53 protein-coding genes and 1 riboswitch (1 of these 54 running past the window's edge) are annotated in these 56,393 nt (G+C 65.3%); of the genes, 24 read left to right on the forward strand and 29 right to left on the reverse strand.

The annotated features are described in order from the left end of the window. Positions 1-423: 423 nt before the first annotated feature. From BUE39_RS05840 to BUE39_RS05855, 4 genes are all read right to left on the reverse strand, one after another. Positions 424-1,659: a multifunctional CCA addition/repair protein gene (locus tag BUE39_RS05840; protein ID WP_073427717.1), complete on the reverse strand. Its 1,236-nt coding sequence runs from the start codon at positions 1,657-1,659 to the stop codon at positions 424-426. Next, a complete protein-coding gene (locus BUE39_RS05845; RefSeq protein WP_073427718.1) occupies positions 1,656-2,309 on the reverse strand; it encodes a glutathione S-transferase family protein in 654 nt (217 codons plus the stop codon). Before BUE39_RS05845 ends, BUE39_RS05840 begins: the two co-directional genes overlap by 4 nt. A gap of 37 nt (positions 2,310-2,346) precedes the next feature. Continuing rightward, positions 2,347-3,300, reverse strand: coding sequence for a complex I NDUFA9 subunit family protein (locus BUE39_RS05850; RefSeq protein WP_073427719.1), 954 nt, complete (start codon positions 3,298-3,300; stop codon positions 2,347-2,349). A gap of 82 nt (positions 3,301-3,382) precedes the next feature. After that, positions 3,383-5,350: a lytic transglycosylase domain-containing protein gene (locus BUE39_RS05855; protein ID WP_073427720.1), complete on the reverse strand. Its 1,968-nt coding sequence runs from the start codon at positions 5,348-5,350 to the stop codon at positions 3,383-3,385. Between the two features lie 77 nt (positions 5,351-5,427). Here BUE39_RS05855 and BUE39_RS05860 point away from each other — a divergent pair, with 77 nt between their 5' ends. Then, on the forward strand, positions 5,428-5,970 hold the full coding sequence (locus tag BUE39_RS05860) for a 5-formyltetrahydrofolate cyclo-ligase (RefSeq protein WP_235004818.1): 543 nt from the start codon (positions 5,428-5,430) through the stop codon (positions 5,968-5,970). 90 nt (positions 5,971-6,060) lie between these two features. Here the strand turns inward: BUE39_RS05860 and BUE39_RS05865 are convergent, their stop codons facing one another. After that, positions 6,061-6,573: a winged helix DNA-binding protein gene (locus BUE39_RS05865; protein WP_073427721.1), complete on the reverse strand. Its 513-nt coding sequence runs from the start codon at positions 6,571-6,573 to the stop codon at positions 6,061-6,063. Positions 6,574-6,776: 203 nt separating this feature from the next. Between BUE39_RS05865 and pxpB the strand changes: the two genes are divergently transcribed. From pxpB to BUE39_RS05895, 6 genes are all read left to right on the forward strand, one after another. After that, positions 6,777-7,430: a 5-oxoprolinase subunit PxpB gene (gene pxpB / locus BUE39_RS05870; protein WP_073427722.1), complete on the forward strand. Its 654-nt coding sequence runs from the start codon at positions 6,777-6,779 to the stop codon at positions 7,428-7,430. After that, the gene (locus BUE39_RS05875) at positions 7,427-8,479 is read left to right on the forward strand and encodes a 5-oxoprolinase subunit C family protein (RefSeq protein WP_073427723.1); all 1,053 of its coding nucleotides are present in this window, start codon (positions 7,427-7,429) and stop codon (positions 8,477-8,479) included. Before pxpB ends, BUE39_RS05875 begins: the two co-directional genes overlap by 4 nt. A gap of 19 nt (positions 8,480-8,498) precedes the next feature. Beyond that, positions 8,499-9,251: a 5-oxoprolinase subunit PxpA gene (gene pxpA, locus BUE39_RS05880; protein WP_073427724.1), complete on the forward strand. Its 753-nt coding sequence runs from the start codon at positions 8,499-8,501 to the stop codon at positions 9,249-9,251. Between the two features lie 295 nt (positions 9,252-9,546). Next, the gene (locus BUE39_RS05885) at positions 9,547-10,293 is read left to right on the forward strand and encodes a DUF969 domain-containing protein (protein ID WP_073427725.1); all 747 of its coding nucleotides are present in this window, start codon (positions 9,547-9,549) and stop codon (positions 10,291-10,293) included. Then, positions 10,290-11,246: a DUF979 domain-containing protein gene (locus BUE39_RS05890; protein WP_073427726.1), complete on the forward strand. Its 957-nt coding sequence runs from the start codon at positions 10,290-10,292 to the stop codon at positions 11,244-11,246. Before BUE39_RS05885 ends, BUE39_RS05890 begins: the two co-directional genes overlap by 4 nt. Before the next feature lie 225 nt (positions 11,247-11,471). Next, the gene (locus tag BUE39_RS05895; RefSeq protein WP_073427727.1) at positions 11,472-13,274 is read left to right on the forward strand and encodes a tetratricopeptide repeat protein; all 1,803 of its coding nucleotides are present in this window, start codon (positions 11,472-11,474) and stop codon (positions 13,272-13,274) included. A 96-nt stretch (positions 13,275-13,370) separates the two neighbouring features. Here BUE39_RS05895 and BUE39_RS05900 read toward each other — a convergent pair whose 3' ends face one another. From BUE39_RS05900 to BUE39_RS05940, 9 genes are all read right to left on the reverse strand, one after another. After that, positions 13,371-13,631, reverse strand: coding sequence for a BrnA antitoxin family protein (locus BUE39_RS05900; protein ID WP_073427915.1), 261 nt, complete (start codon positions 13,629-13,631; stop codon positions 13,371-13,373). 46 nt (positions 13,632-13,677) lie between these two features. Next, complete coding sequence (locus tag BUE39_RS05905) at positions 13,678-13,983, reverse strand: BrnT family toxin (protein ID WP_200799504.1); 306 nt, start codon at positions 13,981-13,983, stop codon at positions 13,678-13,680. 186 nt (positions 13,984-14,169) lie between these two features. Then, positions 14,170-15,321 carry a TraB/GumN family protein gene (locus BUE39_RS05910; protein ID WP_073427728.1) on the reverse strand — a complete coding sequence of 384 codons (1,152 nt, stop codon included), beginning with the start codon at positions 15,319-15,321 and terminating at the stop codon, positions 14,170-14,172. After that, positions 15,314-16,333, reverse strand: a complete 1,020-nt coding sequence (locus BUE39_RS05915; protein WP_073427729.1) for a peptide ABC transporter ATP-binding protein — start codon at positions 16,331-16,333, stop codon at positions 15,314-15,316. Before BUE39_RS05915 ends, BUE39_RS05910 begins: the two co-directional genes overlap by 8 nt. Continuing rightward, the gene (locus BUE39_RS05920) at positions 16,330-17,334 is read right to left on the reverse strand and encodes an ABC transporter ATP-binding protein (RefSeq protein WP_073427730.1); all 1,005 of its coding nucleotides are present in this window, start codon (positions 17,332-17,334) and stop codon (positions 16,330-16,332) included. Before BUE39_RS05920 ends, BUE39_RS05915 begins: the two co-directional genes overlap by 4 nt. Before the next feature lies 1 nt (position 17,335). Then, complete coding sequence (locus BUE39_RS05925) at positions 17,336-18,253, reverse strand: ABC transporter permease subunit (RefSeq protein WP_073427917.1); 918 nt, start codon at positions 18,251-18,253, stop codon at positions 17,336-17,338. An 88-nt stretch (positions 18,254-18,341) separates the two neighbouring features. Next, the gene (locus BUE39_RS05930; protein ID WP_073427731.1) at positions 18,342-19,352 is read right to left on the reverse strand and encodes an ABC transporter permease subunit; all 1,011 of its coding nucleotides are present in this window, start codon (positions 19,350-19,352) and stop codon (positions 18,342-18,344) included. 126 nt (positions 19,353-19,478) lie between these two features. Then, a complete protein-coding gene (locus BUE39_RS05935) occupies positions 19,479-21,107 on the reverse strand; it encodes an ABC transporter substrate-binding protein (protein ID WP_073427732.1) in 1,629 nt (542 codons plus the stop codon). A gap of 196 nt (positions 21,108-21,303) precedes the next feature. Next, positions 21,304-22,941 carry an ABC transporter substrate-binding protein gene (locus BUE39_RS05940; protein WP_073427733.1) on the reverse strand — a complete coding sequence of 546 codons (1,638 nt, stop codon included), beginning with the start codon at positions 22,939-22,941 and terminating at the stop codon, positions 21,304-21,306. 98 nt (positions 22,942-23,039) lie between these two features. On the opposite strand from BUE39_RS05940, the gene BUE39_RS34790 reads away from it, so the two are divergent. Continuing rightward, the gene (locus tag BUE39_RS34790; protein WP_159442543.1) at positions 23,040-23,180 is read left to right on the forward strand and encodes a hypothetical protein; all 141 of its coding nucleotides are present in this window, start codon (positions 23,040-23,042) and stop codon (positions 23,178-23,180) included. Between the two features lie 48 nt (positions 23,181-23,228). On the opposite strand, the gene metF is transcribed toward BUE39_RS34790, so the two are convergent. The 4 genes from metF to BUE39_RS05960 all read right to left on the reverse strand — a co-directional run bounded on the left by metF (position 23,229) and on the right by BUE39_RS05960 (position 27,064). Beyond that, on the reverse strand, positions 23,229-24,059 hold the full coding sequence (gene metF, locus BUE39_RS05945) for a methylenetetrahydrofolate reductase [NAD(P)H] (protein ID WP_073427734.1): 831 nt from the start codon (positions 24,057-24,059) through the stop codon (positions 23,229-23,231). Positions 24,060-24,070: 11 nt separating this feature from the next. Next, positions 24,071-24,424 (reverse strand): phage holin family protein, encoded by a 354-nt coding sequence (locus BUE39_RS05950; RefSeq protein WP_073427735.1) that lies wholly within the window; start codon positions 24,422-24,424, stop codon positions 24,071-24,073. Positions 24,425-24,541: 117 nt separating this feature from the next. Further along, positions 24,542-25,963 carry an adenosylhomocysteinase gene (ahcY, locus tag BUE39_RS05955; protein WP_073427736.1) on the reverse strand — a complete coding sequence of 474 codons (1,422 nt, stop codon included), beginning with the start codon at positions 25,961-25,963 and terminating at the stop codon, positions 24,542-24,544. Positions 25,964-25,996: 33 nt separating this feature from the next. Continuing rightward, a riboswitch (S-adenosyl-L-homocysteine riboswitch) is annotated at positions 25,997-26,131 on the reverse strand. Positions 26,132-26,281: 150 nt separating this feature from the next. Then, positions 26,282-27,064: a glycosyltransferase family 2 protein gene (locus BUE39_RS05960; protein ID WP_073427737.1), complete on the reverse strand. Its 783-nt coding sequence runs from the start codon at positions 27,062-27,064 to the stop codon at positions 26,282-26,284. A 168-nt stretch (positions 27,065-27,232) separates the two neighbouring features. Between BUE39_RS05960 and BUE39_RS05965 the strand changes: the two genes are divergently transcribed. After that, positions 27,233-28,222, forward strand: a complete 990-nt coding sequence (locus BUE39_RS05965) for a LysR family transcriptional regulator (protein ID WP_073427738.1) — start codon at positions 27,233-27,235, stop codon at positions 28,220-28,222. Positions 28,223-28,279: 57 nt separating this feature from the next. Here BUE39_RS05965 and BUE39_RS05970 read toward each other — a convergent pair whose 3' ends face one another. Both BUE39_RS05970 and BUE39_RS05975 read right to left on the reverse strand, forming a co-directional pair. Next, positions 28,280-29,974 carry an OmpA family protein gene (locus BUE39_RS05970; protein ID WP_073427739.1) on the reverse strand — a complete coding sequence of 565 codons (1,695 nt, stop codon included), beginning with the start codon at positions 29,972-29,974 and terminating at the stop codon, positions 28,280-28,282. Positions 29,975-30,147: 173 nt separating this feature from the next. Then, a complete protein-coding gene (locus BUE39_RS05975; protein ID WP_073427740.1) occupies positions 30,148-31,785 on the reverse strand; it encodes a GMC family oxidoreductase in 1,638 nt (545 codons plus the stop codon). A 379-nt stretch (positions 31,786-32,164) separates the two neighbouring features. On the opposite strand from BUE39_RS05975, the gene BUE39_RS05980 reads away from it, so the two are divergent. Further along, positions 32,165-33,850 carry an isovaleryl-CoA dehydrogenase gene (locus BUE39_RS05980; protein WP_073427741.1) on the forward strand — a complete coding sequence of 562 codons (1,686 nt, stop codon included), beginning with the start codon at positions 32,165-32,167 and terminating at the stop codon, positions 33,848-33,850. A 43-nt stretch (positions 33,851-33,893) separates the two neighbouring features. Continuing rightward, the gene (locus BUE39_RS05985; RefSeq protein ID WP_073427742.1) at positions 33,894-35,312 is read left to right on the forward strand and encodes a coniferyl aldehyde dehydrogenase; all 1,419 of its coding nucleotides are present in this window, start codon (positions 33,894-33,896) and stop codon (positions 35,310-35,312) included. Between the two features lie 96 nt (positions 35,313-35,408). Here the strand turns inward: BUE39_RS05985 and BUE39_RS05990 are convergent, their stop codons facing one another. From BUE39_RS05990 to fliE, 5 genes are all read right to left on the reverse strand, one after another. After that, on the reverse strand, positions 35,409-35,762 hold the full coding sequence (locus BUE39_RS05990) for an EscU/YscU/HrcU family type III secretion system export apparatus switch protein (protein ID WP_073427743.1): 354 nt from the start codon (positions 35,760-35,762) through the stop codon (positions 35,409-35,411). Continuing rightward, complete coding sequence (fliK, locus tag BUE39_RS05995; RefSeq protein ID WP_073427744.1) at positions 35,762-37,222, reverse strand: flagellar hook-length control protein FliK; 1,461 nt, start codon at positions 37,220-37,222, stop codon at positions 35,762-35,764. Before fliK ends, BUE39_RS05990 begins: the two co-directional genes overlap by 1 nt. Positions 37,223-37,315: 93 nt before the next feature. Then, on the reverse strand, positions 37,316-37,642 hold the full coding sequence (locus tag BUE39_RS06000) for a flagellar protein FliT (protein WP_073427745.1): 327 nt from the start codon (positions 37,640-37,642) through the stop codon (positions 37,316-37,318). After that, entirely contained in the window at positions 37,639-38,073 is a 435-nt protein-coding gene (fliS, locus tag BUE39_RS06005) for a flagellar export chaperone FliS (RefSeq protein ID WP_073427746.1), read from the reverse strand. The genes BUE39_RS06000 and fliS overlap by 4 nt, the downstream gene beginning before the upstream one ends. A gap of 229 nt (positions 38,074-38,302) precedes the next feature. After that, entirely contained in the window at positions 38,303-38,638 is a 336-nt protein-coding gene (gene fliE, locus BUE39_RS06010; protein WP_073427747.1) for a flagellar hook-basal body complex protein FliE, read from the reverse strand. 237 nt (positions 38,639-38,875) lie between these two features. Between fliE and fliF the strand changes: the two genes are divergently transcribed. From fliF to fliR, 13 genes are all read left to right on the forward strand, one after another. Continuing rightward, the gene (gene fliF, locus BUE39_RS06015) at positions 38,876-40,669 is read left to right on the forward strand and encodes a flagellar basal-body MS-ring/collar protein FliF (protein WP_073427748.1); all 1,794 of its coding nucleotides are present in this window, start codon (positions 38,876-38,878) and stop codon (positions 40,667-40,669) included. Then, positions 40,659-41,654, forward strand: a complete 996-nt coding sequence (gene fliG, locus BUE39_RS06020) for a flagellar motor switch protein FliG (RefSeq protein ID WP_073427749.1) — start codon at positions 40,659-40,661, stop codon at positions 41,652-41,654. Before fliF ends, fliG begins: the two co-directional genes overlap by 11 nt. Continuing rightward, entirely contained in the window at positions 41,641-42,324 is a 684-nt protein-coding gene (gene fliH / locus BUE39_RS06025; RefSeq protein WP_176035755.1) for a flagellar assembly protein FliH, read from the forward strand. Before fliG ends, fliH begins: the two co-directional genes overlap by 14 nt. After that, entirely contained in the window at positions 42,318-44,009 is a 1,692-nt protein-coding gene (gene fliI / locus BUE39_RS06030) for a flagellar protein export ATPase FliI (RefSeq protein ID WP_073427751.1), read from the forward strand. The genes fliH and fliI overlap by 7 nt, the downstream gene beginning before the upstream one ends. 2 nt (positions 44,010-44,011) lie before the next feature. Beyond that, a complete protein-coding gene (gene fliJ / locus BUE39_RS06035) occupies positions 44,012-44,461 on the forward strand; it encodes a flagellar export protein FliJ (RefSeq protein WP_073427752.1) in 450 nt (149 codons plus the stop codon). 58 nt (positions 44,462-44,519) lie between these two features. Further along, positions 44,520-46,019 (forward strand): flagellar hook-length control protein FliK, encoded by a 1,500-nt coding sequence (locus BUE39_RS06040; protein WP_073427753.1) that lies wholly within the window; start codon positions 44,520-44,522, stop codon positions 46,017-46,019. A 1,104-nt stretch (positions 46,020-47,123) separates the two neighbouring features. Further along, positions 47,124-47,624 carry a flagellar basal body-associated protein FliL gene (fliL, locus tag BUE39_RS06045; RefSeq protein WP_073427754.1) on the forward strand — a complete coding sequence of 167 codons (501 nt, stop codon included), beginning with the start codon at positions 47,124-47,126 and terminating at the stop codon, positions 47,622-47,624. Positions 47,625-47,689: 65 nt separating this feature from the next. Continuing rightward, a complete protein-coding gene (gene fliM / locus BUE39_RS06050) occupies positions 47,690-48,688 on the forward strand; it encodes a flagellar motor switch protein FliM (RefSeq protein WP_073427755.1) in 999 nt (332 codons plus the stop codon). After that, positions 48,681-49,112 carry a flagellar motor switch protein FliN gene (fliN, locus tag BUE39_RS06055; protein ID WP_073427756.1) on the forward strand — a complete coding sequence of 144 codons (432 nt, stop codon included), beginning with the start codon at positions 48,681-48,683 and terminating at the stop codon, positions 49,110-49,112. The genes fliM and fliN overlap by 8 nt, the downstream gene beginning before the upstream one ends. Beyond that, positions 49,109-49,696 carry a flagellar biosynthetic protein FliO gene (gene fliO, locus BUE39_RS06060; protein ID WP_073427757.1) on the forward strand — a complete coding sequence of 196 codons (588 nt, stop codon included), beginning with the start codon at positions 49,109-49,111 and terminating at the stop codon, positions 49,694-49,696. The genes fliN and fliO overlap by 4 nt, the downstream gene beginning before the upstream one ends. 149 nt (positions 49,697-49,845) lie before the next feature. Next, entirely contained in the window at positions 49,846-50,556 is a 711-nt protein-coding gene (gene fliP / locus BUE39_RS06065) for a flagellar type III secretion system pore protein FliP (RefSeq protein ID WP_374709863.1), read from the forward strand. Between the two features lie 63 nt (positions 50,557-50,619). Beyond that, positions 50,620-50,889 carry a flagellar biosynthesis protein FliQ gene (gene fliQ, locus BUE39_RS06070; RefSeq protein WP_011490196.1) on the forward strand — a complete coding sequence of 90 codons (270 nt, stop codon included), beginning with the start codon at positions 50,620-50,622 and terminating at the stop codon, positions 50,887-50,889. Between the two features lie 45 nt (positions 50,890-50,934). Further along, positions 50,935-51,717 carry a flagellar biosynthetic protein FliR gene (gene fliR / locus BUE39_RS06075; RefSeq protein ID WP_073427759.1) on the forward strand — a complete coding sequence of 261 codons (783 nt, stop codon included), beginning with the start codon at positions 50,935-50,937 and terminating at the stop codon, positions 51,715-51,717. 81 nt (positions 51,718-51,798) lie between these two features. Here the strand turns inward: fliR and flgL are convergent, their stop codons facing one another. The 4 genes from flgL to flgJ form a co-directional block, all read right to left on the reverse strand. Then, the gene (gene flgL, locus BUE39_RS06080) at positions 51,799-53,022 is read right to left on the reverse strand and encodes a flagellar hook-associated protein FlgL (RefSeq protein WP_073427760.1); all 1,224 of its coding nucleotides are present in this window, start codon (positions 53,020-53,022) and stop codon (positions 51,799-51,801) included. Between the two features lie 10 nt (positions 53,023-53,032). Continuing rightward, on the reverse strand, positions 53,033-55,006 hold the full coding sequence (gene flgK, locus BUE39_RS06085; protein WP_073427761.1) for a flagellar hook-associated protein FlgK: 1,974 nt from the start codon (positions 55,004-55,006) through the stop codon (positions 53,033-53,035). Positions 55,007-55,174: 168 nt separating this feature from the next. Continuing rightward, positions 55,175-55,948, reverse strand: a complete 774-nt coding sequence (locus BUE39_RS06090) for a flagellar brake protein (protein ID WP_176035754.1) — start codon at positions 55,946-55,948, stop codon at positions 55,175-55,177. Between the two features lie 247 nt (positions 55,949-56,195). Beyond that, on the reverse strand, positions 56,196-56,393 hold the final stretch of the coding sequence (flgJ, locus tag BUE39_RS06095) for a flagellar assembly peptidoglycan hydrolase FlgJ (protein WP_073427763.1). It continues 807 nt past the right edge of the window; only the last 198 of its 1,005 coding nucleotides appear in the window; the start codon falls outside the window, past its right edge; the stop codon is at positions 56,196-56,198.

Below are 56,393 nucleotides of genomic sequence, written 5' to 3' on the forward strand. Positions count from 1 at the left end.
CTGACAGCGCGGGTGCGCCCGCCGCTGCTTCCCAGTGCGCCGAATAGCGCGTCAAGTTCGGCCTGCACACTGGCGCACATGCCGGACATCATCAGCGCGGCCATGCGCGGCAAGGTCAGTGTGCGATTGCGGGTAAAGGCAGTGGGAGAACGACGCACGCGATCGGCGAGCGCCGGATCGAGCAGGAAATCGGAGAACTCAGCCAGAAGCCGCGAGGACGCTGGTATTTGAGTTCATATCGTTGATTTATCAGTGAGTTATGCGATGAAGTTTACAGGGGCAATGCCTCGTTTACAAGCTCTTTGAGGCTTAAGTTGAGAGCATTGCCCCGCACAGGGGCAACGCTAATAGACCACTAACAACACAAGGAAAGGCCAACAAAACAACCCCACAACCAACCAGCCCCGCACGGGCAAAAAAACCTCACCCCCCCATCACCGCCTCAACAGCCCGAACTCTCTCCCGATGCACCGCATCCTTGATGCCAGCAGGCGCATCAGCCATCCGCATAGCAACAGCACCGGCATCCACGCCTCGCGCAGCGACAAGCGCAATCCGCAATCGCTCGGCCTGCGGATACTCGCGCATCTCAAACCCGAGCCGCCCGCGCGCATCGGCCTCGCAGGCCTGCAAGGCCTCGGCGAACCGCGCCGGTTTGCGCAGCGCATCGCTGCGTTCGAGCAACCGCACCAGCGCGGCAGCGCCCATCTCCATCACGCGATGAATGTTGCCGTGCTCGCGAGCCACCAGCAGCGCCAGATCCCGACATTCGTTCGGCACGCGCAGCCGCTCGCATAGGGGCTTCAGCAGATTCACGCTGCGCTCCTCATGCCCGATATGCCGCGGCAGGACGTCTGCCGGCGTGGTCGCCTTGCCGAGGTCGTGCGTCAACGCGGCAAACCGAACCGTCAATGCATAGCCCTGCTGCGCGGCATGGTCGACCACCATCATCACATGCACACCCGTATCCACCTCGGGGTGATAGTCGGCGCGCTGCGGCACGCCGAACAGCGCGTCGATCTCCGGCAGAATGCGCGCCAATGCGCCGCACTCGCGCAACACCTCGAACATGCGCGAAGGCTTCTTCTCCATCAAGCCGCGCGACACTTCCTGCCAGACGCGCTCGGCCACCAGCGCATCCACCTCGCCCTCGGCCACCATCTTGCGCATCAGCGCCAGCGTTTCCGGCGCGACCGTGAAATCGACGAACCGCGCCGCAAACCGCGCAATCCGCAAAATGCGCACGGGGTCTTCGAGAAACGCCTCGCTGACATGTCGAAAGAGCCGCGCCTGCAAATCGCGCTGTCCGTTGAACGGATCGATCACCGGGCCGGTCAACGCCCCATCCGGGCGCACCTCGCGCGCCATCGCGTTGATCGTCAAGTCACGGCGCGCGAGATCCTCTTCCAGCGTGACGTCCGGTGCGTAAAAGACCTGGAAGCCGCGGTAGCCCGCCGCGGTCTTGCGCTCCGTGCGCGCCAGCGCGTACTCCTCGTGCGTCTGCGGATGCAGGAATACCGGAAAATCCTTGCCCACCGGACGGTAGCCCTGCGCCACCATCTGCTCGGGCGTCGCGCCGACCACCACGTAATCACGATCCTGCACCGGCACGCCCAACAACTCGTCGCGGATCGCGCCGCCCACGGCGTAAATGTTCATGGGCATACGTCTTGATAAGGAATGGCGTGCGTTTCACGCAGTGCGTCGTCGATCCAGGCCTTCACGGCGGGCAGGTCCGTGATTCGGCGCACATACGCCGAGGCGGCTTCGGACAACGGCGGCTGCCACGTATTGAAGCGCATCGCCACCGGCGCGTACATGGCGTCGGCAATGCTGAACTCGCCGAACAGGAACGGCCCGCCGTAGGTCTCGAGGCAGCCGGTCCAGATCGCCTCGATGCGCGAGATGTCGGCCAGCACGGCCGGCGTGGCGTTCCTGCCCGGAAACGACGCGCGAATGTTCATCCACATGTTCGAGCGCAATTCGCCGAAACCGGAGTGCATCTCGGCGCTCACGCTGCGCGCGTGGCTGCGCGCCGCCGCATCGTGCGGCCACAGCGCATGCTGCGTAAAGCGTTCGGCCAGCGTCTCGGCGATCGCCAGCGAATCCCACGTGGCCGCACCGTCTTCGTCGATCAGCGTCGGCACCTTGCCCGGACTCGCCGGCGCGTGCGCCAGAATCTCCGACTTCGTGTCGGGCGTGTACAAATGAATCAACACCTCCTCGAACGGGATGCCGAAATGCTTGAGCAACAGCCACGGACGCATCGACCACGACGAATAGTTCTTGTCACCGATAATCAGCTTCATGCTTGACTTGAATAGAAGGGTTGGAGATCAACGAGGCTCACCGTCCGGCGCTGGCGCGAAACGTGTCGAAGCGCGAACGCGTCGACGCGCCCGTCAGATACACGGGCGCGATCGATTCGATGCTGGCCGGCTCGATGCCGAGTTCGGGCGCGAGCGGTCCGCTCAACACGTTGTCGACTTTCATCGAATCGAGATTGTCGCGCGAGATCACCGGTTCGCCGGGCGCCATTTCAAACGTCAGCGCTTGCAGGCGCGCCAATGCTTCCGGCAAACGAATGATGCGTGCATGCCGGCCGATCACATCGCCGCAATATTTGACGAGCTCCTCGAGCGAGTAGACGGTCGGGCCGCCCAGTTCGTAAGTATGGCCGCTGGCCGCGTCGAGATCGAGCACGTTGACGATCGCCTTCGCCACGTCGGCGACATAGACCGGCTGGAACTTCGCGTCCGGCATGGCGAGCGGAATCACCGGGAACGTCCGCTGCAAGAACGCGAACTTGTTGAGGAACTGGTCTTCCGGACCGAACAGGACTGACGGACGGAACACCGTCCACGCGAGATTCGCCGCGTGCACCGCCTTCTCGCCATCGCCCTTGGAGCGCGAATACATGCTCGGGCCGTTCGAGTCGGCGCCGAGCGCGCTGATATGAATCAGCCGATGCACGCCTTTGCCCTCGCAGGCCGCGACGATCCTGGTCGGCAGTTCGACATGGATTCGCGCGAACTCGCGGCCATACGGCGTGCCGCGTTTGCCGTTCAGCGTGCCCACCAGATTGATCACACAATCGGCGCCCTCGACGAAGCGCGCGAGCTGTACCGGATCGAACACGTCGGCTTCAATCACGTCGATGGGCAGCAGCGTGAGATGACGCGCGTTGTAGCGGCGCCGCGTGGCGATGCGCACGTCCTTGCCCACTTCGACGAGCGCGTTGACGAGATGGCTGCCGATAAAACCGGACCCGCCGATGAGCGCAATGGCTTGATGTCGCATTTTCGACTCCCTGGTGGAAGCCGCGGCAACGGCTGGCGTGGCGCACCGCCGCATCACGATCGACGCGGCGGCGGCACGGCGCTTACGGCGCGATGTAACCCAGACGCGCCTTCAGCGATTGCGGACGGCCTTCGAACAATGCCGCGTAGTAGACCGTGTTGGACAACACGTTCTTGACGTAGTCGCGCGTTTCCTGGAACGGGATCGACTCGGCGAAGATCGCGCCTTCGACCGGACGCTGCAGCGACTGCCGCCAGTTGCGCGGACGGCCCGGCCCGGCGTTATACCCTGCCGTAGCCAGCACGGCGGACCCGTCGAACTGATTGTAGATCATCGACAAGTAGTTCGTGCCGAGCAGGATATTCGTGTTGATGTCGTTCATCTGCTCGCGCGAAATCGGACCGAGGCCGATCTTCTTCGCGACCAGTTGCGCGGTGCCCGGCATCAACTGCATCAAACCGCTCGCGCCGACCTCCGAGCGCGCGTTCATGATGAAGCGCGACTCCTGGCGAATCAGCCCATAGGCCCATTCCACATCCAGCCCGTTCGACTGCGAATCGCGTTCGACGATATCGCGGAACGGCGACAGATAACGCAGCGAGAAATCGTGCTCGCTCTTCGTGCGGTCCGCCGTGTTGACGGTGCGGTCATATAGCTGGATACGGCGGGCGTATTCGGCGGCGGCGAGCAGTTGCCGGTCGCTCATGCCGCGCAACGGCCAGTTCCATTCGCGATTGCCTTCGAGCCGCAGATTCAGCGCATAGAAACGCTGCGCCAGGTCGAAGCCCGGCGTATTGCCGGCTTGCTGGACTTCGGCGTCGCTCACGGTGGTTTTCGCGGGCACGCTGATTTTCTGGCCGAGTTCCTCGGCTGCCAGTTGGCCGTAGAAGTTGAAGCCCTGCGAGATCGACTCGAATTCCTGGTTGGCCGTGGTCGTGTCACCCGCCTGCTTCAGCGCGCGGGCATGCCAATACACCCACGACGGCTGATTGCGCAGCGCCGCCGGCATCTGCTCGATCGACCAGCGCACCATCGTCCAGTCGCCGGCGAGGAGCGCAGTGCGGGTGCGCCATTCGTATGCCGGGTTCGACAGCGGCGCATTGGCCGACAAGCGGTACCAGTCGACCGCGCCCGGCATCTGCTTCGCGGCGGCCTGATAGGCAATGGTGCCCCAGCCGATCGCGCGTTCAGGCGAGTTGAGCGACGGCGCCACCGAAGCGAACGTGGCCGCGGCCATGGCCGGGTCGTTGCGCGCCATGCGCGTGATCGCGAGCAGCGCCAGCTGATGCGACTTCGGATCAGGGCCTACGCCGCGTGCGAGCAGCAACGGCGGCGTGCTCGTGGCCTGGCCGAACAGCACGGGGTCGGGCACGTCGTTGCCGAGCGCGTCGAGGAGCTTGCTGCCCGTGTTCGTGTAGTTCTGCTCGTACGCGAGACGGATTTGCTGCCAGATATCGTCGGTGCTGAATTGCTTGTTGACGCCCAGCACGGTGATCAGATCGACGCAGCCGTCGCCGTACCATTTGGGATCGACCAGCAGCGCACGCGCCGCCTCGGCGACGTTTTCACCACGCGAGGCACGCGATTCGAGCGCGTAGCACTTCACCTGCGTGTCGTCGTTGAGTACGAAGCGCGCGTATTGCTGGTCGAAGTTGCGCCAGTCGTGACGCGTGCCGAGCACCGTGAGGTAGTCGTTGCGCATGCGGTCGGCGATCGCCTCGCCGTCGTACTTCTGCAGGAACGCGAGCACCGGCGCATCCGGCGCGTCGACCCGCGCGTGGCCGCTCGAATCGAACAACTGCGGCTTGATCTGGAAGTATTCCAGATAGGAAGGCGCCGGATAGTTCGGGATCAGGCTGGCGAGTTGCGCCGCGCGCGCCGCGTCGTTATTGCGCGCGGCCTCGCGAAGCTGGACGAAGGTCTGGTCGTCGCTCGTGAGTTGCGAAAGGGGAATGGGCTTGACGGCTGAGGCCGTGCTGCACGCGACGAGTGCGGCTGCGGCGAGCGCCAGACCGGCCGCGCGATATACTCGGTAAAGGCGTTTTGACATCGTTGTTTCTGGAGCGCGAATTGAACCCAAGCATAGCATGCAACCCCAACGCGGAATCGAAAAAGGCGCTGCGTCGAATGCTATTGGAAGCAAGGCTGCAAGCGGCTTCCGAGCCGGCGCACAATGCCGCGCTCCGCCGGCGCATTCTCGATGCGCTGAAGCATTACGGCGTGAGCAGCGTGGGGTTCTACTGGCCGCTCGCGGGCGAATTCGACGCGCGCGCCGCCATGTCGATCTGGCTCGCGGCAGGCGAACCACGCGAAGCGAGTTTGCCGATCATCAAGGAGCGCGGCGTGCCGCTCGAGTTCCATGCGTGGACGCCTGATACGCCGATGAAGATCGGTCATCACAGGATCGCCGAGCCAACTTCGGGGCGAGTGGTGATTCCCGAATTGCTGTTCGTGCCGTGCGTCGGTTTCGACGCCGAAGGTTATCGGCTCGGCTACGGCGGCGGCTACTACGATCGCACGCTGGCCGCATGGCCGGGCGCAAAGCGGCCGGTCACGGTGGGCATCGCCTATGAAGCGTGTCGCACGCAAGCGCTGCAACGTGAGCAGCACGACATTCCGCTCGACCTGATCGTCACCGAGGCAGGTCTTTATCCGCAGCGGGCGGATTGAGCGTCGGGCGCTCGGCATCGAACGCGTGAACCACGCGTGCTCCGCATCGCGCACCGCACCGCACCGCCGCCCCGAGTCCCGCAAGCCCCGCTATAAAGACGCCGCCGCCCGCGCGGCCGTGTCGTACAGACCCGACGCGTTGCGCATCAACTGCGCCGCCTCGCCGATCTGCTCGTTGGTCAGGCCGCTTTCCTTCAGCGTGGAAATCAGGCAGCTCTCGCGCACCTCGCGATATTTCAGACACAGCGCGCGGCCCGAATCGGTGGCCGAGAAGAACACTTCCTTGCCGGTCTTTTCGCTTTTTACATACCCTCTAGCTACCAGCTTCTTCAACGCGTAGGTGGCGACGTGCGTGTCCTCGATGTTGAGCACGAAGCAGATGTCGGCCAGTTTCTTGCGGCGCTCGCGGTGGCTGACGTGGTGCAGCAGCGAGACTTCGATAGCGGTCATGTCCTTGTCGCCGGCCGCGGACATGCAGCGCACCATCCAGCGGTTGAATGCGTTGCCCGCCATGATGAGCGCGTATTCCAGTTCTGACAGTTCGGCGCTTGTCTCAGACACGAGATGTTCCGAAGAGACGATCTTGGTGGGATGGCGCGACATGGAGATTCTCAGGGAACAGGATGGGAAGGTGTCGCGAGTGTACGACGAGCGATCGATTCATGGGAGCCCTGGCACAAATGCTTATTGAGAAATTGTTGATATTTTATTGATAATGTACGCTCCAAACATCGCGTGCCGCTACCTAACCTGTTTGACAGGGTTCGCTGTGCCGAATCCGCCGACTCGACCAAGGCCGTTAAGCAATGAGCCAACCTAGAATCTTTCCGCTGGGCGATGCCGCGCTTGTCTGCGAGGCGCCGCCGCCCGCGACGCTGGCATGCCAGCGTCGCGTGTGGGCGGCCGCCGAGGCCGCGCGCGACTGGCCGCATGTGCTGGAGGTCGTGCCGGGCATGAACAACCTGACGCTCGTGTTCGATCCGCTCGAAGCGGACCGCGACGCGCTCGTGAGCCATTTGCAGGCGGCCTGGAACGCGGCCGGCGACACGCCCGCGATCGGCCGCGAAGTCGAGATCCCCGTGCAATACGGCGGCGAGTTCGGCCCCGATCTGCAGGTGGTCGCCAATCACACGGGCCTAAGCGCGCGCGAGGTCGTGCAGCGACACTCGGACGGCGAGTATGTGGTGTTCTTTCTCGGCTTTCAGCCGGGCTTCGCCTATATGGGCGGACTCGACGAAGCGCTGCACACGCCGCGCCGCGCGTCGCCGCGGCTGGAAGTGCCGGCCGGCTCCGTCGGTATCGGCGGTGAGCAAACCGGCATTTATCCGGCCACCTCGCCGGGCGGCTGGCAACTGATCGGCCGCACCGCAACGCCGCTGTTCGATCCGGCGCGCCGCCCGCCCACGCTGCTGCAACCGGGCGACCGGGTGCGCTTCACCATCGCGGGGCTACACGCATGATCGATGTGATTCGCGCGGGTCTGTTGACCACGGTTCAGGATCTCGGCCGTCACGGCTACCGGCATCTCGGTGTCGCGATGGGGGGCGCGCTCGACCGGCTGGCGCTCGAAGTCGGCAACCGGCTGGTCGGCAACCGGCCCGACGCAGCCGGTCTGGAAATCACCTTCGGGCCGACGGTGCTGCGCTTTCTGCGCGCCACGCGAGTGGCCATCACCGGCACCGAATTCGGCGCGACGCTCGACGGCAAGCCCGTCTATTCATGGTGGAGCCTGCCGGTGCGGGCCGGCCAGGAACTGGTGCTGAACGCGGCGCGACGCGGCATGCGCGGCTATGTGTGCATCGCCGGCGGCATCGACGTGTTGCCGATGCTCGGCTCGCGCAGCACCGATCTCGCCGGCCATTTCGGCGGACTCGGCGGCCGGGCGTTGCGCGACGGCGACCGCCTGCCGCTCGGCGCGCCGCCGCCGCGCGGCCACGCCGGCTTCTCGCCCGAGACGCCGGAGTTCGGTGTGAAGGCGCCCGCGTGGTGCAAGTTCGTGCTGGTTCACGAGCCGCTGCGGCGCGGCCGTCATCCGTCGGGGGTGCCGTGGGCCGTGCCGATCCGCGTGCTGCGCGGCCCGGAATACGAGAGCTTCACCGAGGAAGCCCACGAATCCTTCTGGTCCGATGAATGGCTCGTCACGCCGAACAGCAACCGCATGGGCTACCGGCTTGCCGGCACCGAACTGAAGCGCACGCAGAAAGCCGATCTGCTGTCGCACGCGGTGCTGCCGGGCACGATTCAGGTGCCGCCGAACGGCCAGCCGATCGTGCTGATGAGCGACGCGCAAACCACCGGCGGCTATCCGAAGATCGGCGCCGTGATCCAGGCCGATCTCTGGAAGCTCGCCCAGGTTCGCCTGAATGCGGCCGTCCGCTTCATTCCGACCACGCCTTACGAGGCGCGCCAGGCGCTACTGGAAGAACGCGCGTATTTGCGGCAGATCGACGCCGCGATCGCCATGCACGAGGAACGCTGCACGCGCCAATTGGCTGTCGCGGCGCTGTGACACTGAGTAGAGGAACACCATGGAAATCGATCTGAACGCCGACCTCGGCGAAGGCTGCGGCTCCGACGAGGCGCTGCTCGACCTCGTCAGTTCCGCGAACATCGCGTGCGGCTGGCATGCGGGCGGCGCCAATGCGATGCGCGATTGCGTGCGTTGGGCGGTGCAAAAAGGCGTCTCGATCGGCGCGCACCCGAGCTTCAACGATCCGGAAAATTTCGGCCGCAAGGAAATGGATCTGCCGGCCAACGAAATCTATGCGGGCGTTCTCTACCAACTCGGCGCGCTGTCGGCGATCGCCCAGGCCGAAGGCGGGCGCATCGCGCACGTCAAGCCGCATGGCGCGCTGTACAACCAGGCCGCGCGCGACGCGCGGATCGCCGACGCGATCGTATCCGCCGTGCACGATTTCGATCCGTCGGTGGCCGTGTTCGCGCTTGCCAGCAGCGGGCTCGTGACGGCCGCGCGCAACGCGGGGCTGACCGCGATCGAAGAAGTCTTCGCCGATCGCGGCTATCGCGCCGACGGCTCGCTGGTGCCGCGCAAGGAGCCCGGCGCGCTGCTCGACGACGAAGACGAGGTGCTCGAACGCACGCTCGCGATGGTGCGCGAGCGCCGCGTGCGGGCCGTCGACGGGCAATGGGTGCCGCTGAACGCGCAAACCATCTGCCTGCACGGCGACGGGCCGCATGCGCTGGCCTTCGCGCGGCGCATCCGCGGCGCGCTGGAACAGGCCGGTATCGAAGTGCACGCGGCCGGCGCCGCGAGCGTCTGAAGCCCGCGCCGGCCGGCACTCACGAGACGCAGTGAAGCACATCTTGCCAAGCCCTGAACGCCCCGCTTCAAGCGGGGCGTTTGCCAGATGCAGCTAGGTGCATCACGTCTACCGGGTGCGGGACATATCGCCGTAACCGCTGTCGGTCGCTCAGTCGACGCGGAGACGGCTGCAGGTGTAGTCGAAGCAACGCGGCCATCTAGAGCCGCGGCAACAAGACGACGCATGGATCGCCACGCGCCGTCCCACGTTAGCCGCCACAAGCGGCGAGGTTAAACCCTGTTTGGAGATCCAGATGCAGACAACAGTCAGTCTATGGCCGCTCATTGGCGTGGCCGTCATCATCGTCGGCTTTTTATTACGGTTCAATCCGATGCTGATCGTGGCGGTCGCCGCGATCATCACCGGACTCGCCGCGCACTTCCCGCCTGAAAAGATCCTGGCCGAAATCGGCACCGGCTTCATCAAGACGCGCAACATTCCGCTGATCATTCTGTTGCCGCTCGCGGTGATCGGCCTGCTCGAACGGCATGGCCTGCGCGAGCGCGCGCAAGCGTGGATCGGCGGCATCAAGGCGGCCACCGCCGGGCGTCTGCTGATCGTCTATCTGCTCGTGCGCGAACTCACCGCGGCGGTGGGCCTGACCGGTCTCGGCGGTCATCCGCAGATGGTGCGTCCGCTGATCGCGCCGATGGCCGAAGGCGCGACCGAAACCCGCTTCGGCAAGATCAGCGACGCCGTGCGTTTCAAACTGCGCGCGTTCTCTGCGGCGACCGACAACGTGGGCCTCTTCTTCGGCGAGGACATTTTCGTCGCGTTCGGCGCGATCGTGCTGATGACGACCTTCCTGAAGGAAGCGGGCATCATCGTCGAGCCGATTCACGTCGCCGTCTGGGGCATTCCGACCGCGATTTGCGCGTTCCTCATCCACGGCTTCCGCCTGTATCTGCTCGACCGCAAGCTCGAGCGCGAATTGCGCGGCAATGCCGCGAGCGGCAGCACAATCACGCCGACGCAAACGGCCGCGGGAGATAAAGCATGACGCTCACGATTACCTATCTGTTCTGGCTGCTGGGCGTGGTGCTGCTGATCATCGGCGGCATGATCGTCACGGACAAGGAGCATCCGCGCCGCTTCACCGCCGGCGGTTTCTGGATTCTCTACGCGCTGATTTTCCTGATCGGCGACAAACTGCCGCCCGCCGTGGTCGGCGTGGCGGTGATCGTGATGGCGCTGATCGCCGGCTTCGGCGGCGTGACGGCGGCCAAGCCGAAAACGCTGTCGCTGGAAGCGCGCAAGGCGAGCGCCGCGCGTCTGCGCAACAAGCTGTTCGTGCCCGCGCTGACGATTCCGGTCATCACCGTGATCGTCACGCTGTCGGCGAGCCATCTGGTTTTCGGCGGCCTGCCGCTGATCGAGAAGGCGAACGTCACGCTGATCGGCTTCGGCATCGGCTGCGTGATCGCGCTCGCGATTGCCTGCGTGCTGACGCGCGACACCGTCGGCCAGTCGATGAAGGAAGCGCGCCGGCTCGTCGATGCGTTGTCGTGGGCGGCGGTGCTGCCGCAGATGCTCGGCATGCTCGGCCTCGTGTTCTCGGACGCCGGCGTCGGCAAGGCGGTCGCTCACGTGACCACGGCCTACATCAGCCTCGACTACCGCTTTGTCGCGGTGGCCGTGTACTGCATCGGCATGGCGCTCTTCACGATGGTGATGGGCAACGGCTTCGCCGCGTTCCCGGTGATGACGGGCGGCGTCGGCGTGCCGATCCTGGTGGGCGTGTTCCACGGCAATCCGGCCGTGATGGTCGCAATCGGCATGTTCTCAGGCTACTGCGGCACGCTGATGACGCCGATGGCCGCGAACTTCAACATGGTGCCGGCCGCGCTGCTCGAACTACCGGATAAGAATGCGGTGATCAAGGTGCAGGTGCCCACGGCGCTGACCTTGCTGGTCGTGAATATCTTCCTGTTGAATTTCCTGATGTTCATGTAGGGCTCTTGTAGTCGCATGCGTGAAATACCGGCGTGTCACGGGATCTCTCTGTGACACGCCGGTGAAAGGGATTCGTCGCGGGACCTACTATACGAAAGAGACAACCGAAATAGGATGCGTCCGATCGTCTGTGGATGGACCGAAACATAAGCTGGCGGGCGGTCTCCCATCCACATGCACCGGCGCGCGCAGCGTGCGCCGCCGGCGCCTTCCAGCAGGTCTCTCATGGAACGTCAATCCCACCCCGACGCTGTGCGCACCGATGCGCCATCGCCCTCCCACCTCGCGTCATTGATCGAAGCCGCGCTCGCGGCACACCAGACCGGTCAGCTCGACGCAGCCGAGCCGTTTTATCGTGAAGCACTCGCGCTCGATCCGTCCCATGTCGACGCGCTGCACTATTTCGGCGTGCTGCAACATCAGCGCGGCAATCACGAGGTCGCCGCCCGGTTGATGAACGAGGCGCTCAAGCTCGATCGCACCGACGTCGCATGCTGGAGCAACCGCGGACTCGTGGCCGCCGCCCTCGGCCATCTCGACGAAGCGATGATCTGCTACGACCAGGCGTTGCAGATCCAGCCGGACTTCGCCGACGCTCGCAGCAACTTCAGCGTCGCGCTGCAAGCGCAAGGCTCCTTCGACGAAGCGGTCGAACAATACCGGCTGGCGCTGGCGTCGAACCCCGGCATGGTCGACGCGCATCTGAACCTCGGCACGGTGCTGAGCAAGCTCGCCCGTTACGACGAAGCTTTGGCGTGCTATCGCGACGCCTTGTCGCTCGACCCCGAGTCGGCGGAAGCGCACTTCAATGCGGGCAATGCGCACAACGCACGCGGCGACCGCGAAGCGGCCATCGCCAGTTTCGAACAGGCGCTGGCGCTGCGCCCGCATTACGCCGAGGCGCATATCAACCTCGGCAGCCTGATCGGCAAGCTCGGCGACTATGCGGGCGCCGAATCGCACTACCGGCGCGCGGTTGAGTTCAAACCCAACCCCACCAATCTGGTGTGCCTCGGCGGTTCGCTCGGCGCGCAAGGCCGGCTCGATGAAGAAGAAGGCTTCTATCGTCAGGCGCTGCAACTCGCGCCCGACCATGCGGACGCGCATCAGAATCTCGCATGGCTGTTGCTCAAGCGAGGCGATTACAAGCAAGGCTGGGCTGAATTCACGCAGCGCTGGCGCAAGCGCGACTATGAAGCGATCGCGATTCCGGGCGTGCCTGAATGGCGCGGTGAGCCGCTCGAGGGGCGTCGTCTGCTGATCGTCGGCGAACAGGGTTTCGGCGACCACTTCCAGTTCCTGCGCTTTGCGCGCGTGCTCGAGCAGCTCGGCGCGACTGTCGACATTCGCGTGCGCGAGCCGCTGCTGCCGCTGCTCGAACGCGCACCGGGCGTGCACCGCGCGTTCAGCGGCCAACCCGAAGAGCCATACGATTTCTGGGTGCCGATGATGAGCGTACCGTCGTGCATCGGCATGGAGTTGTCCGCCATTCCGGCTGAAGTGCCGTACCTGTTCGCCGACAAAGCGAGGACCAAGGCATGGCGCAAGCGGGTCAACGCGGGCGATAGATCGAAACGTAAAGTAGGCCTGGCGTGGGCCGGCAGTTCGACGTTCGGCAACGACCGCTACCGCTCGGCCGAACTGGCGGATCTGAGCGCGCTAAGTTCGCTGAAGAACGTTGCCTGGCACGCGTTGCAAAAAGGCCCGGCGCACGCGCAGTTGGCCGACGCGCCGGCGGCATTCCGCGCTCACGACTTCACCGCCGACCTGCATGACTTCGACGACACCGCCGCGTTCATCATGAATCTCGATCTGGTGATCGCCGTGGACACCGCCGTCGCGCATCTCGCGGCGGCGCTCGGCAAGCCGGTGTGGACGCTGCTGCCCGCCAACTCCGACTGGCGCTGGCTCGAGGCGCGCAGCGATTCGCCGTGGTATCCCGGCATGAAACTGTTCCGGCAGACGACGCTGGGGGACTGGGCGCCGGTGGTCAGGCAGGTGTCCGAGGAACTCCGCGCGGGCAATTGATCACGCGCAAGTTGCGCCGGAGCCGCATGCTTCGGTGCGGGCGCTCGGGAGGAGCGCCTTCCAGCGATCACTCGCAGACGGGATGCGACGCCGCCCCTACTTGAGGGCGCGCCGCTGATGCGCCAGCATATAGGCGCGCAACAGCTTGTTGATGCGCGTTTGATAGCCCGCACCCTGCTCCTTGAACCAGCTCAGTACGTCCGCATCGAGGCGCATGGTGACGGCCTGCTTCGGCGGCAGATGCAGTTCCGCCTGCTCGAAAAAATCGTCACCCAACTCGGGCACGTCGCTTGTGTCGATATGTGCGTCGTCTGCCTTCGCGAGTCGCTTCCAGTCTGTTCCTGTTGGTTTGCTCATCATTTCCGCCTGTGTTCGTTTTTCGGCGATTGCCGAAGATGCCCCGTCAATGCCAGACGCTGCGCTTGTAACGCGTGACCTCGTGTCTCGTGGCCTTGCGCGCCGAGATGATGCGGACCACGTCCATATCGCGCTCGACGTACACCACCACACCTACGATAGCCGCCATCCAACCGAGTGCGATCCAGCGGTCCTCACCGTAGTCGTTGCGCTGATCCAATGCGGTGAGCACCGGATGATTGAACACGTTGATGGCGTCTCTGAAGTCGATGCCATGCTTGCGAATGTTGATCTGATTCTTGGCTTCATCCCACTCGAAACGCACGCGGCACCCGTATTGACGTTTGTACATACACTATAACACGTACACAGCACTCGGCGGTCCTGGAAGATTGCGAGCGGTACGCGGCGAAAGTGAGCGTCAGACTGGCAGGGAGAAGGCCCGTTCCTAACCTGGCCGAACGGGCTATACGGAGTCAGAGAGAACCGACCATCGTGCGCGGTGCAAGCATGAGGGAATGCCACGGACAAACAAACCTCACCCCGCCTCCACCACGAATCCGCGCTGCCGCAAAAGCTGCAGGACACCTTTGCGGCCGCCCAGATGCAGCGTGCCGATCGCCACGAACACCGGTTTGTTGGGCGCGGCGATCAGCAGCATGCGCGACACGAAGCGCCGGTTCCGGTCATAGACGATCTTGTTGTCGATCGAATCGGAGATGCGCTTGTCGCGCGCCAGTTTCTCCGACTTCGCGGCCTGCCACGCGGCGATCGCATCGGCATCGCCCACGCGCCACAGGCGATGCAAGGTCCGCACGTCCGCGACGTTTTCCGCCGGCGTCTGCGCGAGATCCTGCGCCAGCATTTCGCGCTGCTGCGCGAGCGTGAGGCTCGTAAACGCTCGCATCTGCTGCGGCAAGGTCTCGAGGCCGACGATCTTGCCGCGCGTCTTGAGATACACGTTCTGCAACTGGGCTTCCGTGCCGTATTCGGTTTGCAAACCGGCGCTGAGCGAATCGTAGGTTTCGACGAGCAACGAAGCGAGCCACGGCCGCATCTTCCTGATTTCATCCAGCGCGGCGCGATTGCCGCGCAGACGCCAGGCGAGCTTGTGCCACAACGGTTCGGGTAGCAAGCCGGGCAGACAGTCGCGCCGGCATACGCCGTACTTCGATACGTCGTCTTGCGAAACGAGCAGTTCGTCGGGCGAGAGTTCGAGCGCGAGCGTCGGCGAGGCGGCCAGCGCGCCCATGATCGCCGGGCGGAACGGCTGCTTGACGGGGTAGTCGGCGGGATCGCCCACGTGCAGCGTGCCGAGCACGTAGAGGGTCGTGGCGCCGCGCGTCGCGACGTAGAACGGCATGCGTGCCGGCTGCGTGCGCACCGGGCCGCTCGCGGTGGTGCCCGACGTGGCGGGCGGCGGATTGAAGCCGGGTAAGGTGGCGCGCGGCGGCGCCGGCTGATTGGGCACCGGCAATAAAGGGCGCCCGGCCTGAGCGGGCGTATTGGCGGCGGCGCCCGCGGCATGTGCGACGCCGATCGGCCCCGCGCTCAAATGAAAGATGGAACAAACGCCGAGGAGCGCGGCACCGGTCAGTGCGCGCGCGCCCCAGCGCCGCGCGAAAGCGACACTACGGCCGCCATCACGCGAGCGGCGCGCAAGACGACGCGCCGCCACCACATCAGGCATCCACGTCCCCCACCTCCTCGGCGCGGTGACACGAGACCTGACGGCCATCCACTTCGCGCAGCTTCGGTTCCTCGCTGCGGCAACGGTCGATCACGTAAGGACAGCGCAGATGGAACGTACAGCCGGACGGCGGATTCAGCGGCGAGGGCATCTCACCCTGCAACTTGATCTTGATGGTGCGATCCGCCTCGAAGATCGAAGGCGTGGCCGACATCAACGCACGCGTATAAGGATGGCGCGGTTTCGAGAAAATCCGCTTCTTGTCGCCGAGCTCCGCCACGCCGCCGAAGTACATCACCATCACGTCGTCGGCGATATGCTCGACCACCGAGAGATTGTGCGAGATGAACACATAGCTCGTCTTGAACTGCTCCTGCAAATCCATGAACAGATTCAGAATCTGCGCCTGGATCGACACATCGAGCGCGGACACCGGCTCATCGGCAACCACGATCTGCGGATCGAGAATCATCGCGCGCGCAATCGCCACGCGTTGCCGCTGGCCGCCGGAGAACATATGCGGATAGCGCTTCGCATGTTCGGGGCGTAGACCGACGGTGCGCATCATCTGCGCGATCCGCTCGGCGCGTTCGGTGGCGCTCAGTTGCGTGTTGATCGCGAGCGGCTCGCCGAGCGTCTGCTCGACGGTTTTACGCGGATTCAGCGACGCAAACGGATTCTGGAACACCATCTGCACGCGCCGCCGCAGCGCGGCGATTCGCTCGCGATCGGCGCCCGCGACATCTTCACCGTCGATCAGCAGACGGCCGGCGCTGGGCGCCTCGATCATCGTGAGTTGACGCGCGAGCGTGGACTTGCCGCAGCCGGATTCGCCGACCACCGCCAGCGTCTTGCCGCGCTCGAGCGCGAACGAGACGCCGTTGAGCGCCTTCACCGTGCCGTGAGCAAACATGCCGCGCTTGACCGTGTAGTAACGCGCGAGCTTGTCGGCGACGAGCACGTGATCGCCCGCATGATCCGACTGGCGCCGCGTTTCGAGTACTGCGTTCATCGTGCGCCTCCACGGGTGTGAACGTTGGCGTCGCCGCTCAGGTTCAGGGGTTTGATGCAGCGCACGCGCGCCACTTCGGCGTGACCTTGCATCGGCGCAAGCGCGGGCCGCGCCTTGGTGCAGTCGTCCACCACGTACTTGCAGCGCGGCGCGAACAGACAGCCCTTAGGCCGGTCGTCGCGCCCCGGCACCATGCCCGGCAAGGCGGCGAGCCGCACCGCGCCGACGTTGTGCTCGGGAATCGCCGCCAGCAACGCCTCCGTGTACGGATGATGCGGCGCGGCGAAGATATCCGGCACGCGATTGGTCTCGATCACTTCGCCAGCGTACATGACCGCGACGCGCTGCGCGACCTCGGACACCACTGCCAGGTCGTGCGAGATCAGCACGAGCGCCATGCCGCGCTCCTTCTGCAGGCGCATCAGCAGTTCCATGATCTGCGCCTGGATGGTCACGTCGAGCGCGGTGGTCGGCTCGTCGGCGATCAGCAGCTTGGGATTGCAGGCGATCGCCATGGCGATCATCACGCGCTGGTTCATGCCGCCCGACATCTGATGCGGAAACGAACCGATGCGGTTCCTCGCGTCAGGAATGCCGACCTGATCGAGCAGTTCCAGCGCGCGCCTGTGCAGTGCGTCGCCGCGCAAGCCTTCGTGCAGCTTCAGCACTTCCTTGATCTGATAGCCGACCGTGTAGCTCGGATTCAGACTGGTGAGCGCGTCCTGGAACACCATCGCGATGTCCTTGCCGATGATCCTGCGGCGTTCCTTCGCCGACGCCGTCAGCAGATTCTTGCCGTTGAAGGTGATCTCATCCGCGGTGACCTTGCCGGGCGCGTCGATCAGGCCCATCAGCGCCATCATCGTGACGCTCTTGCCCGAGCCGGATTCGCCGACCACGCCGACCACTTCGCCCGGCGCGACGTCGAGATTGATTCGATCGACCGCGGGTAGTCCGTTGAAGTTCACCGCCAGATTGCGGATGGTCAATAAACTATCCATTTCAGGCCATCCGTTTCAGTTTGGGATCGAGTGCGTCGCGCAGCCCGTCGCCGAGCAGATTGATCGCGAGCACCGAGATCAGGATGGAGAGGCCCGGCATCGTGACGATCCACCAGGCGCTGTCGATGTAATCGCGCGCCGAGGCGAGCATCGCGCCCCACTCCGCTGAAGGCGGCTGCACGCCGAGACCGAGGAAGCCGAGCGCGGCCGCATCGAGAATCGCCGACGAAAAGCCGAGCGTGGCCTGCACGATCAGCGGCGCGGTGCAGTTCGGCAACACCTGCGAGAACATCAGGCGCAGCGTGCCGGCGCCCGCGACGCGCGAAGCCGTCACGTATTCCTTCTGCAACTCGCCTTGCGCGGAAGCGCGCGTCAGGCGCACATAACCCGGCAACGCGACGATCGCGATCGCCAGCATCGTGTTGACGAGACCCGGACCGATGATCGCCACCACCGCGACGGCCAGCAGCAGCGACGGCAACGCGAGCAGCACGTCCATGATGCGCATGATCGGCGTATCGGCCCACTTCTCGAAGAACGCCGCGATCAGGCCGAGCACCACGCCCGGAATCAGCGCGAGCACGACCGAGACGAAGCCGATCCAGAACGACAGACGCGCGCCGTACATCAGGCGCGAGAGGATGTCGCGGCCCGCTTCGTCGGTGCCGAGAATGAACTTCCAGTTGCCACCTTCGAGCCATGCGGGCGGAATCTTGACGAAGTCGCGATATTGTTCGATCGGGCTATGCGGCGCGATCAAGGGCGCGAAGATCGCGACGAAAATCAGCACCAGCACGACGATGCCGGCGCTGACCGCGCCGCGGTTGCGCGAGAAATTCGCCCAGAATTCGCGGGCCGCGATCGCGCGGCCGCTGGGCGGCGTGACCGCTGTGGGGACTGTGTTTTGAATGTCTGCCATGGTCATGCCTCCCGCCGAGCCGCCTCAAGGGAGGCATGCGCCCCCTTGGGGGGCAGCGAACGCAAGTGAGCGTGGGGGTTCATATTCTTTACCTCGTATGGCGAATGCGCGGGTTCAACACGCCGTACAACAGATCGACGACGAGGTTCACGACGATCACGAGCGTAGCGATCATCAGGATACCGCCCTGCACCACCGGATAATCGCGCCGGCCGATCGCGTCGATCAGCCATTTGCCGATGCCCGGCCACGAAAACAGTGTCTCGGTCAGCACCGCGCCCGCGAGCAGCGTGCCGACCTGCAAGCCGATCACCGTCACCACCGGAATCAGCGCATTGCGCAACGCATGCACGACGATCACGCGCCCAGGCGGCAAGCCCTTCGCCCGCGCGGTGCGGATGTAGTCCTCGCGCAGCACTTCGAGCATCGACGAGCGCGTCATGCGCGCGACCACCGCCAGCGGAATCGTGCCGAGCACGATGGCGGGCAGGATCAGATGGCTCAGCGCGGATTTGAACGCGCCTTCGTCGGTGGACATCATCGCGTCGATCAGCATGAAGCCGGTCACGTGCGGAATGTCGTATTCGACCGCGATGCGGCCCGACACCGGCGTCCAGCCGAGCTTCACCGAGAACACCATGATGAGGATCAAGCCCCACCAGAAAATCGGCATCGAGTAGCCGGTCAGGGCCGTGCCCATCACGCCGTGATCGACCACCGTGCCGCGCCGCAACGCCGCGAACACGCCCGCCGGCAGGCCGACGATCAGCGCGAACAGCATCGCGCAGATCGACAGTTCGACGGTGGCGGGAAAGCGTGCGAGGAATTCGCCCATCACGCTGGTATTGGTGATGATCGAGGTGCCGAGGTCGCCGTGCAGCGCGCGGCCGATGTAGTGGATGTATTGCATGGGCAGCGGCTCGTCGAGCCCCAGCCGGTGCATCGCGGCGGCGTGCATGGCCGGATCGACGCCGCGCTCGCCCATCATCACTTCGATGGGATCGCCCGGTATCAGGTGAATCAGCGCGAACGCAAGGATCGTGATGCCGATGAACGTCGGTATCACCATGCCGATGCGGCGCAAAACAAAGCGGAACATGGTTCGTCCCTATGGTCTTGATGAAGAAAAAACGCAACCGGCGACGAGGGCTTGTGACCCCGGCCGCCGGACCATTTCGACCAGTTTTCTAACCGTGCGAAAAGCTACTGCGTAGGCTTGACTCTATTACTTGACGCTCACGCCGTCGAAGCGCGCATAACCGAGCGGCTCGATGCGCATGTCGACCACCTTCTTGCTGACGGGCTGGTACACGGTCGAGTGAGCGATCGGCGAGAACGGCAGTTGCTGCGCGAAGATCTGCTGCGCCTGCGTGTAAGCCGTGGTGCGCGCGCCCTGATCGGACGTGACGCGGCCCTTCTGGATCAGATCGTCGAACGGCTTGTGGCACCACTTCGAGAAGTTGTTGCCGTTCACCGCATCGCAGCCGAGCAGCGTGCCGAGCCAGTTGTCCGGATCGCCATTGTCGCCGGTCCAGCCGATCAGCATCGTGTCGTCTTCACCCGCATGCGCGCGCTTGATGTACTCGCCCCACTCATACGTGACGATCTTCGCCTTCACGCCGATCTTGGCCCAGTCGGCCTGGATCATTTCCGCCATCAGGCGGGCGTTCGGGTTGTACGCGCGCTGCACCGGCATCGCCCACAGCGTGAGCTCGAAGCCGTTCGGATAGCCCGCCTTCGCGAGCAGGGCCTTGGCCTTCGCCGTGTCGAACGACGCGGCCTTCAGGTTCTTGTCATACGACCATTGAGTCGGCGGCATCGGGTTCGTCGCGGCCTGGCCTGCGCCTTGATACACCGAGTCGATGATCGCCTTCTTGTTAATCGCCATGTCGAGCGCCTGGCGCACCTCGACCTTGTCCACCGGCTTGTGCGACACGTTGTACGCGAGATAGCCGAGATTGAAGCCCGGCTGCGACGGCATCGCAATGTTCGCTTCGGCCTTCAGCGGCGCGATGTCGGCCGGACGCGGATAGCTCATCACCTGGCATTCGTCGCGCTTGATCTTCTGCACGCGCACGCCGGCGTCCGGCGTGATCGAGAAGATCAGCTTGGAGATCTTGACGGTGTTCGGCTTCCAGTAATCGGGATTGCCGTCGAAGCGGATCGTCGCGTCTTTCGTGTAGCTGCGGAAGATGAACGGGCCTGTGCCGACCGGGAACTGGTTGATGTCGGCCGCCTTGCCGGCCTTCAGCAACTGATCGCCGTATTCGCTGGAGAGAATCGACGCATATTCCATCGCCATGTTCTGGATGAACGGCGCGTTGACTTCCTTCAGCGTGAACTTGACCGTGTACGGATCGACCTTCTCGACGCTGGTGATCAGCTTGTCGAGGCCCATGTCCGTGAAGTACGGAAACTGCACGGGGTACGCCTTGCGGAACGGCTGGTTCGTATCCAGCATGCGCTGGAACGTGAACACGACGTCGTCCGCATTGAATTCTCGCGTGGGCTTGAAGAACGACGTGGTCTGGAACTTCACGCCGTGGCGCAGATGGAACGTATAGGTCTTGCCGTCCGCCGAGACATCCCACTTTTCGGCGAGACCGGGTTCGACCTTGGTGCCGCCGCGTTCGAATTCGACGAGGCGGTTGTAGACCGTGAACGTGTTAGCCGTGAAATCGGTGCCCGTGGTGTATTGGGCCGGATCGAAACCCGCAGGGCTGCCTTCTGAGCAGTAAACCAGGGTTTTGTTCGGAATCTCAGCGCGCGCAACGCTTGCGCCTAGCATCGATGCCGCTGCGGCAGCGACGAGCGTCGTAACACGCGCGGCGCGCAACAGATTGTTTTGCTTCATGTTTCCTCCAGGTTCGGGGCCGGCTGTCGCCGGCGTAGCGCGATATTACTTGAGCTTGGCTCACAGCAACAAGCGGACGAAATTTCCTGGGTAGACGATCGGAAACCCAATGAGGCATACGCGTAGCCGCACGCCGGCGCTGGCCGGAGCGTGCGGCTTTAGAGGGCGGGCTCGACAGAAAGCGGCCCGCGGGCGGTCATTTCAGGCCGACGTTCATGAATTGCGTCGGGCCGAACGGGTCGATCTTGAAGCCCGTCACGTTCTTGCTGATCGGCTGATGGACCGTGGAGTGGGCAATCGGCGTGAACGGCACCTGGTCCTTGAAGACCTCCTGGGCTTCCGTATAGGCCTTCGTGCGTTCGGCCAGATCGGTCGTGCCGCGGCCTTTTCTGATCAGGTCGTCGTAAGGCTTGTAGCACCATTTGGAAAAATTGCTGCCGTTGACCGCATCGCAGCCGAGCAGAACCCCGAGCCAGTTGTCGGGATCGCCGTAGTCGCCGGTCCATCCGATCAGCATCGCTTCGTGCTCGCCGGAATGGCCGCGGCGAATGTACTCGCCCCATTCGTAGGTGGCGATCTTCACCTTCACGCCGATCTTCGCCCAATCGGCTTGCAGCATTTCCGCCATGAGCCGCGCGTTGGGGTTGTACGGCCGCTGAACCGGCATGGCCCACAGCGTCAGGTCGAAGCCGTCGGGATAGCCCGCCTGCTTGAGCAGCGCTTTCGCTTTGTCGACGTCGTAAGGCGCGTCCTTCAGATTCTTGTCGTAGCCCCATTGCGTCGGCGGCATGGGGTTGGTCGCCGCCTGGCCGGCGCCCTGGTAGACCGAGTCGATGATCGCTTTCTTGTTGATCGACATATCGAGCGCACGGCGCACCAGCAGATTGTCGAGCGGCTTTTTGGTGTTGTTGTAGGCGATGTAGCCCAGGTTGAAGCCCACCTGGCTCGGCATGGCGAGCGATGCGTCGGCTTTCACCGCCGGGATATCGGCGGGCCGCGGATACGCCATCACCTGGCATTCGCCGCGTTTCAGTTTTTGCAGACGCACCGCCGGGTCCACCGTGATCGCGAATATCAGCTTGCTGACTCTCACGACGCCCGGTTTCCAGTAATCGGGATTGCCGTCGAAGCGGATCGAGTCGTCCTTCGTATAGCTGCGGAAAATGAACGGGCCGGTGCCGACCGGATACTGGTTGATGTCCGACGCCTTACCCGCCTTCAACAACTGATCGCCATATTCGGCCGAGAGAATCGACGCGAACGGCATCGCGATCTGCTGCAAAAACGGCGCATCGACTTCCTTCAGCGTGAAGCGCACGGTGTACGGATCGAGCTTCTCGACCTTCGTGATGTTCCTGGCGAGCCCGAGATCGGAGAAATACGGGAACGGCACCGGGTACGCCTTGCGGAACGGCTGTTCGGGATCGAGCATCCGCTGATAGGTGAAGACGACGTCGTCCGCGTTGAATTCGCGGGTCGGCTTGAAGAACGTCGTGGTCTGAAACTTCACGCCGCGCCGCAGATGGAAGGTGTAGGTCAGGCCGTCGGGCGACACATCCCATTTATCGGCGAGGCCCGGCTCGATATCGGTGCTGCCGTGCGCGAACTCGATCAACCGGTTGTAGACGGTGTACGAGCCCGCGCTGAACTCGACGCTGGTGGTGTATTGCGCGGTGTCGAAGCCCGCGGGACTGCCCTCGGAGCAGAACACGAGCGTTTTGTCGGGCAAGGTGGCGGCGCCCGCGGGCGCGAGGCCGGCAGAGAGCACCGCGCAGGCGCTCAACGCGGGAAGGCAGATATGGCGAACTGCAAACAGCAACCTGGATACTGTCATCACGTTCTCCGCACGGCAGCCACGTCAGCTGCGCCTCGATCATAGACAGCACAAAAAACGGCTTCAATGCGGGCTTACGTGTTGCAAGGTGAGACGGAATGGATCGCTTTGTGACGCGTCGCGCGGATTTGCGAGTCGAGCATTCCGGCGGCGTTGCCGTTGGCGGCGACGCTGCCCCGCCACGGATTTCCGTGCGCGCCATTTCTTTCGACGCAAAAAAAAACCGCGCGGCCGGGTAGGCCGCGCGGTTTTCATCCATCAAATCGGCGCCGGGACTTCCAGGCGTCTTACACGCCCAGCCGTTCGCAGATCGCCTTGGTCGCCGCGGCGCCGTTCAGCGTGTAGAAGTGCAGGCCCGGCACCTTGGCGTCGATCAGACGCCGGCACAGGTCCGTCACCACGTCGAGACCGAACGCGCGGATCGCCTCGCGGTCGTCGCCGAAGCTCTCCAGCCGGCGCGCGACCCAGCGCGGCACTTCCGCGCCGCACATCTCCGAGAAACGCATCAACTGCGAGAAGTTCGTGATCGGCATGATGCCGGGCACGATCGGCACGTCGACGCCGAGCTTCCTGGCGTCGTCGACGAAACGGAAGTACGCGTCCGCGTTGAAGAAGTACTGCGTGATCGCCGAATTGGCGCCGGCCTTCACCTTGCGGGCGAAGTTCGCCAGATCGTGATCGGGCGAGCGCGACTGCGGATGGTACTCCGGGTAGCCGGCCACCTCGATCCAGAACCAGTCGCCGAATTCGGCGCGGATAAAGCTCACCAGTTCCGACGCATAGCGCAATTCGCCGACCGCGCCCATGCCGGACGGCAGATCGCCGCGCAGCGCGACGATATGGCGGATGCCATGCGCGCGGTACTCATTGAGGATCGCGCGCAGGCTCTCTTTCGAGGAGCCGATGCACGACAGGTGCGGCGCCGCTTCGAGGCCTTCCTTCGCCATATCGACGACGGTATCGAGCGTGCCCTGTTGCGTCGAGCCGCCGGCGCCGAACGTGACGGACACGAACTTCGGCTTGAGCAACGCGAGCTGCGTGCGCGTGGCGCGCAGCTTGTCGACGCCTTCCTGCGTTTTCGGCGGGAAGAATTCGAATGAAAGTTCGATCGGGTTCATGGTTCAGTCAATCAACCGAGACTGCGGTTGCCGAAAATAAGTGCGGACAGCAGCCATGAAACGATGCTGTACAGAATCGAGCCGAAGAACGCCGACCAGAAACCCGACACCTCGAAGCCCTTCAGCAGCGACGCGCCCAGCCAGAAGCACAGCGCATTGACCACCAGAATGAAGATTCCGAGCGTGAGGATCGTGACGGGCAGCGTTAGCAGGATCAGCACCGGCCGCAGAATCGTATTGATCAATCCGAGCACCACCGCGACGATCAATGCGGTGCCGAAACTGCGGATATGAATCGACGGAACGAGGTAGGTGATGATCAGCAGCGCAAGCGCGTTGATCAGCCAGGTCAGCAGCACGGTCATGTAGAGCTCCTTGCAGGCAGGATGTCCATTGAACGGGAAGGCGGGCATGGTGAACGAGGCGGCGCATCGTGCGCCGCCTCGTGCTTAAACCGTCATGCTTTCAGACCGCCCGCATCTTTAATAGCGGTAGTGGTTCGGCTTGAACGGGCCGTTCTTGTCGACGCCGATATAACCGGCCTGCGCGTCGGAGAGCACCGTGAGGTTCGCGCCGATGCGCGCCAGATGCAGGCGCGCCACCTTCTCGTCCAGATGCTTCGGCAGCACGTACACCTTGTTCTCGTACTTGTCGCCTTGCGTGAACAGTTCGATCTGCGCGAGCGTCTGGTTCGTGAACGAGTTCGACATCACGAACGACGGGTGGCCGGTCGCGCAACCGAGGTTCACCAGACGGCCTTCGGCCAGCAGAATCACGCGCTTGCCGTCCGGGAAAATGATGTGGTCGACTTGCGGCTTGATGTTGTCCCACTGGTACTGGCGGGTCGACGCCACGTCGATTTCCGAATCGAAGTGACCGATGTTGCAGACGATCGCGTTGTGGCGCATCGCCTTCATGTGATCGTGGTTGATCACGTGGTAATTGCCGGTGGCCGTCACGAAGATGTCGGCCTTGTCCGCCGCGTATTCCATCGTCACGACGCGGTAGCCTTCCATCGCCGCTTGCAGCGCGCAGATCGGATCGATTTCGGTGACCCACACCGTCGCGCCCAGGCCGCGCAGCGATTGCGCGCAGCCCTTGCCCACGTCGCCGTAACCGGCCACCACCGCGATCTTGCCCGCGATCATCACGTCGGTGGCGCGCTTGATGCCGTCCACCAGCGACTCGCGGCAGCCATACAGGTTGTCGAATTTCGACTTGGTGACCGAGTCGTTCACGTTGATGGCCGGGAACGGCAGGCGGCCTTCCTTTTCCATCTGATACAGACGGTGCACGCCGGTGGTGGTTTCTTCCGTCACGCCCTTGATGTGCGCGAGGCGCGTGGAGTACCACGTCGGGTCCGCGTCCAGATGACGTTCGATCGACTTGTACAGCGCGACTTCTTCCTCGTTGGTCGGCTTGGCGATCACCGAGCGGTCTTTCTCCGCCTTCGAGCCGAGGATCAGCAGCAACGTGGCGTCGCCGCCGTCGTCGAGGATCATGTTGGCGAATTCGCCGTTCGGCCATTCGAAAATGCGGTGCGAGAATTCCCAGTATTCGTCGAGCGACTCGCCCTTGAACGCGAACACCGGCGTGCCGGCCTTGGCGATCGCGGCGGCGGCGTGGTCCTGCGTCGAGAAGATGTTGCACGATGCCCAGCGCACGTCGGCGCCGAGCGCGGTCAGCGTTTCGATCAGCACGCCGGTCTGGATGGTCATGTGTAGCGAACCCGCGATGCGCGCGCCCTTCAGCGGCTGCTGCGCCTTGTATTCTTCGCGCGTTTGCACGAGGCCGGGCATTTCCGTCTCGGCAATGTTCAGTTCCTTGCGACCCCAGTCGGCAAGCGACATGTCGGCAACGATGTAATCCTGGGAAGCTTGGGAATCGATAACTGCGGCGTTCATCACGCCCTCCTTTCTAAGAAATTGACTAGAAATTTGACGTGAGCGCGGTTCGATGCGGTGGATCGGAACGCGCGATGCGCATCCGACCCTTCCGATTGAAGCCTTCGAGCCTGGCGGGCGGCCGGCGAATGCAGATTCGCGGTACCCGTCGCAACGCTCCTCGAAGACGAACGGCGATTGTAGCAAATCGAGATGGCTTCGGGGCGTGGATCGGGTATGCGAGCGGGTTGTTTTCCGGATACGGAAAACCGCTGCGGGGAACAGCTGGGCGGGCGTCCCCGTGATGTGTGGGCGTTGCGCGGCCGAGCGGCCTGCGCGTTATACAGCGGGCGCGGCGGGCTCCTGCGCCATGTTCGCCGTTCGCAGTTGCGCGATGCCAGCGCGCGCGGTCTCGACAAACTGCCTCGAATACCTGAACGCATCGGCGACGTCGGCGGGATGCACGGTGGCCAGCCCGAGCGCGATGCGGAAGTAGCGCTCGGCGTGGATGCCCGCGTGGTAATGCATGCGCACGCGCTTCGCATCGTCGAGGCGGCGATTGCCGAAAATGTCGCGCAGCGCCCATGAAAACGCGCCGTCTTCGCCGCCCCGAACGCGAAACGCGTCGTCCATTGGGAAACCGCCGAGCGCGGCGTAGGCCGCGCGGCGAATGATCAGGCTGCTCGGCACCGTATTGCTGAGCGTCGCGGCGTGTTTGGCGAAATCGGCATGGCCGGTGATGTCGGCTGGAAAACCGGTGTATTCGACGTCGAGCCGCACGGACACTTCTGTCGGGTTCTTCGCGAGAAACGAGCTTGCCGCGGCAAGCGCGCCGGGCAGGTATTCGTCGTCGGCGTCGAGGAAGGCGAGCAGATCGTGCGAAGCATGCAGCGCGCCCCAGTTGCGCGCCCGCGCGGGGCCGCCGTTTTGAGGCATCCGCAACAGGCCCACGCGCGGATCGAGGCTGCCGCACTCGGCCACGATGTCGGCCGACGCGTCGGTCGAACCGTCGTCGACGACGATGATCTGCGCGACTTCGGGCTGAATCTGGCCGCTGCGCAGCGCACGGACAACCGTCGCGGCGCCGTTGTAGCAGGGAATGATGATCGAAATGGGCTTCATGATGAGGACCTGCGCCAGGGCGCCGACGGTGGAAAGCCGCCAATCTTATCCGCGCTGAAACGGCAAGCATCCTGAAAAGCCGCGCGGCCCCCGCGCGCGCTGCCGCATAAATATGGTGACTTACAATCATGCCGGTCATTCCAATCTGGAATTCTGGAGCCGGAGATCGTGGAACTACGTGCGCTGCGTTATTTCGTCGAAGTGGTACGCCAACAGAGCTTCACCGTGGCAGCCGAGCAGATGTTCGTGACGCAGCCAACCATCAGCAAGATGGTCAAGTCGCTGGAGGACGAAATCGGCTCTCCGCTGCTGTTGCGTGACGGCCGTCAGATGGTGCTGACCGACGCCGGCCGGATCGTCTACCAGCGCGGCCAGGACGTGCTGGCGGCGCACGCGCAATTGCAGGCCGAACTGAACGATCTCGACACGCTCGGCCGCGGCGAACTCACCATCGGCATTCCGCCGATGGGCGGTTCGCTTTTCACGCCCACCATCGCCGCGTTCCGCCAACGCTACCCGAAAATCGACCTCAAGCTGTTCGAGCAAGGCTCGCGCGCGATCGAAACGGCGCTGATCAACGGTGAACTGGAACTGGGCGGCGTGCTGCAGCCGGTCGACCCCGAAAACATCGACGTGCTGCCGATCACGCACCAGTTGCTATGGCTCGTCGCGCGCACCGGCTCGCGCTGGGACGATCTGCACGAGGTGCCGCTCGCCCAACTCGCCAACGAGCCGTTCGTGTTCTACGGCGAGAGCCTCGCGCTCAACGACGTGGTGTTGAATGCCTGCCGCGCGGCCGGCTTTGCGCCGACCATCGTCGGACGCAGCGGGCATTGGGATTTCATGGCGGCACTGGTGCTGGCCGGCGTCGGCATCGCGCTGCTGCCTGCGCCCTATTGCCGGCGGCTCGACGCCGCGCAGTTCACCTGCCGGCCGGTCGTGGAACCGGAAATTCCGTGGGAAATGGCGATCGGCTGGCGCCGCAACGGCTATCTGTCGCACGCCGCGCGCGCGTGGCTCGAGGTGGCGCGCGAGACGCTGCCGGGCCAGGCCGGCGATGATTTCATGCTGGGGCCGGGTATCGCGATCAAGGGAATCACGGGGATCACGGACATCGCAGGCATTACCGCGCCCGCTCCGACACCGCCCGTCAAATGAAAAATGCCGCCCGGCGCGAGCCGGGCGGCATGGCACAAACGCTCGATAAAGGCGCGCTTACTGCTGCGCGACGAACTCGATGCGGCGGTTGGCGAAACGGCCGCTCGCCGTATCGTTGCTCGCGACCGGACGCGCATCGCCGTAACCCTGCGCGATCAGCGAATCAGCCGGCACGCCAGCCTTGACGAGATACGCGCGGATGGCCTGGGCTCGCTTCTTCGAGAGTTGCAGATTGGCTTGCTCGCCGCCCACGTTGTCCGAATAGCCGGCCACTTCGAGCTTGACCGCCTTGCCGTTGCGCGCGCATGCAGCAAGCACCTGCGCGGACTGGTTCAAATCCTCCCGCGCCGAAGCCGGCACCTGATTGCTGGCGTTCGCGAAGTTGATCACTTGCAGATTCAGCACCTTCACGATGTCCGCTGACGCGCATGCGTTGTCCGGAGCCAGCAGCCCCTTGATCGCGCCGCGGAAGCTTTCCGTTGCGTTGGCGACGGCCTGCTCGACGTTGAACGACCCGATCTGATACGACGCGCCGAACAGCGACTTCAGCTTATCGAGCCAGCCGAGCTTCGCGTTGGCCGCGCTGCCGCTCAGTTCGATGCGCGTGCCGTCCACTTTCGCTTCCGCGCCCGGCAGGGCCATCAGCGGCAAGAGGCCTTCGAGACGCGCGAGCCAGTCGGCCGGCTTGGTGTCCGCATCGATCGCGACGTTCGCGACGAAGTTGTTCGCGCCGAGACGCTGCGTCAGCGCGTCGATGAACTGCTTGCGTTCCGCTTCGCTGCCGAGCGTTGCGGTGAGGGTCGGCTTGCCGGCGGCGTCGACGGTGAAGCTGAGCTGACTGTCCCTGGTCGGCACGGGCGCGGCGGCCGCTTGCTCCACGGCGCTGGCGGCACTGGCGGCACTCGCCGCAGGGGCGGCGCTGGCCGCGGCCGAGGCAGGCTGTGCAGCCGCCGCGGCGTCCGCATTGGCGCGCGTGGCGCTTTGCTCGCCTTGACACCCGCGCAGGAACAGGAAAGCCAGCACCGCCGCAATGGCCGCGAGCAGCCACCACAACCAACCGCGCGAGCGGCGCTCTTCGCGCACCACCGCGTCGGCGGGCACCTGGACCGTTGCCTGGCTGGGGTGCCCTGGCTTGGCCGCGGGCGTGGGATGGTCGACGTGAGACGAAACCGCTTTCAACTGCGCCAGCACGCTGCCGGCGAAACCGCCAAGCCCGCCCAAACCGAGCGCGGCCATGAGGCTGTCGTTCAGATGCGGCGCAATGAGCGGCAATTGATGACCCAACAGCGTGGGCAACTGGCCGACATTGCCGCGCGCTTCGAGGAAATGCCGCTTGAGCACGCCGAGCACCGTTGCGCCGACGATGCCGGTCAGCGCATGCGTGGCGTGCGCCGGCACGCCGGTTTGCGTGGCGACCTCGTCGCTGAGGGCATCGACGCGGCGTTCCAGCACGCGTTCGAGCAACTGACGCCCCGCGCCTTCGAGCTGGCTCACGCCGCCGGTGCTGCCGAGCAATTGCGGCAGTTGTTCGGCAATGTGCCCGTTCACCTCGGGCGAGAGAATCGTGGCGAACAGCGACCGCGCGCCTTCCAGCGTCGCTCCCTTTTGCATCAGGCCGGCGACCACTGCCGGAGCAAGGGTGGCAAACACCTTCCGCGTCGCCTCCGGCGGCAGTCCGAGACGGGATCCCAGTTGCTGCACGACCCCGTCCGTCAGCGCGGACTGAATCAGCTGAATCACATTGATGCTCATCGCTTCACTTCCTCGAATTTCCCGAGCGCGCCACCTGACGCGCTCCTCTTTTGGCGGCGCGATTATAGGTTCGGGAAAATCTCATAAAAGAAGCAGCACAATTTATGACGAATAGACCGACGTTCGACTAATTTCTCCTATGTTTGAACGTTGGATCTCAAGCGAACCCGCACTCAGGCGGCATTCGCCGACGACGCCGCCAACAGCGTTTCTCCTTCTCGACGAGCCGCCGCAATCAGGTCGGCTGCGCGCTCGCCGATCATCACGGTCGGCGCGTTGGTGTTGCCGCCGATCAGCGTCGGCATCACCGATGCATCCACGATCCGCAGCCCCGTCACGCCGCGCACGCGCAACTGCGGATCGACCACCGAGCGCGCATCGCCGCCCATCCGGCAGGTCGCCACCGGGTGATAGATCGTGTCCGCGTGCTCGGCGATGGTCCGGCGCAATTCGTCCTCGGCTTGGCCGGCATGCGTATAGAGTTCCCTGCCGCCGTGCAGCGCGAGCGATGGCGCATCGAGAATGCGCCGCGCCATCCGTGTGCCTTCCACCAGCAGATCGAGGTCGCGCGAATCGCTGAAGAAACGCGGATCGATCACCGGCGCCACGCGCGCGTCGGCGCTCGCGAGCGTCACGCTGCCGCGGCTCTTCGGCCGCAGGACGCACACGTGCAGCGAATAGCCATGACCCCAATGCATATGGCGGTTGTGATCGTCGACCAGCGCGGCGCAAAAATGCAGTTGCAGGTCGGGGCGCGCGAGCGTCGGACGGCTCCTTAGAAAGCCGCCTGCCTCGGCCACATTGCTCGACAACATGCCGCGCCCGTGGCGCATGAAGGTGACGAACTGCGGCAGCAATCGCGCGATGCCGCGAATCGAATAGCCGGTCGGCTCGATCGACGCAACCCGTTTGTTGATCGTGAAATCGACGTGGTCGATCAGGTTCTGGCCGACCTCGGGCGCATCGTGCAGCACCGCGATGCCGAGCGCTTGCAGATGCGCTGGAGGCCCGATGCCCGAGCACATCAGCAGTTGCGGCGAATTGAATGCGCCCGCCGCCAGCACCACCTCGGCGCGTGCCTCCAGCGTTTCGATGTGACCGCCGCGCACGACCTCGACGCCGCTCGCGCGCTTGCCGTCGAACACGACGCGCAGCACCGTCGCGTCGGCGATCGTATGGAGATTGGGGCGCGCGCGATCGTAGATATACGCGCGCGCCACGCTGCAGCGGCGACCGTCGCGCTGCGTCACCTGATAGAAGCCGATGCCTTCCTGGTCCGCGCCGTTGAAATCGCTATTCGCCTTGTAGCCGGCTTCGATGGCGGCCTGCACGAAGCGCTTCGAAAACGGATTCCGGTAGCGCAGGTCGGACACCGTCAGCGGACCGCCAGCGCCGTGCCATGCATCGGCGCCGCGCTCGTTGTCCTCGGCGCGGCGGAAATAAGGCAGCACCTCCGCCCACGACCAGCCCTCGCAGCCCAGTTGCGCCCATTCGTCGTAATCGAGCGGATGGCCGCGCGTATAGATCATCGCGTTGATCGCACTCGATCCGCCGAAGCCGCGCCCACGCGGCTGATAGCCTTGCCGTCCGCCGAGTCCCGCTTGCGGCGTGGTCAGATACCCATAGTTGGTCTTGAGCTTGTTCGGCACCACCACCGCCACGCCCACCGGCATGTTGACGAACAGATTGCGCTGCGTGTGCGGGCCGGCTTCGATCAGCGCGATCGTCGCGTCGGGGCAGTGGTCGGCGAGACGGCTCGCCAGCGAGCAACCGCCCGAGCCTGCACCGACGATGAGGTAGTCGTATTGCATCCTCTCCTCCTGGTGGGTCCGCGTTGCTCGCGAATCCTGTCATCCTGTCTCGTGCCGATCGGCGTTAGCGCTTTAGCGGTTACTTCGATCCCATGCAATTTATTGCGGCACACTTGTCTACGTGTGTTTCACGGCATTGTAGGGAGCCTTCCCACGCGACGGCGGCTTCGCGTCAGAGCGGTTACTCTAAACGGAAGCACCCCCGCGACCCTATGATGAAAGACGCGCAGACGCCGGCCGCACGGCCGCGTGCGGCATTCAAACACGGCGTGGCGCACGCCGTCCCCCAGCGTGCGACATGACACGCGGCGATCAAACAGCACACCGTCGATCAGCACCGGCGAGCCCGCGGTGAGCATCCGGTGAACGGAGACAGCACATGCAACAGCACAGCTTCGGCCAGACTCACGAAGTGACGAATCAGGTCCCGCCGCTGACGGATTACAACCTGTTCGCGAGCGACGCCGCGTTGTCCGCCGCCCTCGATCGCGAAGGCGCCGCATGGCATCGCGACGCGCTGCTGCGGCATGGCGCGGCGCTCACGACGCCCGACACGCTCGCACTCGCCGAGCTGGCGAATCGTCATCCGCCTGAATTGTTCACGCACAGCCCGCGCGGCGAACGCATCGACGCGCTGGAGTTTCATCCCTCGTGGGACACGCTGTTATCGCTGTTGCGGCGCGAGGGTCTGCACGCGCTGCCATTTTCCGATCCGCGAAGTGGCGCGATGGCCGCGCGCTGCGCCGGTTACTTCCTGCATGCGCAAATCGAATCCGGTTCGCTCTGTCCGCCGACCATGACCTTTGCGAGCATTCCGGTGTTGCAGCGCGAACCCGCGTTGTTCGACACGTTGCGCGACAAGCTCTACACGCGCGAGCACGATCCGCGCGACGTGCCGCTCACGCAGAAAACGTCGGCGATGATCGGCATGGGCATGACCGAAAAACAAGGCGGCTCGGACGTGCGCAGCAACCAGACTCGCGCCCATGCAACCACAGGCGGCGGGCGCGGCGGCGAATACCGGCTCGTCGGTCACAAATGGTTTTTCTCCGCGCCGCAATGCGACGCGCACCTCGTGCTCGCCCGCACCGGCGATCACGAAGGCCTTTCGTGTTTCTTCGTGCCGCGCTTCGCGCCGGACGGCAGCAAGAACGCGGTGCAGATTCAGCGTCTGAAAGACAAGCTCGGCAACCGTTCGAATGCGAGCAGCGAAGTCGAATTTCTCGACGCGTTCGGCATCATGATCGGCGACGAAGGACGCGGCGTGCCGACCATCATCGAAATGGCGAACTACACGCGGCTCGATTGCGTGATCGGCAGCGCCGCGCTGATGCGCGCGGCGCTGGTGCAGGCGATTCATCATGCGCGGCATCGCAGCGCGTTCGGCCGGCATCTGGCCGATCAGCCGCTGATGCGCAACGTGCTGGCCGATCTGGCGTTGGAGTCGGAAGCGGCCACGCTGCTGTTCATGCGTCTCGCGCGCGCGTTCGAGGCATCGGCCGATGCGTCGAATGCGCCGCCCGCCGAGCGCGCATGGCGGCGCATTGTCACGCCCGCAGCGAAGTATTGGGTCTGCAAGCGCACGCTGGAATTCACCGGCGAGGCGATGGAAGTGTGGGGCGGCAACGGGTATGTCGAAAGCGGTCCGATGGCGCGCTTCTATCGTGAAGCGCCGGTCAATTCCATCTGGGAAGGCTCGGGCAACGTCATGTGCCTCGACGTGTTGCGCGCGCTGGAGCGCGAGCCGGAAGCCGCGCAGGCGCTGTTCGCCGCATGGCAAGCGGACGCGCAAGGGCATCCGGCATTGAGCGCCGCGCTCGGCAAGCTCGCCGCCACGCTCGGCGCGCCGGCCGGTCATCGCGAAGGCGCGGCGCGGCGGATCGCGCAACAGATCGTGCTGATCGCGCAGGCCACCTTGCTCGTGAAGCACGCGCCCGGCGAGATCGCCGACGCCTTCATCGCCACGCGTCTTGCCGAAGGCTGCGGCGAAAGCGGCCGGGTCTACGGCACGCTGCCGGTCACGTTCGATCATGCGGCGATCATCGAACGGGCTTTTCCGGCGTGATCGTCAGAGGCGCTCCGATATATCCATCAGGGAGAGGACCAACATGAAGAACGATCTGCCGGAGGTCGCCGCGCTCGAAGCGCTGCTGCGCGAGCAGCGCCATGCTTATTTGCGCGCGCCGTATCCGTCATGGGAAACACGCGCCGCGCATCTGCAGGCGTTGCGCAAAGTCCTGCTCGACAACCGCGACGCGCTCGCCGACGCGATGAACGCCGATTTCGGCAACCGCGCGAAAGAGGAAGTGCTGCTCGCCGAATTCCTGCTGGTGAAGGAAGAGATCGACGGCGCGCTCAGACACGGCAAACGCTGGATGAAAGCGCAGCGCCGCAGCACCAACAAATGGCTGCTGCCCGCGCGCGCGAAGGTCGTGCCGCAGCCGCTCGGCGTGGTCGGCATCATCGTGCCGTGGAATTATCCGGTGCTGCTTGCCGCCGGGCCGCTGATCAGCGCATTGAGCGCCGGCAATCGCGCGATCATCAAAATGTCGGAACTGACGCCGCGCACCTCGGCGCTGTTCGAGCAACTGATCGGCCAGACCTTCGTGCGCGATCACGTCGCGGTGGTGAACGGCGACGCCGCGCTCGCCGCCGCGTTCAGCGCGCAGCCGTTCGACCATTTGCTGTTCACCGGCTCGACCAGGGTCGGCCATGAAGTGATGCGCGCCGCCGCGGAGCATCTCACGCCGGTCACGCTGGAACTGGGCGGCAAGTCGCCCGCGCTGATCGCCCCGCAGGCGCGCTTCGACAACGCGGTGGACAACCTCGTCGCCGGCAAGACGCTCAACGCGGGACAGACCTGCGTCGCGCCGGATTACGTGCTGGTGCCGCGCGGCACGGAGCAGGCGTTCATCGAACGGGCGCGCGCGCGAATGGCGAAGCTGTATCCCGGCTTCGCCGGCAATCGCGATTACACGTCGATCATTTCGGATCGCCACTTTGCGCGCCTACAGCGCCTCGCCGACGAGGCACAGGCCGCGGGCGCGCAACTGCACGCGCTCACCGACAGCGCGCCCGATGCGGCGAGCCGCCGTTTTCCGCTGATCGCGGTCACCCAGGCGCCGGACGACAGCACGCTGATGCGGGAGGAAATCTTCGGGCCGCTGCTGCCGATCGTGCCGTACGACACGCTCGACGACGCCATCGCGTGGATCAACGCCCGTCCTCGTCCGCTCGCGCTGTATCTATTCGCCGACGACGCCGCCACCATCGAACGCGTGACGCACGAAACGATCGCCGGCGGCATGGCGGTCAACGAAACGCTGATGCACCTCGCGTGCGAAAGCCTGCCGTTCGGCGGCGTGGGTGCGAGCGGAATGGGCGCGTATCACGGCTACGAGGGCTTCGTGACCTTCTCGAAGATGAAGCCGGTGCTGACGCAAGCGCGTCTGAATGCCCGTGGATGGATCGCGCCGCCGTATGGCAAGCGGGTCAACGCGCTGCTTAAGTTGATGATGCGGTTTTGATGTGAGCGGCGGCTGGGGGCTATTGCACTGACGAGGTTTCACTGACGAAGTGGTATTAGACGTTGCGGGTTGCAGCGGACGCACACCCCACCCCGCTCACCGCCCGGCGCTACCGCCGATCTCGGTGGCGACCACGTCGATCACATCCTGCGCGCCGGCATTCGCGCCCTGCGCCGGCGTCTCGGCGCCGCTTTCCAGCCGATGCAGCCACGCGAGCAATTCCGCCACCGCCTGATAAAGCTGCGGCGGAATTCGCGCGTCGAGGTCCACCTGCATCAGCAGCGAGACCATTTCCGGCGCCTCGTGCACGTACAAGCCGGCTTCCTTGGCCCGCTGCACGATCATGTCGGCCAGCAGCCCATAGCCCTTGGCGACCACGCGCGGCGCGGGATCGCCGCCTTGGGCGTCGTAGACGAGCGCTGCCGCGCTGCGGCGATGCTTGCGGCTCATCACATGTCCCAATCGAAATCGTCGAGCGGCGCGTTTTCCGTGCGGCTCACGCGCGCCGCACGGCGTCCGCTCGCGGCCTTGGCCGCAGCCGAACCGGCCGAACTCGCCGCGCCCGCCGCGCCCATCGGAGCACCCGCCGACGCGGAACGCGCATACGCCGAAGCCGCCGCCTGCGCAGCCGCCGCGGCGCCCGCATCGGCTGCGCCCATGACAGGCGCGCCGCCGCCGATCTCGCGAATCGTCAAGCCGTTCAGTTCGATGCCCGCCGCCGCGAGCCGCTGACGAAAACTCTCGCCCTGCTGCGCGAGCCGCGCCGCGCCGCCGGGGCTCGCCTGCACGCGCGCCGTGAGCCGAGTGCCGATCAGCGTCAGATCCGCATCGACGGTGCCGAGCGTCGGCAGCGACAGCGTCAGACGCGTGCGCCACGGATGGTCGTCCTCGCTCGCGGCGCCGCCGCCGCTGCGGTCCCATTCGTCGCCTTCCTGCTCGATGGTCCAATCGAGCTTGGCGCCCGGCCACGCCTCGCCGGTCCAGCGAAACTGCCCGGTCGCGAGCAGATCCAGTTGCTGACGCACCAGCGACACGGTCGCCGGGTGAACCGCCGCCGCCATCGATTGCGGATTCTGCGACGCGCCGCCGTCGGCGGGCTGCGCGGCCGCGCCGTGCGGATTGGCGTGCGCGGGCTGGCCGTTCAGGTCGGAAAGCGAACTCGCCAGCACCTCGCCGGCCACGAAACGGGCGGCCTGCGCGGTCTGGATCGAGGGCATCGCGCGAGCTGCGGCGTTGGCATCCAGCGCGCCATTCGGCGCGGCGCCCGTGCCTTGCCGCGTGGCGGGATTGGCGGGCGACGCGTCCCCGGCGTCGTTCGCCCAGTCGAGCGGCAATTGCGCGGCGGCGGCCACCAGCTTGTTCTGCGCCTCGCCGGCAAGCGTCGCGGGCGAACGCTGTCCCGCCAGCCATTGCGCGAGATGCGCTTCGTAGAAAAGACCGCTGTCGCCGACCGTCTGTTCGAGCGCCGCCGCAAGCGCCGCGACCGGCACCTGGGCCGCCGCCACATGGGCGGTGGCCGCCGTCGCGGCGGTGTTCGGATTGGCGGTCGAAGCGGTTGGGGTGTTGGTCGAGTTCGCGGCACTACCGGCAGCCGGCGTATCAAACAGCGGCAAGCCCACTTCGACATCGAGCGCGGGTGCGGCGGGCCAGATGGGCATCTGGCCGAGTACAGCGGGGGTCGCCTCGCCGCCCGAGCGCACGATCGCGTTGAGCGCGAGCGCGACGGCGGACAGCGCGGTTTGCGCGGAAGGCTGCGGCGCGGGCGTGCCAACGGGAGGCGCGGTGGTCGGCGCGGTGTCGACGCCCGCCGCGCCGGTTTGCGACGCGGCCGCGCTGCCGGGCGCGATATTGAGCAGACTGTCGACCCGGCTCGCGAGCACCGAAGTAAGGGCCGTGTCGATTCCGTTCATGCCGGTTCCTTGGTCACATTGGCGGCAGCGCGCTCAACCGCATGCGGTCGGCGGATTCATGCGAGAAAGCCGTCGCGGCGTCGGCGCGCACACTCAGCGCGCGCCGTACAACTCCTTGAGCAGGCGAGTCGGCCGTCCGGCGAACAGCGCCGACAGCGTCGCCATGCGCGGATTCGCCAGATCGCGGATCGCCGCGTCGTCCGCGAGAATCTGCCGGATCAGCGCGTATTTGCGCAGGCGCTCGGCTTCATCCAGCTTCACGCCGTTTTCCGCGTCCCGCAGCGCCTCCACCAGGTTCCGGTACTCCTCCTGCAGGAGCACCAGATCGTTCCACAGGGCGCGCCGGGCGGCTGTCAGCATGCGGCGGGAAATCGCTGCAATCGCCTCGTAGCGGGCGAAATATTCTGCGTTCGATGTCATCTCATGCTTTCCGCGGCCGGCTGGGCTGCCATCCGCGCGATCTCCGGGGCAATCCCGATCCAGGCCTCTTCGAGCGTCGCGAGCAGGCCATCCACCTCGACCAGCATTGCTTCGCTCTGTTTGATGTTGGCTTCGAGCAGCCGGCGCGTCATATAGCTGTACAACGCGTCCAACCGCTCCGCAATCTCGCCGCCCGCCTCGAGGTTGAGCGACTGCTGCAGCCCGCTTTCGACGATCTGAATCGCCTTGCCGACCGCCTCGCCACGCGCCGGCACGTTGCCCTGCTGCAAATGCATGCGCGCTTGCGCAATGGCCTGCCGGGCCCCTTGATACAACATCACGATCAGACGATGCGGACTCGCGCCCATCACCCCTGTCTCGACGCCGACGCGAGCGTACGCATTGGCTCCAGAGTGTCCTGGGGAAAACATCGGCGCTCCTCCTCTCTTGCACTGTGGTTGGTCGCGGCACCCCGTCCGGGTACGTCGCCGCGCCCCGATTCATGCCTGTATCTGGTTATCGGATAGGCGGCGGAAAAGCTTTAGGCCAGCGTAAGGAGGATCGAGGGGGCCGGGTGGCGCGGCCGGCAGCGGCCGCATGGCGGGCGCGCGGGCAGCGTGGCTCGGGCGGGCCGAACAGCCTTGCCGCCCGAAACACGGTTCAGACTTGCATCTGCATGATGTCGTTATAGGCGGACACCAGTTTGTTGCGCACCTGCAAGCCGAACTGGAAGCCGACGTTGGCCTTCTGCATGTCGACCATCACGTCGTTCAGCGACACGTTCGACGCGCCGAGTTCGAACGCCTGCGATTCGCCGATCGCCTTGGTCTGATCGCCGCTGATCTTGTCGAGCGACGCCTTCAGCGCGGAGGCGAAACCGCTGGGGGTCGCCGCGCCGGACTGGCCGGCCACCGGGCTGCCGCCGCCGGCCGCTTGGGCCGCCAGCGACTGCATCTGTTGCAGCGCCGACGAGAGCGCGTTCACGGGCAAAGTCATGTTCTCTCCAGGGAATGACGACCGGCATGCGAGAAACCGTGCCGATCTGGACGAAAGCATAGCAGCGGCCCCCGCGCGAAAGCCCCCAAACTAGGGGGAAAACCCGGCTCTATTCAAGCAATCGGGTCGGGCCGCCCTGCGGATAATTTCAACGGTGAAAGTCTCTGTCCATACGCCCGCCGACCTCGGCGCCGCCACGCGACAGAAACGCAAAGGCATCCCGGAGATACCCGACGCATGGATTCGTCAGCCAACTCTTTGATCAACCCCGACGCCCGCATGGGGCTGGCCGGCGCGCAGCCCGGCGCCGGCACGGCCGGCCCCGGCCAGTCCGGCGCCGCCGCGGACCTCGGCGGACTGGGGAGCACCCTCGGCGGCAATTTCGGCCAGCGCCTGTCGGGCCTCGCGCAAATGCGCGGCAACCCGCGCGCGCCGCTGATCTTCGCGGTCGCGCTGCTGGTCGCCATCGTGGCGGGCCTGTTCCTGTGGTCGCGCGCGCCGGACTACAAGGTGCTCTACAGCAATCTGTCGGATCGCGACGGCGGCGCCATCATCACCGCGCTCCAGCAGGCCAACATTCCTTACAAGTTCTCCGAAGCCGGCGGCGCGATCCTCGTGCCGGCCGAGCAGGTGCACGAAATGCGTCTGCGGCTCGCCTCGCTGGGCTTGCCCAAGAGCGGCTCGGTCGGCTTCGAATTGATGGACAACCAGAAGTTCGGCATCAGCCAGTTCGCCGAGCAGATCAACTATCAGCGCTCGCTGGAAGGCGAGCTGGAGCGCACGATCCAGTCGATTTCGACGGTGAAGTCGGCGCGCGTGCATCTGGCGATTCCGAAGCCCTCCGTGTTCGTGCGCGACAAGGAAGCGCCGTCGGCCTCCGTGCTGGTGAACCTCTACCCCGGCCGCGCGCTCGACGAGGGCCAGGTGCTGGCGATCACCCATATGGTGGCGTCGGCGGTGCCGGACATGCCGGTGAAAGGCGTGACTATTCTCGACCAGGACGGCAACCTGCTGACGCAGCCGTCCACCGGCAGCGGGCTCGACGCCTCGCAACTGAAGTACCGCCAGCAGATCGAGCGCAGCACCCAGCAGCGCATCGACGCGATCCTCGCGCCGCTGTTCGGCTCGGGCAACGCGCATTCGCAGGTCAGCGCCGACATCGACTTCTCGCACAGCGAGCAGACCTCGGAGAACTACGGCCCGAACGGCAACCCGCAACAGGCGGCGATCCGCAGCCAGCAATCGAGCACCGCCACCGAACTGGCGCAAGCCGGCGCCTCGGGCGTGCCGGGCGCGCTGTCGAACCAGCCGCCGCAGCCGGCTTCCGCGCCGATCAATGCGCCGGTCGGCGCGAGCGGCGTGACGACCACGCCGGTCAGCGACCGCAAGGATTCGACCACCAACTACGAGCTCGACAAAACGGTGCGCCACCTCGAACAGCCGATGGGCGGCATCAAGCGTCTGTCCGTGGCCGTGGTGGTCAACTATCTGCGCGTGGTCGACGCCAAGGGCCACGCGACGATGCAGCCGGTCACCGCCGACAAGCTCGCCCAGGTCAACCAGTTGGTGAAGGACGCGATGGGCTTCGACGCGGCGCGCGGCGACTCGGTCAACGTGGTCAACAGCCCGTTCACCGCCGACCTCGACCCGAACGCCGACGTGCCGTGGTGGCGCACCCCCGACATGATCGCGCTCGCCAAGCAGATCGCCACGTATCTCGGCATCGGCGCGGTCGCCCTGTTCCTCTACTTCGTGATGGTGAAGCCGGCGCTGCGCCGCGCTTTCCCGCCGCCGGAGCCGGTCGCCGCCGCGGCGCTGCCGTCGCCGGACGAGCCGGTCCTGCTGGACGGCATTCCCGCCGCCGAGCGCGAGGGCGCGGTGGTCGAGCTGGAAGCCGACAACGAGAAGCTCGCGCTCGAACACGCAAGACACAAATATGAGCGGAACCTGGAATTCGCGCGCAGCATCGCGCGCCAGGATCCGAAGATCGTTGCAACCGTCGTGAAAAATTGGGTGTCCGATGAGCGCTGAAGGCGTAATGAAGAGCGCGCTCCTGCTGATGTCGATCGGCGAGGAAGAAGCCGCGCAGGTGTTCAAGTTCCTCGGGCCGCGCGAGGTCCAGAAGATCGGCGTGACGATGGCCGCGCTGAAGAACATCACGCGTGAACAGATCGACGACGTCCTGCAGGAGTTCGTGCGCGAGGCCGAGAAGCATACGGCGCTGTCGCTCGATTCGAGCGACTACATCCGCTCGGTGCTGACCAAGGCGCTCGGCGACGACAAGGCCGGCGCGATCATCGACCGGATCCTGCAAGGCAGCGATACCAGCGGTATCGAGGGCCTCAAGTGGATGGATTCGGCGGCGGTGGCCGAGCTCATCAAGAACGAGCACCCGCAGATCATCGCGACCATCCTCGTGCACCTGGACCGCGATCAGGCCTCGGAGATCGTCGCCTGCTTCACCGACCGGCTGCGCAACGACGTGCTGCTGCGCATCGCGACGCTCGACGGCATCCAGCCGGCCGCGCTGCGCGAACTCGACGATGTGCTCACGGGTCTCCTGTCCGGCAGCGACAACCTGAAGCGCAGCCCGATGGGCGGCATTCGCACGGCGGCGGAAATTCTCAACTTCATGTCGAGCAATCACGAGGAAGGCGTCATCGAGAACGTTCGCCAGTACGACGCCGAACTCGCGCAGAAGATCATCGACCAGATGTTCGTGTTCGAGAACCTGCTCGACCTGGAAGACCGCGCGATCCAGTTGCTGCTGAAGGAAGTCGAGTCCGAGGCGCTGATCATTTCTCTGAAGGGCGCGCCGCCCGCGCTGCGCCAGAAGTTCCTCTCGAACATGTCGCAGCGTGCCGCCGAACTGCTCGCCGAAGACCTCGACGCGCGCGGCCCGGTGCGCGTCTCCGAAGTCGAGACGCAGCAGCGCCGCATCCTGCAGATCGTGCGCAACCTCGCGGAAAGCGGCCAGATCGTGCTAGGCGGCAAGGCGGAAGATGCGTATGTCTAATCGCAACTCCACGGCGAAGGAACGGCTCTCGGCCTACCAGCGCTGGGAGATGGCCTCGTTCGATCCGGCGCCGCCCGCGCCGCCCGAACCCGAAGTCGACGACGGCGCGTTCGAAGCCGAACTCGAACGGCTGCGCGAGGCCGCGCACGCGCAGGGCATCGCGTCGGGGCACGTGGCCGGCCAGGCGCTCGGCTACCAGGCCGGTTATGACCAGGGTCATGCGCAGGGCTTCGAGCAAGGCCAGAGCGAAGCGCGCGAACAGGCGGCGCAGTTGGCCGCGCTCGCGCAAACCTTCAAGGCCGCGCTCGACGGCGCGCAGGGTGCGATCTCCGAAACGCTGGTCGCGCTCGCGCTGGACATCGCGCAACAGGTCGTGCGCCAGCACGTGCAGCACGATCCGACCGCGCTGATCGCCGCCGCGCGCGAGGTGCTGGCCGCCGAGCCCGCGCTGCTCGGCGCGCCCGCACTGATCGTGAGCCCCGCCGATCTGCCGGTCGTCGAAGCCTATCTGCTGGAAGAACTGCAAACGCGGGGCTGGACCGTGCGCACCGATCCGTCGGTGGAGCGCGGGGGCTGCCGCGCGCAAGCCGGCTCCGGCGAAGTGGACGCCGGCATCGACACGCGCTGGGAGCGCGTCGCCGCCGCACTCGGCAAGGTGAGCACATGGTGAAGCCGACGATCGAGGAAATCCGCGCCAGCGATCTGACGCCGCTCGAACGCGAGCTCGCGCTGGCGTCGTTCGGCGCCGAGGCGCTGGCGGAAGAACCGGCGGCGGCCACGCCCGCCGCGGCCGCGGTCGCGGCCATCGACGCCGCGTTGCGCGATGAGGCGGCGGGCCATCTCACGACGGGCACGACGGGCACCTCGGGCGCATCGGCGCGCCGCGAATCCGCCACGTCGAACGTTGCGTTGAACGCGGCCTCGCGCGCCGCTTCGACCGTTGCCGCGCATGCGCCCTACGATCCCGCGCTCGACAGCAATCCGCACATGCAAGCCTGGCGCGGCAAGCTCGACGCGCTGCGCGCGCGCAACGCGATCGCCAAGCCGATGCGCGCCTGCGGCCGGCTGACGCGCGCCGCCGGCCTCGTGCTCGAAGCCGTCGGCCTGCGTCTGTCGGTGGGCGCCGAAGTGATGATCGAACTGCCGCCCGGCAGTTCGCTGCCGATGGCCGAAGCCGAAGTGGTCGGCTTCTCCGGCGACAAGCTGTTTCTGATGCCGACCACCGAGGTGATCGGCCTTCTGCCCGGCGCGCGCGTCTATCCGCTCGAAAGCGCGCCGATCGCCGACCCGATGGCGGGCGCGAAGCGCCTGCCGGTCGGCTGGGAATTGCTCGGCCGCGTGCTGGACGCGTCCGGCCGGCCGCTCGACGGCCTGGGTCCGCTCGGCGCGCACGCCGATGCGCCGCTGTCCGCGCCGGTCATCAATCCGCTGAACCGCGAACCGATTCACAAGGTGCTCGACGTCGGCGTGCGCGCGATCAACGCGCTGCTGACCGTGGGCCGCGGCCAGCGGATGGGCCTCTTCGCCGGGTCGGGCGTCGGCAAATCGGTGCTGCTCGGCACGATGGCGCGCTACACCAGCGCCGAGGTGATCGTGATCGGCCTGATCGGCGAACGCGGCCGCGAAGTGAAGGAATTCATCGAACAGATTCTCGGCGAGGAAGGTCTCGCGCGCTCGGTGGTGATCGCCGCGCCCGCCGACGTCTCGCCGCTTCTGCGGATGCAGGCCGCGTCGTATTCCACCTCGCTCGCCGAATATTTCCGCGATCAGGGCAAGCACGTGCTGCTGCTGATGGATTCGCTGACCCGTTACGCGATGGCGCAGCGCGAGATCGCGCTCGCCGTGGGCGAGCCGCCCGCCACCAAGGGCTATCCGCCTTCGGTGTTCGCCAAGCTGCCGGCGCTCGTCGAGCGCACCGGCAACGGCCCGGCGGGCGGCGGCTCGATCACCGCGTTCTATACGGTGCTCACCGAGGGCGACGACCAGCAGGACCCGATCGCCGACTCCGCGCGGGCGATTCTCGACGGCCACATCGTGCTGTCGCGCTCGCTCGCCGAGGCCGGCCACTATCCGGCAATCGACATCGAAGCGTCGATTAGCCGGGCAATGACAGCGCTGATCGACGATAACCATCTCGACAAAACGCGTATGTTCAAGCAGATGCTGTCGCGCTATCAGCGCAACCGCGATCTGATCAACGTGGGCGCTTATTCGAGCGGGCGCGACGCGCTGCTCGACCGCGCGATCGCGCTGTATCCGCGGATGGAAGCCTTCCTGCAGCAAGGTTTTCGCGAGTGCGCGAACTTTGAACCGAGTCTCGCGATGCTGGACGCGCTGTTTGCCCAAGGAGCCTGACCATGGCGAAACACTTTCCGATCAAGACGCTCATCGGCCTCGCTCAGGACGATGTCGACGCCGCCGCGCAGCGGCTCGGCCGCGCGCAGCGCGAGCGCAACGACGTGGAGGCGCAGCTCGACGCGCTGGTGCAGTACCGCGACGAATATCACGCGCGCTTCACCGCGACCGCGCAGACGGGCATGCCCGCCGGCAACATGCGCAATTTCCAGGCGTTCATCGACACGCTCGACGCCGCCATCGAACAGCAGCGCAACCTGCTGGTGACGGCCAACGCGCGCGTCGAGGCCGCCAAGCCCGACTGGCAGCGTCAGAAGCAGAAGCTCGGCTCCTATGAGGTGCTGCAGGCGCGCGGTGAAGCCGCCGAAGCGAAAACCACGGCGCGGCGCGATCAGCGCGACGCCGACGAACACGCCGCCCGAATTCTGAGGATGCGCGCCGAAGGCGCATGACGCACGCGCGCCGCCTCGACTACTGAACACACCGTTTGACGGATTGACAGGATTTCCTATGTCGCTTCTCTCACAGATCGGCTCACCGATCGGATCGCTGCGCGGCCCCGCCGGCAGCTCGTCCGCCAGCGCGGCCAACAAGGCCGCGAGCGCGAGCGCCGCCATGCCGTTCGCGCAAAGCTTGCAGCAAAGCATCGACTTGCAGAACAACGCCGCCGCGCGGAGCGCGAGCCAGCAGCAGGCTTCGTCGTCGGCTTCCGCGTCGTCGGGATCGTCGTCGAGCGTGCATGACGCGCCGCCGCCGCCCGATGCTTCGACGCCCGATGCGGACGACGTGAGCAGCGGCAAGGACGATAGCGACGCGACGAAAACGGCGGCGTCCGATTCGTCGTCAGCCGACGCAGCCCAGCAGGCCGCGCCCGAGAAGAGCGCCGCCACGCCGCCGAAGTCCGGCGATACGAGCAGCCGGACCGACGCCGGCACCGCGGCGGCGGCTTCCGCCGCGCAGGCGCAGGCTCAGGCCGACGCGAACGCCGCTGCGCCGGTAACGGCCGCGCCCGCCACGGCCACGACCGATGTCGCCACCACGTTGGCCGGCTCGGCCACGGACGCCACGAGCGTCGGCGCGCCGGGCAAGAAAACCGCCGCCACCGATCCGAAGTCGGCGCAGGACGCGTTGCAGGCGGCGCTTGCCGCGCTGGCCAACGGCCAGGGCGTGGTCCCGCAGCAGGCGTTGGCGAGCGGCGCGGCGGCGAACGCGGCGACGGCGGCAAGCGGCCAGGCCGGCGCAACCGGAAAAGCGAGCGGATCGGCGGACGACAAGGCGCTTGCGGCGGGCCTGTTCGGCGACGGCAAGGGGGCGAAGAACGCCAAAAGCGCGCTGACGTCGGCGGCGACGACCGTGGCCGACCCGTCCGCGGCGACGAAGGCGGCGGCCGACTCGCTGACGGCGAGCGCTGCCGGCGGCGGGCAAGCTGGCGATCCGGGGTCTTTCAAGGCGGCGGCCGATGCGGCGACGGCGGCGCTGGCCGCCACCCAGGCCGCGGCGAGCGCCGCGAGCACGACGGCGGCCGTCCAGACGACGGGTAACGCGGGCGCGGCGCAAGCGGCGAATGCGTTGGCGCCGCAGGTGGGCACGGCCGACTGGGACGAGGCGTTGAGTCAGAAGGTGGTGTTTCTGTCGAATGCGCATTCGCAGAGTGCCGAACTCACGTTGAATCCGAAGGATCTCGGGCCGTTGCAGGTGGTGTTGCAGGTGGCCGATAACCATGCGCATGCGTTGTTTGTTTCGCAGCACCAGCAGGTTCGGGAAGCCGTCGAGGCGGCGTTGCCGAAGTTGCGGGAGGCGATGGAGGCCAATGGGATCGGGCTTGGCAGCGCTAGTGTCAGTGATGGGTTTGCCCGGCAGGGCGGGCAGCAGCAGAGTGCTGATTCTGGGCGGTCAGGTGGGCGTGGTGGTCGGGGTTCGTTTGCCGGCGGCGCTGAGTCTGGGGCCGTGGGGACGGTGGGTGATATCGCCGTTCGGCGGAAGGTGGGGTTGGTGGATACTTTTGTTTGATGGATTGGGCTGCTCGGCGGGGTTTGGGTTTGGTTTGGTTTGCTCCTGGATTTGTTGGCCTTTGCTTGATTTGTTAGTGGTCTATTGGCGTTGCCCCTGTGCGGGGCGGCACCTACTTTCTTTGCCGCCGCAAAGAAAGTAGGCAAAGAAAGCGGCTCACACCGCCAGCTTTGAAGCGGGTCCCCTGGCTTGGAGGGGGCAGTGGTGCATCTGGAATCCGTGCCCTCGCACATTCGACGCCCGTGACAAGGCAGTCATTCTTCCGGCGGCGCTGCGCGCGCCGTCGCGGTGCTTCATTAAACCGCTCCTACGGTTCGGGCGCCCGGCATCGTTGCCGCGCAAAGCGCTGCGTTCCCGTCACGGCGCGAGATCCCATTTCGGCGGGGCCGGCCGATGGTCCAGTGCTGCACTTCCAAACCCGTGGGGCGCCCCGGCGCGCCGCCGACGCGAAGCAGAGGGCCCCACCGCACACAAACGAAGCCATCGGTTTTCGCGTAGCCGCTTCGGACGACGGAACCCGCCGCTTTTCATGCAACCCCTTCCGGCAACCGAAACCGCAGGTTTTGAAGCAGCCTCTTCCGGCGACTGAAACCGCAGGTTTTGAAGCGGTCCCTTCCGACGATCGAGCCCGCCGCTTTTCATGCGCCCCCTCCGGCGACCAAACCCGCGGGTTTTGAAGCCGACCCTTCCGGCGAGCACGCAGTGCGAGGCGGGAAGTATGACTGCCTTGTCACGAGCGTCGAATGTGCGAGGGCACCGATTCCAGATGCACCACTGCCTCCTCCAAGCCAAGGGACCCGCTTCAGAACTGGCGGTGTGAGCCGCTTTCTTTGCCTACTTTCTTTGCGGCGGCAAAGAAAGTAGGTGCCGCCCCGCACAGGGGCAACGCTAATAGACCACTAAGCCAGCAAGGAAAGGCCAACAAATCCAGGACCAAACCAAACCAACCGAACCAAACCCCCAAACAAAAACCCGCGCCGCCAGGCGCCGAAAGCCAAAAACAAGAGATAGCCCGCATTAACCCTTCTTTTCGACCCATCGCGCCGCAGGCAAATCAACAACAATCACCATCACCAGCACTAACGGCAAGCAACCGCAAACCTCATGGCATCCACGACCGCAAACCAGCAAGCCGCGCCCGCATCGCCGGGCCCGTTGAAGCGCATCATCCTGATCGTCCTCATCGCGATCATCGCCGCGGGCGCAGCCGGCGCGGGGGTGTGGTTCTTCATGTCCAAACGCGCCCCGGCCGGCAACCCGGCTCAAGCCGCGCCCGCCCCGGCTCCAGCGCCGATCTTCTTCCCGCTCGAATCGATGACCGTCAATCTGCAATCGGACGACGGCCAGCAGCACTTCCTGCGCATCGGCCTGACGCTCAAGCTCACCGACGCGAAAACCCAGCAGGAACTCACCGAACACATGCCGGAAGTGCGCAGCCGTCTCCTGCTCGCGCTGTCGAACAAGCACCCCGACGAACTCGCGCCGCTCGAAGGCAAGCACGCGCTCGCCGCCGAACTGAAGACGCTGGTCGAACAGCCGACCGATAAAGGCGCCGCGCCGATGCACGTCCAGGATGTGCTGTTCACCGAATTCGTCGTGCAGTGACGTCCCCAGTGACGTTGTCTAGCGCCGCCATCATCAACCGCCACGGGACGCACGAGGAATAAGCAATGGGCCACGAAGAGTTCATGTCCCAGGAGGAGGTCGATGCCCTCCTCAAGGGCGTAACCGGCGAGTCCGATTCGGAAGCCGAGCAAAGCGATCGTCCGGGCGTCCGCCCGTACAACATCGCGACGCAGGAACGCATCGTCCGCGGCCGGATGCCCGGCCTCGAAATCATCAACGACCGCTTCGCGCGTCTGTTGCGCGTCGGCATCTTCAACTTCATGCGGCGCTCGGCGGAAATCTCCGTCGGCCCGGTGAAGGTGCAGAAGTACAGCGAGTTCACCCGCAACCTGCCGATCCCGACCAACCTGAACCTGGTCCACATCAAGCCGTTGCGCGGCACGTCGCTGTTCGTGTTCGACCCGGATCTGGTGTTCTTCGTGGTCGACAACCTGTTCGGCGGCGACGGGCGCTTTCATACCCGCGTCGAAGGCCGCGATTTCACGCAGACCGAGCAGCGCATCATCATGAAGCTGCTCAACCTGACGTTCGAGCATTACGCGGCGTCGTGGAAGAGCGTGCGTCCGCTGCAGTTCGAATACATGCGCTCGGAGATGCACACGCAGTTCGCCAACGTCGCGACGCCGAACGAAATCGTCATCGTCACGCAGTTCACGATCGAGTTCGGCTCGACCGGCGGCACGCTGCATATCTGCATGCCGTATTCGATGATCGAACCGATCCGCGACATTCTCTCGTCGCCGATCCAGGGCGAGGCGCTCGAAGTCGACCGCCGCTGGGTCCGCGTGCTGTCGCAGCAGGTGCAGGCGGCGGAAGTGGAACTGACCGCGGATCTCGCGCAGATGCCGGTCACGTTCGAACAGATCCTGAACATGCGCAAGGGCGATGTTCTGCCGATCAACATTCCCGAACACATCACGGCCAAGGTCGATGGGGTGCCGGTCATGGAATGCGGCTACGGAATTTTCAATGGTCAGTACGCGCTGCGGGTCCAGAAGATGATCAGCGCAGCCGACACAATGAAGGAAGGTGGATATGAGTGACCTGAACGCAAAGCCCGAGACCGAAGCGGTCAGCGCCGAGGACGAAACGGCGATGGCGGACTGGGCCAGCGCGCTGGCCGAGCAGAACGACAACACGGAAGTCGACGCGACCACGGCCGGCGTGTTCCAGCCGCTGTCGAAAGTCGAGCCGACCTCGACGCGCAACGACATCGACATGATCCTGGACATTCCCGTTCAGATGACCGTCGAGCTCGGCCGCACCAAGATCGCGATCCGCAACCTGCTGCAACTCGCGCAAGGTTCGGTGGTGGAACTGGACGGCATGGCGGGCGAGCCGATGGACGTGCTCGTCAACGGCTGTCTGATCGCACAGGGTGAAGTGGTGGTGGTGAACGACAAGTTCGGTATTCGTCTGACCGACATCATCACGCCGTCCGAACGCATCCGGAAGTTGAATCGATGAAACGCGTGGTCCGTCGCGCCGTGTTCGCGGCCAACGTGGCAGCCGCCTCGGCGCTCACGTTCGCACTGGCAACGGCGCCGCTCGCCGCGCAAGCGGCCGACATGAACGCGGTCAACAACGCCGCGAAAATGGCCTCGGGCGTCGGCGCGGGCACGGCTGTGCCGGCGCTCGGCGTCGGCGCGGTGTTGCAAACGATCGTCGGCCTGCTGGTGGTGATCGGTCTGGTGTTCGGCTGCGCGTGGCTCGCGCGCCGCTTCGGCTTGCAGCCGGCGAACCGCGGCGGCCTCGTGAAGACGATCGGCGGCGCCTCGCTCGGCGGCAAGGAGCGCGTCGCGGTGGTCGAGATCGGCGATACGTGGCTGGTGCTCGGCACGGCGCCGGGCAACGTGCGTCTTTTGCATACGATGCCGGCGGGCTCGGCCACGGCCGATGCGGCCGGCGGCACGCCAACCGGCGAGTCGGGTGGACCTGGCATCGCCGGAGCGGGCGCGGCGTTGCCGGGCACCTTCGGTCAACGCTTTCGCGACGCCTTGAAAGGCGAAGTCGGCAAACGTTTCAACGGGCAAGGCGGCGGAGTTCGGTAATGCAGTTCAGTCTTCAATCAGCGCGTGAAGCGTCAACCTCGGTGTCATGCCCGGTGTTAAGCCCGGTGCGATCCATCGGTCTCTCCCGCGCCGCCTCCACCGCGCTTGCGGTATTGCGCCGTGTCGCGCCCGTGGCGCTGCCGGTGCTGATGCTCGCGCTGCCGGCGCTGTCGTTCGCGCAAACCGCCGGCTTGCCGGCCTTCAACACGAGCCCCGGCCCGAACGGCGGCACGACCTACTCGCTGAGCGTGCAGACGATGCTGCTGCTCACGATGCTGTCGTTCCTGCCGGCCATGGTGTTGATGATGACGAGCTTCACGCGCATCATCATCGTGTTGTCGCTGCTGCGCCAGGCGCTCGGCACGAGCACCACGCCGCCGAACCAGGTGCTGGTCGGCCTCGCGATGTTCCTCACGCTGTTCGTCATGTCGCCGGTGCTCGACAAGGCCTACACCGACGGCTACAAGCCGTTCTCCGAAGGCTCGATGCCGATGGAGCAGGCGGTCAACCGCGGCCTCGCGCCGTTCAAGACCTTCATGCTGCGTCAGACCCGCGAAAGCGATCTCGCGCTGTTCGCCCGCATCTCGCATGCCGCGCCGATGCAAGGCCCCGAAGACGTGCCGCTGTCGCTGCTGGTGCCCTCGTTCGTGACGAGCGAGCTGAAAACCGGCTTCCAGATCGGCTTCACGATCTTCATTCCGTTTCTCATCATCGACATGGTGGTGGCGAGCGTGCTGATGTCGATGGGCATGATGATGGTGTCGCCCGCCACGATTTCGCTGCCGTTCAAGCTGATGCTGTTCGTGCTGGTCGACGGCTGGCAGTTGCTGCTCGGCTCGCTCGCGCAGAGCTTCGTTTAAGCGCCGCGCGCCACGTTACCCGAACGCGCCTCCTCACCTTTCAACGCTTCAGGTCGAATCGCCATGAATCAGGAATCCGTCATGACGCTCGCGCACCAGGCCATGTATGTCGGCCTGCTGCTCGCCGCGCCGCTCTTGCTGGTCGCGCTGGTGGTCGGTCTGGTGGTGAGCCTGTTCCAGGCCGCCACGCAGATCAACGAAAGCACGCTGTCGTTCATTCCGAAGCTGCTGGCGATCGCCGTCACGATGGTGATCGCCGGGCCGTGGATGTTGACGACCATGCTCGACTATCTGCGCCAGACGCTCACCAACATCCCGACGCTCGTCAACTGAGCGCCGCGCCGGCCTTAACCTGCTCCGCCCGCCCTCGCCGCCGCCATGTTTTCCGTCACCTACGCGCAACTGAACGCCTGGCTCACCGCGTTCCTGTGGCCGTTCGTGCGGATTCTCGCGCTGGTCGCGACCGCGCCGGTGTTCGGCAACCGCTCGCTGCCGATGCGCGTGAAGATCGGTCTCGCGGCCTTCGTCACGATCATCGTCGCGCCCACGCTCGGCGCGCTGCCGCAGGTCACGGTGTTTTCCGCGGAAGGGGTATGGATCATCGTCAACCAGTTCCTGATCGGCATCGCGCTCGGCGTGACGATGCAGATCGTCTTTCAGGCGATCAGCGCGACCGGCGATTTCGTCGGCCTCGGCATGGGCCTCGGCTTTGCGACCTTCTTCGACGCGCAGGCGAGCAGTTCGAGCCAGGTGCTGTCGAGCTACATGAACACCATCGCGATGCTGGTGTTCCTCGTGATCGACGGTCATCTGCAAATGATCGGCGCGCTGCTCGCCACGTTCCAGTCAGTGCCGGTAGCGGCCAACATCCTCGGCGCATCCGGCTGGCGCACGCTGGCGAATTTCGGCGGCACGGTGTTTTCGGCGGGCCTGCTGCTGTCGCTGCCGGTGGTCGCGGCGCTCCTCATCACCAATCTTTCGCTCGGCATTCTGAACCGCGCCGCGCCGCAAATCGGCGTGTTCCAGATCGGCTTTCCGCTGACCATGCTGATCGGCATGCTGCTGTTGCAATTGATGATCCCGAACATGATTCCGTTCTTCACGCGCCTTTTCGATGTCGGCATCGATCAGATGGGCCGCGTGGCGGCGGGCTTCAGGTAGCGAAGCTTTCGGCAGCCACCGCAAAAGGAAAAAGGGCGGACCCGGCTTGCACCGGCTCCGCCCTTCTTCGTTTCCGCGTGTTCAGCTCAGGTACTGGAACAACGACATGTTCTGGATCTTCACGAAAGCCTGCTGCGCCGCTTGCAACGCGTTCTGCGTCAGCGTGTACTTGCCGACCGTCTTGACCAGGTCGGTTTGCGTCAGGTCGGAAAGGTTGCTCGTGGTTTGCAGCGTGTTGGTCTGCGTGACGCTCTGCAATGCCTTCACCTCCTGCTCGCGACCGCCCACCGCGGCCTGCGCGGTCACGACGTTGTTCATCGTGTTCTCGAGCTGGGTCATGCTGGTGGTCAGCGCGCTCTGGAAGCTCGCCGTCGAGGCGCCGCCCGACACCGGCGTTTGCAGCGTGGCGATCAACTGGCTCAGATTGGCGAACACGTCCATGCTGCCTTGCGTGGCGGGCGTCACGCTAAAGCTGTCGCCCGCGTTCGGCGCGCCGGTGAGCGTCACCGACTGGCCGCCGAGCGCGATCGCCGAGCCGGCCGTGTACGTCTGCGGCGTGCCGGTCGTGACCGCGCCGGTGGCCGGATCGGTCGCGCTGATCGTGTAGGTGGTCGCCGACGAAAAGTTGATCTGATACTTGTCGGCGTTGGCCGGATTCGTCGGACTGGTCAGGCTCACGCTGCTGATCACGCCGGTGCCGGTATTGCCGGTGGTCGCGGCCGGCACCGCGCTGGTGCCGATCGGCGCGACGCTGCCGAAGATCGAGAGCCCGTTGTCGCCGGTCTGAACGAGGTGCGAGTCGGTGACCTGCACGACCGGCGTGCCGGTGTCGCCCGAATACGTCACCACGCCGGCCGCATTCGTGGTGTACGGCTGCGCGCTGCTTTGATAGCCGGCGAACAGGTAGTTGCCCTGCGGGTCGGTCGAATTGGCGAGCGTCATCAACTGGCTGCGCAAGCTCTGCAATTGCGTCGCGATCGCGCCGCGGTCGCCGTCGTTCAGCGACCCGTCGCCGGCGCGCAGCACCAGCGTGTGAACGGTTTGCAGCACGGTGTTGACGTCGCCGAGCGTGGTGTCTTCCTGCTGCAGCGACGCCAGCGCCGCGGTCTGGTTGGTCGTGAACTGCGCGAGCGTGGTGGCCGTCGAGCTGAGCTGCACGGCCTGGGCCGCGCCGAGCGGATTGTCGGACGGCGTCGAGAGGCTCACGCCGCTCGAAATCTGCGCGTACAACTGCGACAACTGAGCTTGCTGGTCGCTCATCGTCGCGACGTTCATGCTGAAGTACTGCGTGCTGGAGATGCGCATGTTCAACGCCTCACTGGAAGATGCCGAGCAACGTCTGGAACAGGGTCTGCGCGGTCTGAATGACCTTGCTGTTGGCCTGATAGAGCTGCTGATACTGAAGCAGGTTGGCTGCTTCCTCGTTGATGTTCACGCCCGAGACGGACTGCTGCGCGGTGGTGATCTGCGTCACCAGCGAAGCCTGCGCCGTGCTCGAGGTCTGGAGCTGGTTGGTCTGGTTGCCGATCTGGTTCACGTAGTTCGCATACGCGCCCGTCAGCGTGACCGTGCCGCCCGCCAACGCCTTCGCGGTGGACAGGTTCGACAGCGCGAGCGCGTTGCGCCCGTCGTTGGTCGCGCCGGTGTTCGGGCCGATGGTGAACTTGTCGCCGGCAGCGGGCGCGCCGCTGATCGTCACCGAGACGTTGTTCATCTGGCCGGCGGTCGTGTTGTTGATCGTCAGCGTCGCGCCGGTGGCGGACGAATACGGCACTACGGTCGTCGCGCTGGTGATCGGATAGGTGGTCGCGGGCGAGCCCGCCACCGTCACCGTCGAACCCGCCGGGAAGCCGGACAGGCCCGTGCCGTCGTATGACAGCGTGGTGGTCGAATTCGGCATGGTGTAGCCGGCTGTCACCGTGCCTTGCGTGATCGTGCCGGTGCCCGTGTTGGTCGACGCGGCCGCGCCCAGCACCGGCGCGGCGGCGGCGATCGCGGCGGCGTCGGTGGTCGCGGTGGCGAAGCTGTTCAGCGCGCCGCGCGTCGGCTCGACCGTGAACGAGTCGCCGGGATTCATCGTGCCGGTGGTCGAGAAATTCAGACCGTTGATCGGCTGGCTCAGGTTGGTCGCCGAGCCCACCACCGTGCCGCTCGAATTGTCGGTCAGCGTGTAGGTGGTGCCGTTGAAGGCCAGCGTGTAGTCGCCGGTGGTCGGCTGCGTGGGGTCCGCGAACGACACGTTCAGCGACGCGTTGCCGGTGTTCTGCGTGTTCGCGTAGACGGTCGGGCCGCCCACCGAAAACAGCGCGCCGCCCTTGGCGCCGGCGAGCGTGATGCCGAGCGCGTTCTGCGCGTTGACCTGCGACGCGAAGCTCACCGCGATCGCGCCGAGTTGCGCCTCGCCCGGATCGAGCGTCTGGCTGCGAAACGCGACCAGACCGCCGAGCGTGCCGCCTTCGATCTTGCTGTCAGGCAAATTCTGCGGCACGGCGGCCGGATTCGCGCCCGCCTGGCCGAGGTACTGCACGGACAATTCGCTGCTGTCGCCGGTCGACTGCGCCGTGCCCAGGTTGTAGCTGTTGCCGGACGACACGAGCGGCTGGCCGTTGCTCATGAACACGCTATAGCTGCCGTTGCTGTTGACGACGTTCACGCCGATCAGTTGCGACAGATTCGACACGGCGAGGTCGCGCTGATCGAGTAGCTGGTTCGGCGGCTGTCCTTGCGTGCTGGCCGCCTGGATCTGCCCATTGAGTTGAGCGATCTGCTCCGAGTAGCTGTTGATCTGCGAAACGGTGTTGGACAGTTGCGTGTTGACGCTCTGGCGCAGCGCGTCGTACTGCTCGCCGGCGGCGTTGATCTGGTTCGCAAGCGTCTGCGCGCCGCTCATCGCCGTCTGACGGGTAGCGAGACTCGACGCGTTGTTCGAGACGTTCTGCAAGCCGGTGAAATAGCCGGTGATCGCGCTCGCAATCCCGGACGTCGGGCTGCCGATCAGGTTGTTCAACTGCGAGATCAGCGTGTTGTAGGTCGACAGCGAACTGCTCGAACTCTGCGCGTTGTTCAGCTCGGTGGTCAGATACTGGCTGTACTGGCGCGTCACGGTGACGGTCGAGACGCCCTGCGGCAGATAGCCGGAACCCGTGTACTGGCCGCCGCTTTCCGCGTAGACCGGCGTTTCGATGCTATAGCCCGGCGTCGACGCGTTGCTGATGTTCTGGCCGGTCGTCGTAAGTCCCCATTGGGCTGCGTTCAGTCCGCTGAGGCCGAGATTGATGAGATTGGACATGCGTCATCCTGAAGGGCGACAGCGTACACATGCCGCCGCGTTACTTGAACTTACTGTTTAACGGCCCCGGTAAGGAAAAATTGAGGCCGTTGCGATGCGGGTTCGACGTTTGTTGCAACGTTTGCGAGGCGTGCTTCGCGAGACAGGTGCCGCGACGCTCGCGCCCGTTCACCGCACCAGCGAGCGGCGCTTCATCTCGAGTTGGGTGATGAGCCGTTGCAGCGTGTTTTCGGCGCTGCCCGGCAGCGTCAGGAAACGGAAGCCGAGTTGATAGCGCTGGGTGCCGTTCGGCAGCGCGATGGAGCGGTGCGACACCAGTTGCAGATCGAGCAGAAGCCGGCCGAGCGCGCCGAACGACAGCTCGCAATCCTCGAGGTGCGTGCCCATCGGCAGTTCGGCCACGCGTTCGTCCGCGGTGCGCATGCCGACGCCGCCGAGCGACAGATCGTGTACTTCGAAGCGGAACGTGTCGCCTTCGGGCAAACGACCGCTGCAGGTGTAGGGGTCGAGAATCGGCGCGTCGACGCGGAAATACTCGCGGCGCTGCACGTAGAACAGCACCTCGGGAAAGTCGGCCTCGAATGCGGGCAGGCCCTCGAAACGGGTCTCGCGCGGCGCGGCGGTGACGAATTCCATCCGCACGCCGTCGGGCGCGGCGTGGAACTGGCAGTGCGGCGCGGCGAGCAAGCCCCTGTTCTGCTCCGGCAATGCGCCCCAGTCGAAAGTGAAGGTGCGCCCGCGCACGTCCACATCGAGCAGGCGCGTGACGAGCTGGCCGCCGGCGTATTGAACGGTGAGGAAGTCGCCGCGATTGACGAGGTTGCGCAACTGAACGCCGATTTCGAGCGGGTTGCGACGGCCGAAATCATTCGCACTGTCGTCTAGCGGGGCGTGCGGCTGGCCGGGTGCGTCGGTATGGCCGTTCGACTGGTTAGTATCCATGGGCTTGCCGGTGTGCATGTTCTTGCGGGCGCGTGCCAGGGCTCCTGCCGGGGCTTTCGCGCGGTCTTCGTCGAAGCCGCGGCACGCGCGTTCAACCGGACTTTAAAGCGTATTCCGGTCTCGGGTCTAACTGATTAGCGGCAGCATGCGCCCAAAATTTAGGGGCGTGTCATGAATTATTTGCCGCAAACGTTAAAACCGCGCCAGCCGTCACGCGGCCGGACCGGGTCATCGCATCAGCGGCGCTTCAGGCCATCTTCTGCATGATGGACATCAGCTTTTTCGCGTAATGCGGATCGGTTGCGTAACCCGCGCGCTGCATGCCGTGCGCAAAGCCGCTGACGTCATGCGACGAGTTGATCACCTGTGCGTAACGCGGATTGCTCTTGAGCAGATTCGCGTAGTCGGTCATCGCTTCCTGATACGAATCGTACGCGCGGAATTT

Source organism: Paraburkholderia terricola (assembly GCF_900142195.1).
GTDB classification, from domain to species: Bacteria; Pseudomonadota; Gammaproteobacteria; order Burkholderiales; family Burkholderiaceae; genus Paraburkholderia; species Paraburkholderia terricola.

Bases quoted from the DNA above. Each gene is read 5' to 3' on its own strand.
- BUE39_RS05840 (WP_073427717.1), bottom strand. From the start codon at position 1,659: ATGAACATTTACGCCGTGGGCGGCGCGATCCGCGACGAGTTGTTGGGC.
- BUE39_RS05845 (WP_073427718.1), bottom strand. From the start codon at position 2,309: ATGAAGCTGATTATCGGTGACAAGAACTATTCGTCGTGGTCGATGCGT.
- BUE39_RS05850 (WP_073427719.1), bottom strand. From the start codon at position 3,300: ATGCGACATCAAGCCATTGCGCTCATCGGCGGGTCCGGTTTTATCGGC.
- BUE39_RS05855 (WP_073427720.1), bottom strand. From the start codon at position 5,350: ATGTCAAAACGCCTTTACCGAGTATATCGCGCGGCCGGTCTGGCGCTC.
- BUE39_RS05860 (WP_235004818.1), top strand. From the start codon at position 5,428: ATGCTATTGGAAGCAAGGCTGCAAGCGGCTTCCGAGCCGGCGCACAAT.
- BUE39_RS05865 (WP_073427721.1), bottom strand. From the start codon at position 6,573: ATGTCGCGCCATCCCACCAAGATCGTCTCTTCGGAACATCTCGTGTCT.
- pxpB (WP_073427722.1), top strand. From the start codon at position 6,777: ATGAGCCAACCTAGAATCTTTCCGCTGGGCGATGCCGCGCTTGTCTGC.
- BUE39_RS05875 (WP_073427723.1), top strand. From the start codon at position 7,427: ATGATCGATGTGATTCGCGCGGGTCTGTTGACCACGGTTCAGGATCTC.
- pxpA (WP_073427724.1), top strand. From the start codon at position 8,499: ATGGAAATCGATCTGAACGCCGACCTCGGCGAAGGCTGCGGCTCCGAC.
- BUE39_RS05885 (WP_073427725.1), top strand. From the start codon at position 9,547: ATGCAGACAACAGTCAGTCTATGGCCGCTCATTGGCGTGGCCGTCATC.
- BUE39_RS05890 (WP_073427726.1), top strand. From the start codon at position 10,290: ATGACGCTCACGATTACCTATCTGTTCTGGCTGCTGGGCGTGGTGCTG.
- BUE39_RS05895 (WP_073427727.1), top strand. From the start codon at position 11,472: ATGGAACGTCAATCCCACCCCGACGCTGTGCGCACCGATGCGCCATCG.
- BUE39_RS05900 (WP_073427915.1), bottom strand. From the start codon at position 13,631: ATGAGCAAACCAACAGGAACAGACTGGAAGCGACTCGCGAAGGCAGAC.
- BUE39_RS05905 (WP_200799504.1), bottom strand. From the start codon at position 13,983: ATGTACAAACGTCAATACGGGTGCCGCGTGCGTTTCGAGTGGGATGAA.
- BUE39_RS05910 (WP_073427728.1), bottom strand. From the start codon at position 15,321: ATGCCTGATGTGGTGGCGGCGCGTCGTCTTGCGCGCCGCTCGCGTGAT.
- BUE39_RS05915 (WP_073427729.1), bottom strand. From the start codon at position 16,333: ATGAACGCAGTACTCGAAACGCGGCGCCAGTCGGATCATGCGGGCGAT.
- BUE39_RS05920 (WP_073427730.1), bottom strand. From the start codon at position 17,334: ATGGATAGTTTATTGACCATCCGCAATCTGGCGGTGAACTTCAACGGA.
- BUE39_RS05925 (WP_073427917.1), bottom strand. From the start codon at position 18,253: ATGGCAGACATTCAAAACACAGTCCCCACAGCGGTCACGCCGCCCAGC.
- BUE39_RS05930 (WP_073427731.1), bottom strand. From the start codon at position 19,352: ATGTTCCGCTTTGTTTTGCGCCGCATCGGCATGGTGATACCGACGTTC.
- BUE39_RS05935 (WP_073427732.1), bottom strand. From the start codon at position 21,107: ATGAAGCAAAACAATCTGTTGCGCGCCGCGCGTGTTACGACGCTCGTC.
- BUE39_RS05940 (WP_073427733.1), bottom strand. From the start codon at position 22,941: ATGACAGTATCCAGGTTGCTGTTTGCAGTTCGCCATATCTGCCTTCCC.
- BUE39_RS34790 (WP_159442543.1), top strand. From the start codon at position 23,040: ATGGATCGCTTTGTGACGCGTCGCGCGGATTTGCGAGTCGAGCATTCC.
- metF (WP_073427734.1), bottom strand. From the start codon at position 24,059: ATGAACCCGATCGAACTTTCATTCGAATTCTTCCCGCCGAAAACGCAG.
- BUE39_RS05950 (WP_073427735.1), bottom strand. From the start codon at position 24,424: ATGACCGTGCTGCTGACCTGGCTGATCAACGCGCTTGCGCTGCTGATC.
- ahcY (WP_073427736.1), bottom strand. From the start codon at position 25,963: ATGAACGCCGCAGTTATCGATTCCCAAGCTTCCCAGGATTACATCGTT.
- BUE39_RS05960 (WP_073427737.1), bottom strand. From the start codon at position 27,064: ATGAAGCCCATTTCGATCATCATTCCCTGCTACAACGGCGCCGCGACG.
- BUE39_RS05970 (WP_073427739.1), bottom strand. From the start codon at position 29,974: ATGAGCATCAATGTGATTCAGCTGATTCAGTCCGCGCTGACGGACGGG.
- BUE39_RS05975 (WP_073427740.1), bottom strand. From the start codon at position 31,785: ATGCAATACGACTACCTCATCGTCGGTGCAGGCTCGGGCGGTTGCTCG.
- BUE39_RS05980 (WP_073427741.1), top strand. From the start codon at position 32,165: ATGCAACAGCACAGCTTCGGCCAGACTCACGAAGTGACGAATCAGGTC.
- BUE39_RS05985 (WP_073427742.1), top strand. From the start codon at position 33,894: ATGAAGAACGATCTGCCGGAGGTCGCCGCGCTCGAAGCGCTGCTGCGC.
- BUE39_RS05990 (WP_073427743.1), bottom strand. From the start codon at position 35,762: ATGAGCCGCAAGCATCGCCGCAGCGCGGCAGCGCTCGTCTACGACGCC.
- fliK (WP_073427744.1), bottom strand. From the start codon at position 37,222: ATGAACGGAATCGACACGGCCCTTACTTCGGTGCTCGCGAGCCGGGTC.
- BUE39_RS06000 (WP_073427745.1), bottom strand. From the start codon at position 37,642: ATGACATCGAACGCAGAATATTTCGCCCGCTACGAGGCGATTGCAGCG.
- fliS (WP_073427746.1), bottom strand. From the start codon at position 38,073: ATGTTTTCCCCAGGACACTCTGGAGCCAATGCGTACGCTCGCGTCGGC.
- fliE (WP_073427747.1), bottom strand. From the start codon at position 38,638: ATGACTTTGCCCGTGAACGCGCTCTCGTCGGCGCTGCAACAGATGCAG.
- fliF (WP_073427748.1), top strand. From the start codon at position 38,876: ATGGATTCGTCAGCCAACTCTTTGATCAACCCCGACGCCCGCATGGGG.
- fliG (WP_073427749.1), top strand. From the start codon at position 40,659: ATGAGCGCTGAAGGCGTAATGAAGAGCGCGCTCCTGCTGATGTCGATC.
- fliH (WP_176035755.1), top strand. From the start codon at position 41,641: ATGCGTATGTCTAATCGCAACTCCACGGCGAAGGAACGGCTCTCGGCC.
- fliI (WP_073427751.1), top strand. From the start codon at position 42,318: ATGGTGAAGCCGACGATCGAGGAAATCCGCGCCAGCGATCTGACGCCG.
- fliJ (WP_073427752.1), top strand. From the start codon at position 44,012: ATGGCGAAACACTTTCCGATCAAGACGCTCATCGGCCTCGCTCAGGAC.
- BUE39_RS06040 (WP_073427753.1), top strand. From the start codon at position 44,520: ATGTCGCTTCTCTCACAGATCGGCTCACCGATCGGATCGCTGCGCGGC.
- fliL (WP_073427754.1), top strand. From the start codon at position 47,124: ATGGCATCCACGACCGCAAACCAGCAAGCCGCGCCCGCATCGCCGGGC.
- fliM (WP_073427755.1), top strand. From the start codon at position 47,690: ATGGGCCACGAAGAGTTCATGTCCCAGGAGGAGGTCGATGCCCTCCTC.
- fliN (WP_073427756.1), top strand. From the start codon at position 48,681: ATGAGTGACCTGAACGCAAAGCCCGAGACCGAAGCGGTCAGCGCCGAG.
- fliO (WP_073427757.1), top strand. From the start codon at position 49,109: ATGAAACGCGTGGTCCGTCGCGCCGTGTTCGCGGCCAACGTGGCAGCC.
- fliP (WP_374709863.1), top strand. From the start codon at position 49,846: ATGCTCGCGCTGCCGGCGCTGTCGTTCGCGCAAACCGCCGGCTTGCCG.
- fliQ (WP_011490196.1), top strand. From the start codon at position 50,620: ATGAATCAGGAATCCGTCATGACGCTCGCGCACCAGGCCATGTATGTC.
- fliR (WP_073427759.1), top strand. From the start codon at position 50,935: ATGTTTTCCGTCACCTACGCGCAACTGAACGCCTGGCTCACCGCGTTC.
- flgL (WP_073427760.1), bottom strand. From the start codon at position 53,022: ATGCGCATCTCCAGCACGCAGTACTTCAGCATGAACGTCGCGACGATG.
- flgK (WP_073427761.1), bottom strand. From the start codon at position 55,006: ATGTCCAATCTCATCAATCTCGGCCTCAGCGGACTGAACGCAGCCCAA.
- BUE39_RS06090 (WP_176035754.1), bottom strand. From the start codon at position 55,948: ATGGATACTAACCAGTCGAACGGCCATACCGACGCACCCGGCCAGCCG.